We start from the raw sequence: 52,462 nt of genomic DNA, 5'->3' as shown, positions 1-52,462 counted from the left end.
GTGCCGTTGGTGGTCTTGCGCGGCGCCTGGTTCACACTGCTTTTGAAGTGCACGTTGCCCAGGCCGCCACGGCCACCCTTGGCCACCATCACGGCCTCGCCGTCGCGGGTCAGGTCCGCCAGCACCTCGTCGGTGTCCAGATCCACCACCGTGGTGCCCACCGGCACCTTCAGGTAGATGTCCTCGGCGGACTTGCCGGTCATCTGCCGGCCCTTGCCGGGCTCGCCGTTGCGCGCCTTGTAGCTGCGCTCGTAGCGATAGTCCACCAGGGTGTTCAGATTACTGTCGGCCAGCACGTACACGTGCCCGCCGGCGCCACCATCACCGCCATCGGGACCGCCGAATTCCACGTACTTTTCGCGCCGGAAACTCAGGCAGCCGTGGCCACCGTTACCGGCACGGACATCAATGGTGGCTTCGTCGACGAATTGCATGGGGTGACTCTTCAGAAACGGGTGGATGGGTATTCTAGCGCAGCTGCAAGCAGCAGGCGCGCAGTGCGTGGCGGCGGGGCCGTGCCAGTCAAACGCCAGTTGAAAGTTAAAAGTTAAAAGTTCAAACGCGGGAGAGGCCAGGGAGGCGGCGGGGCCGTGCCCGCGTGCACGCGGCTTCAAGCTACAAGCCACAGGGCGGCCTCTCAGTGGGACCTTTCAACTTTCAACTTTTAACTTTCAACTGGCCATTGCCGCCACGGCCTGCCTGTAGCTTGCCGCTTGCAGCTTGCAGCGGCCCCTCTGGGGCCCATAAAAAAACCCCGCGGGCCGAGCCTCGCGGGGCTTTTTCGTGATCCCGGAGGGATCAGGCCACGGGCTCGATCACCACATACTTGCGACCCAGCGGGCCCTTGGTTTCGAACTTCACGCGACCGGCTTCGGTGGCGAAGATAGTGTGGTCCTTGCCAATGCCGGTGTTCACACCGGAATGGAAGCGGGTACCACGTTGGCGGATGATGATCTCGCCGGCTTTGACTTCCTGGCCGCCATAGCGCTTCACGCCAAGACGTTTACTTTCGGAGTCGCGACCGTTACGAGTACTACCACCGGCTTTTTTATGTGCCATGTCTCAATCCTCTTGCTGCGTTGCGGATCAGCCCTGGATCCCGGTGATTTTCACCGCCGTGTACCACTGGCGATGGCCTTGCTGCTTGCGGGAGTGCTTGCGGCGGCGGAATTTGACGATTTTCACCTTCTTGTGGCGGCCTTGCTCGACCACCTCGGCGGAAACCTTGGCGCCTTCCAGCAGGGGCTGCCCCACTTTGACGTCGTCGCCGTCGGCAACCAGCAGAACCTGATCGAATTCCACGGTCTCGCCGGTGGCCACTTCGATCTTCTCCACGCGCAGGGTATCACCCTCTTCAACGCGGTACTGCTTGCCACCCGTCTTGATGACTGCGTACATCTACTTGCTCCGGATAGATCCTCGCGGGCGGGCTCGCTCAGTGTTGGCGAAGGCCGCTTTCGGTGCCCGGCGGATGATGAAAAACAGGGTCGCGAAGTGTACGCCAAGCCGGCGCCGCGCTCAAGCCCCTTTGGCCGGGGCCCTCCGGCGATGGCTTTTCTTGACTGACCGGGCCCCGCTGCTAGCATTGCCCGCTGTTTACGCCCCCTTTTTTGGATAGCGTTCCATGGATTTCAAGGCCATCAGTTCCGTCGTCGCCGACGACTTCGAGGCGGTGAACCGCTTCATCACCCACCACCTGAACACGGAAGTGCCACTGATCCGTGAAGTGGGCGAATACATCGTCGATTCCGGCGGCAAGCGGTTGCGCCCCCTGGTCGGCCTGCTCAGCGCCCGGGCGTCCGGCTATACCGGCGACCAGCATGTGGACGTGGCGGCGGTGATCGAGTTTTTGCATACCGCCACCCTGCTGCACGACGACGTGGTGGATGAATCCAGCCTGCGCCGGGGCCGGCCCACGGTGAACGCGGTGTGGGGCAACTCCGCCAGCGTGCTGGTGGGCGACTTCCTGATTTCCCGCGCCCTGCAGCTGATGGTGGCCCTGAAGGACCAGCGTCTGCTGGAAATCCTCTCGCAGAGCACCAACACCATCTCCGAAGGGGAGGTGCTGCAGCTGATCAATACCCGCGACCCGGACACCACCGAGGACAGCTACATGCGGGTGATTCACCACAAGACCGCCAAGATGTTCGAGGCGGCGGCGGAAACCGGCGCCGTGCTGGGGGCGCGCACCGAACCGGACCTGTGCGCCGAGTTCGCCACCTTCGGCCTGCATCTGGGCATTGCCTTCCAGCTGATCGACGACGTTCTGGACTACCAGGGCGAGGTCAGCGAACTGGGCAAGAACGTGGGCGACGACCTGGCCGAGGGCAAGCCCACCCTGCCGCTGATCTATGCGATCCAGCACGGCGCGCCCCAGCATGCCGACCTGATCAAGCGCGCCATCCGCACCGGCGGCCTGGAGCACCTGCGGGAAATCGTCGAGATCGTGCACGACTGCGGCGGCCTGCGCTACACCATCGAGCGCGCCGGCGAACACACCGCCCGGGCCCTGGAAGCACTGGCGCCGGTGCCCGGTTCGCGTTACAAGGAAACCCTGCAACGATTGGCGGAAGAGTCCCTGCGCCGCACCTATTGATGACCCGGCTCCCACCTGAAATGGAGAATGGCATGAAACAGCTTCTCGTCCTGACCACCCTGGCGCTGCTGGTCACCGGCTGCGCCCTCAGCCCCCAGCAGATCCAGGTTGACCCGAAGCCGCAGGTGACGCCGGCGAATATCGGTCAGAACAGCCAGGTCCAGGTGATCGGCGTGGATTCACGGCCGCAGAAGGCGTTCGGTTCCCGGGGCGGGGTTTACAAGGACACCGCCCTGGTGATGCCCGCCAATGACGTGCGCGCGGCCCTCGAGGAAGCGGTGCGCGGCGGCCTGCAAAGCCTGGGCTACAACGCCTTCAACCCGGGCGGTGACGCCACCACCCTGGAAGTGCGCCTGGAGCAGCTGGACTATGTGCCGGAGGAAGGCTCGGTGGTGAACCGGGTCAATCTGACCCTGACCCTGCAGGCCGAGGCCCGCCGGGGCGACACCACCCACACCGGCACCTACAAGAGCAGCACCCAGCATGAGCTGCCCTTCACGCCCACGGCGGAGCGCAACCAGGCGATGATCAACGACATCCTGAGCCGCTCCATCGAGCGCCTGCTCAACGACCGGGAAATGCTCGACTTCCTGGCCGGGGACGACACCCCGCTGCCCTCTCGCTAGCCCCTCCCCTGCCTCTCAGGGGTTTTCCGGAGACGCGGACACCACCGGCGTCTCCGGATCCTCCCAGCTCACCGTGAACAGCAGCGGCTGACAGCATACGTGGCAATCCTCCACGTATTCCTGCTCGCCCTGGGACGGGTCCACCAGCGCCTCGAAGTGCTCCCAGCAATGGGGGCATTGCACCGCCACCGGAATCAGTTCCATGGCGCACCGCCCTGCTCCGTGCCCGGGTCCCGCTGATCCGGCAGGGTCAGCTGCTCAAGCCAGGCCGGCGCGGTCTCCACCGGCCGGGGCGTGCCCTGCCCCCAGACCGGCCCGGGCCAGCAGTCATCGCCCTGGAAACGAGCGATCACGTGCACATGCAGCTGCGGCACCAGGTTGCCCAGGGCGCCCAGATTGATCTTGTCGGCGCCGGTGACCCGTTCCAGTTCCGCGGCCAGGTGGTTCACCGTGGCCAGCAGCCGCTGCTGGTCGGCCACCGCCAGATGATGCCACTCACGCAGTCCATCGCGCTTGGGCACCACGATCAGCCAGGGAAAACGGTCGTCACGCATCCAGCGCAACCAGCACAGGTCGGTTTCGCCCAGCTCGCCGGTGTCGGCGGCCAGGCGCGGGTGCAAAGAAGCCATAACTCAAATATCCGCAAAGACAGTTGATCTGGGGCGCTGGGCAAGGGCGGCGTGGTCCCGTACCATTGATACGCAAAAATTAGCGGCACTCTCTATCTATCCGCCTATCTATCCGCGCGCCAGGCGGGCAACGCGGGGCCAGCCCAGCGGGCAATACCATACCACCGCGCCCCGGGCCATGAGAGGGAAGCCGATCCGCTACCAGGGAAGGCAGGCATCACCTTGCAAGGGGGAAGGTCATGGAATGGGTAGCGATGATCACCGCGGTCGCCGTGTTGCAATGCGCACTGTTCAGCGTGGTGGTGGGCCGTGCCCGGGTCAAGTACCAGATCCGGGCACCGGCGGTGCAAGGCCATGAAATGTTCGAGCGCTGCCAGCGCGCCCACGGCAATACCGTGGAGCAACTGGTGCTGTTCCTGCCCGGGCTGTGGCTGTTCGGCTGGTATCTGGAGCCCCGCGCCGCCGCCGCCCTGGGGCTGCTGTTCGTGGTCGGCCGGCAGCTCTATTTCAACGCCTACCTGGACCAGCCTCGCCAACGCGGACGCGGCTTCCTGCTCGGTTTTCTCGCCAGCATCGCGCTGCTGCTCGGCGGCCTCGGCGGCGCACTCGCCCAGCTGATCCTGAACTACCGGTAATCCGAGGGGCTGCGCCCGGTCCAGCGCCGGAATGCGCGGGCAAAGTTGGAGGCATCGGAATAGCCCAGGGCCAGGGCGATTTCGTCCACCGACCGGGGGCTCTGGGTCAGGTACTCCACCGCCAGCCCCTTGCGCAGGTCGTCCAGCAGGGTTTGATAACTGGTCCCCAGTTGCTGCAGCTTGCGCTTCAGGGTGCGCGATGACATATGCAGCTCCGAGGCCACGTCCTCGACGCCGGGAAACCCGCCGGAACCGGCCAGCATGATGCGCCGCACCTGCCCCAGCAGCGCCGGCGGCGCCTTGATCTGCTCCATCTCCTGCTCACACTGGGCGGCGGCCATCTGCGCCAGCCTGGGGTCGGCGAAGCGCAGCCGGCGCTGCAGGCGCTCCGCCGGGAAGCGCATCTGACTGTTGGCGCAATCGAAGAACACCGGCACCGGAATCAAGGCGCGCAGGCGGCCGAAATAGTCCGGCTCCGGGTAGGAGAACCGCAGTTCGCCGAGAATTTCCACATCCGGAATCAACTGCATGGCCATGAAGTGGAAGCTGGAAAACAGGCTCTCCACCACCAGCGGCGCCAGGTCCCCCAGCGCCAGCATCTCATTGACCTGCAACACCGCCCACTCGCCATCGTTGAAGTTTTCCAGCTGGATAATGGTGCTGCGGGTGCGGAAGAACTTCACCGCCAGTTCGATGGCGTCCCCCAGGGTATCGCTGCTCATCGCCGCGTAACCGAGAAAACCGTGGGAAGACAACGTCATGGAGGCGCCCAGCTCCCACCCCATCCAGGGCTCGCCGGTGAGCGCCAGGGCCCGGCGCGCGAAACGGTCGAACACGGCGGCGGTGATGCGGGCCTTGGGGTCCCGCCAGCAACCCGCTTCGATGCGCAGCCCGGTCAGGGCCTGCTCCTCGCTGATGCCCCGCTTTTCCAGAAATTCCAGCATCAAAGCCAGATATTCGGCGGAGATGGTGTAATCCTCCGCGCTCATTTTGAGAATCGTCATACTTATTATCCTATGGCCCAAAATGACCAGCCAGGCATCACCATACCTATACCTTTTACATCAAGGCAAGGGCCGTGGCGCCGGCCATCGCCAATCATCGAGGCCGGTTGCGCCGCCATCGGGGTGACGCGGTGGGTCACTTCCTGTCCAGTCACGCGGCCGACGCCGCCACCACTCCGGGGAGTCGCCGCTAAGCCACTGATAAAAAAGACTTTATCGAGAATCCGGAAATGGCACGATTCTGGCTCCCCGAACCCTGGCGGTCAGTGATCCCGGTGACTGACCGCGACCATCAGGAAACCGAGGGGGCGGTGGCCGAACCATGAACAAGGTGATCCGAGTCGATAAAAAGTGCCCGGAAAGGGCATTGGAGAATCTCAACCGTCTGACCGGCCTGGACTTCCAGAGCTGGCCTGAATCCTTGCTGGACGTGGGTGAGCAGGTGGCGACGGATAATCTGGAAGCACCGGCCGAACGGCCGGAACAAGAGCAAGAGCAAGAGCAAGCGCGGGGCGCCGCGCGCGGCTGCCGGGCGGCCGGTCAGTAATTGGAAATCAACTTGTCCTGGGGCCGCAGGGCGGTGCCACGGCGCTGCATGTACAGCTCCTCGACCACGTAGCGCATGGCCGGGTCGGACAGGCGCAGGCACAGCTGAACCTGCTCCACGTCATCGGTGAAGCGCAGGCGCACCGTGCCGGACAGCAGCGCACTGCCGTCCCCACGGGACTCGGCGGCGTCCACCAGCACCACATGGTCGTTGCGGGCATCCAGGTAGCGCACCACCAACTGGACCGTGCCGGCTTGCCCGGACAGCCGTGCCCAGGCGGCCACATTGAATTCCGCGTCCCACTGCCGGGCGCGGGCGGGGCGTCCGCTGGCCCAGATCCGGCTGGGCACCTTGGCGATGCTTTTTTCGATCATGCGATGCTTTTCTCGACCATGAAAACGTCTGGATCACGCGGCGTGGCGCGATGGTTCGGAGGGGCCAGGCGCGGCCCTTACGAGCGTCCGTTGAGTGTACGGGCGTACAGGCCTCACCGCCACGTCGGACTCGGCGCCCGGCCTGGGAGGTGGGTCACAGCCCGGCGGGCCGCCCGGCCACCGCCTGTTGGATTGTTCGACAACCCACCAGCTTCTCTCCGGCACCCGGCCTATGCTGCGGCCAGCGATGTTAAGGAGGATAACGTATGGCTGATGTGAATTTCCTGACCCGTGCCCGTCAATGGGGCAACAAAGTTTACCTGGCTGGCCTGGGCGCCTACAGCAAGGCCGGCGAAGGTTCCGAGGAACTCTACGAGAAGTACCTGCGCAGCGGTACCGAGGCCTACGGCGAAAGCGCCGAAGGCAAGCCCGCTCTGCTGCTGGCCGGCCGTGGCCTGGTGGACAGCACCGTAGTGAGTGCTCGCAAACTGATCGAAGAGGCGCCCCACAAGCGCCATGAGCTGTACGAGCGGTGCGTGGACACCGGCAAGCAGGTTCGCGGCGAAGACGCGGACACCAGCAATGAACTGCTGCTGGCCGGCACCGGCGCCGTGGCCACCGTGCGCGAGCGCGGCCGCCGCCTGTTCGAGGAACTGCTGGCCGCCGGCGAGCAAGCCAGCGCCGGCAAGCCCGGAAACGCCGAGCAGCAAACCGACGCCTGATTCTTTCGATTCTTTCTGCCTACTCTCCTTTGGCGGGGCCCTGATAGGGCCCCTTTTTTTGCGTCATCGCTTTGCTTTCTCCAGCCAAAGCCCCCCTTCCAGCCCCCCCCTGTTGTAGGAGCGACTTCAGTCGCGACCAAGACGGCCCGGGGCGGCTGGGGAGCGATTTCCCGCCCGGCGGGTGCGGGCGCTGGCGCCACCTTGGCGGGCGGAACTTTCGTGCTAGTCTTGGCCCCATCGATTCCACTTGTGAGCAGATCATGGCCAAACGCGACCGGCCCGCCTCCACCGGCGGCAGGTTCTGGAAACTCACCGGCATGACCACCTCCATCGCCACCCGGGTGGCGGGCCAGCAGGTCCGGGGCTGGTTTCAGTCGGACCAGGACCGCCAGGCCAGCCGCGAGGAGTTGATGCGCCATATCGGCCGGGAAGTGGCCACCACCCTGGGGCAGATGAAAGGGGCGGTGATGAAGGTGGGACAGATCGCCTCGCAGATGCAGGACGTGCTGCCCCGGGAAATCAGCGAGCAACTGGCGGTGCTGCAGAATGCCTCCGCCCCCATGCCCTTCCACGTGATCCGCCGCCAGTTGGAAAAAGAACTGGGCGGCCCGGTGGCGGAACGTTTCGCGGACTTTGAGGAAACGCCGTTCGCCGCCGCCTCCATCGGCCAGGTGCACCGGGCCACCACCCTGGAGGGCGAGCCGGTGGTGGTGAAGGTGCAGTACCCGGCGGTGAAAAATTCCATCGACTCGGACATGAAACACCTGCGGCGCATCCTCAAGCTGGGCAGCCTGCTGCGGGTGGACGAGCGCGCCCTGGACGCGGTGTTCCGGGAGATCCGCCAGCAACTGGACGAGGAGTTGGATTATCACCGCGAGGCGGACAACCTGCGCCAGTTCCGCGACTTCCACGACGCCGATACGGACGTGGTGATACCGCGCGTGTTCGACGGGCTGTCCGGCGCCACGGTGCTGACCCTGAGCCTGGAAGAAGGCACGCCGCTGGATCAGGTCAACGACCAGAACGGCTTCGACCAGAGCCTGCGCAACCGGCTGGGAGAGCGCCTGTTCGACCTGCTCGCCCGGCAGATTTTCCAGCTGCACGCGGTGCACTGCGACCCGCACCCGGGCAACTTCGCGTTCCGCACCGACGGCAGCATCGTGTTCTACGATTTCGGCGCCGTGAAACGGCTGCCGGAGGAGGACGTGGCGCTGATGGCCACGCTCACCGACGCCGCCCTGGAGGAGGACTGGGCGCGGCTGGATCAGGCGCTGCTGGAGATCGGTGCGCGCCGCGCCGACACCCGGGTCGGCGACGATTTCTACGACGCCTGGGTACCGTTGCTGCTGCAGGGGGTCACCGACACCCCCTACGACTTCGCCACCGCCCGGGTGCACCAGGACGTGGTGAAGAAGGCCCGCGCCACCCCCTGGGAGGAAATGCTCAAGTTCCAGCCCAGCTCCCGGACGCTGCTGGTGCAGCGCGTGGTGGGCGGCCACTACTGGACGCTGAAGTCCCTGGGCGTGGCCAGCGCCCTGCGGCCGCGTCTGCGGCGCATCCTCGAACAGCGGGCGGCCTGACCGCGCAACGGAAAGCGCCGGCACGGGGCCGGCGCGGTGGGGTCGGATTGATTTGCCCGGAGGTCAGAAGGCGGAGCGCAGGCCCACGCTGATGCCGGAGATTTCCTCGTCGTCCTGGTCGTAGTAGCGCATGTATTCCAGGTTGGCGCCGACCGTGTCGGTGAGATTGAAATCGAGACCGGCGCCGTAGGATTCGCCCTCATAGTGCTCATCGTCATCCACCGAGTAGTTGACGCCGGCCACGGTGCCCTCGGCTTTCACGGTGCCTTTCATCTTGGTGTAGCCACCGATCACATAGGGGTGAACGGTTTCGGAGAGCGGCGCGGACAGCTTCAGGTAGGCGCCGTACATGTGGTCCAGATCGAAATCCAGAATACCCTGGGAATCTTCACTGACCCCCATGCCACCACGGGCCTCCAGCCCCAGGTAGTCGTTGAACTCGAAACCGGCGCGCACCACCGCCGTGTCCAGCTTGAGGGTATCGGTATCGTACTTGTCGTTATCGTACTGAATCTGGCTGTAGTTGGCCCCCACGTAGGGCCCCGCGGCGAAGGCGCCGCCGGCCACCAGGGAACAGGACAGTACCATTGCCTTACCGAGAATTCTGACCTTCATATGCGTCTCCTTTTGCATTGGTGATCAAGAAGATTTGACCAGAGGGGGTTGGCGCTGCTCCGCAAGGCCCGTTAAATACGGTAAAAGGAGCGTGACAGTGATCACATTCAGCAGCGAGCCGGTGGGGAAGGGATCAAATGAGGCGGCTATTTTTCAGATTCGTCCTGGTGATGTTGGCCGGGGCGCTGGGTGCTCCGTGCGCCGCCCTCACCCTGGACGGCCAGCAGGAGCACTACGAAGCGGCACCGGCGCTGCGCTGGCTGGACGCGGCGGGCCAGCGGCTGACCCCGGACCAGGCCCTGGCGCGGCTGCGTGACGGCGGCGGCCAGCGGCTCACCGCCAACTACCCGACGCTGGGTTTCCGGGACGGCGACCAGTGGTTTTTGTTGTCGCTGACCAACCGATCCGCCGATGACCGCTGGTACCTGAACGCCGCCCGCCCCCACCTGGACCGGCTTGACCTTTATCTGTTCGACCCCCGGGGCCAGCTGCTGGACCACTGGGTCGGCGGCGACCAGGTACCCTTTGATCAGCGCCCCCTGGCCCACCATCAGTTGGTTTTTCCTCTGATCCTGCCCCCGGATAGCAAGCGTTTTCTGCTGTTCCGGGCGCACGGCAAGAACGTGATCGATTTTCCCCTGTCGCTGCGCTCGTCGGACAGCTTCAACCTGGCCGACGGCGGCCTGAGCTTCTTTCAGGGCTTCTATTTTGGCGCCATGGCCATCATGTGCCTGTTCAACCTGCTGATCTTTCTGTCGATCCGCGAGCCCAGCTACCTTTGGTATGTGTTCTATCTGGCCAGCTTCGGCATCAATCTGTTCGCCCGGGAAGGCCTGGCGTACCGCTGGCTATGGCCCGGCGCCCCGGACTGGAACCAATATTCCCTGGCGGTGTTGAACCTGCTCACCCTGTCCCTGGCGATGCTGTTTTCCTGCTCGTTCCTGGAGCTGCGTAAACGGGCGCCGACCCTGAACCTGTGGCTGACATTGAGCGCCGTGGTGGTGGCCCTGAGCGCACCGCTGGCGATCCCCTATTTCGACTTCTTTATCCAGTTCTCGGCGGCCCTCGCCTTCCCCTGGCCCTTTATCGCCGCCGCCCTGGCCCTGTGGCAGTTCCGCCAGGGCTACCGCCCGGCGCTGTTCTTTCTGATCGCGTTCGCCACCCTGGCGGTGACCGGCGCCATCTACATTCTCAAAACCTTCAACCTGGTTCCCGGCCACTGGATGATCGAGAACGCCCTGCAACTGGGGACCTTCGTCGAGGCCCTGCTGCTCTCTCTTGCCCTGGCCCACCGCATGACCACGCTGAAAAGCGACAATGAGCGGATTCAGCTGGAGACCAACGAGGCCCTGGAACGGCGCGTGGAGGAACGCACCCGGGAGCTGAACGCGGCGCTCAGTGCCCGGGGCGAATTCCTGGCGGTGATCAGCCACGAGATCCGCACGCCACTGAACAGCATCATCGGCACCGTGGACATGCTGCGCGATTCCGCCCTGGACGACGGCCAGCGCCGCCACCTGCACGTGATCGAGCAATCCGGCGCCGCGCTGATCGAACTGATCGACGATGTGCTCGACTATTCCCGCCTCGACGCCGGCAAGATGCCCATCGACCAAACCCCCTTCGACCTGCCGGCCCTGCTGCTAGAATGCATCACCCCGTTCCAACAAAGCGCCCGCAGCCGGGCCACCGAGCTGCGCCTGACCCTGGACCCGTCGCTGGGAGAATATTGCGTCGGCGACCCGGTGCGGCTGCGGCAGATTCTGGTCAACCTGATCGGCAACGCGGTGAAGTTCACCGACGACGGCGCCATCGATGTGAGCGCCCGCCGCGAAGAGGCCAACCGGGACTATGTGCTGTTCGAGGTCCGCGACACCGGTATCGGTATCGCCAGCGCCCAGTTGCCCATGCTGTTCACCTTCTTCCAGCAGGCCGGCTCCGGCCAGCGCCGTCACCACACCGACGGCGGCAGCGGCCTGGGGCTGGCGATCTGCCGTCAGTTGGCGGAGATCATGGGCGGGCAAATCGGAGTGGAAAGCCAGGAATACCAGGGTTCCCTGTTCTGGGTGCGCTTACCGCTGCCAGCGGCGGCCACCGGCGACCGCGCTCCCACGGCGCCGGCCCTGGAAACCGGCCCGGCGGCGCGCCTGCTGATCGTCGACGACAATCACGTCAACCTGCTGGTGGCGGAGGGGCTGTGCCGCAAGCTCGGCCATGAGTGCGAAACCGCGGAAAGCGGCGCCGAGGCGCTGGCCACCCTGCTGGCCCGCCCGGACGGTTTCGATCTGGTGCTGATGGATTGTGAGATGCCGGACCCGGATGGCTTCGAAACCACCCGTGCCATCCATCGGCTGCAACGGGAAGGGCGGCTGCCGGTGATCCCGGTGATCGCGCTTACCGCCCATGCGGTGCCGGAGAAAATCGCCGCTTGCCACGATGCCGGCATGATCGGTCATATCGCCAAGCCGGTGAATCTGCAGCGGCTTAACCAGGCATTGAACGCCGCCCTGCGCGGCATCGCCGGCGGCGACCGGCCGTTTGCCGGGAGCGACCGGCCGTCTCCCTGATTCAGTTCAGCCCACGGATTCAGTTCAGCCCACGCAGCAATTCGTCGGTAAAGCGGCTCAGATCATTGAGTGAGCCGCAGCGTCGGGCGGCGCGGCAGTACGGCAGGTAGCGGGCCATGATGGCATCGCCGCTGTTCCAGCGCGACGGCGGTTCCGGGTTGAGCCAGAACACTTGCCGGGCGCGGCGGGCGATGTCCGCCAGATGGCGCTCGCCGGCGGGCAGGTCATTGTTGCGGGCATCGCCGAGAATGATCAGCGTGGTGTTCTGGTCGATGTCGCCCCGGCAGGCCTCCTCCAACTCCTTGAACATGGTGCCGTAGTCGGTGCCGCTGCCGGACACCCGGTCCAGAATGCGGCCCACCGCCACATCCGGCGGATAGCGCTCGAAGTCCTCGGTGACCTCATCGAAGCGGGCGGCGAACGCGAAACTGCGCACCCGTGGCAGCACATCGGTCATGGCGTAGAGAAACTGCAGCAGGAAACGGGCCGCGTCCCGCACCGAACTGGAGACATCGCACACCACCAGCACCTTGGCCCGGGTACGGCGCCGCTGGCGCCAGTGCAGGTGCACCGGCACGGCGTTATAACGCAGGCTGTCGGCCAGGGTGCGGCGGGCGTCCAGCTCGCCGCGCCGGGCTTTCTTCTGGCGGCGCTGGTGGGAACGGGCCAGGCGCCGGGCCATGCGCCGCACCAGCACCTGCACCTGCTGGAACTCGCGCAGCTCGCGGAACGGCGCCGCCTGCATGCTGTGCTCGCGCAGCGCCCGGCCATGGGCGCGGCCATGCAGGTCGTACTGCCGGCGCACATGGGCCATGGCCCGCTCGCGCACCCGGCCACGCCAATCGCGCAGGGCCTCGGCCCGCTCGCCGTCGCCGGGCCGCTGGGAGGCATCCAAACGCAGGATCTCGTCGTCCACCGCGCCCATGCCCATGTTCATCAGCAGACGGCGGGCGAACAGCCCTTGCTGGGTGATCACCTGCATGGCGGTGAAATCGATCTCGGCGGCGGCCTGGGCCAGACTCTGCTCCAGCTGGGTGTCGCTTTGCGCGGCCAGCTCCGCCGCCTGCGGCGACAGCCCCTCGGCGTCCGGCGGGGTGGGCGTGGCGGGTTCAGCGGCGTCCTCCGCCGGGCCCTGCTCGCCCGGTTGCTGGTCCTCGAAGCGAAAGAAGGTCTCGAAGCAGCGGTCGAAGTCCGGGCGCTCCTCCTCGCTTTTCACCAGCGTCAGCGCCAGGGTTTCGCGGAAGCGGTTCTTGTCGCCATAGCCCACCAGGGCGGCGGCGCGCATGGCCTCCTCCGCCTCCGCCGGGGAGATCCGCACCCCGGCGCCCCGCAGGGCACGCACGAACTCATGGAGCCGCCGGCGGGCCATGGTTCAGCGCGCGCGCCGGGCGCGGAACCAATGGGGTAACAGCTCCCGGGCCAGCTCCGCGTCCTGCTCGTTCTTGAGCACCAGGGTCAGGGTCTGCTCCACCAGCTCCGGTTCCAGGCTGTCCGCGTGCAGCAGCACCAGGGCGCGGGCCCAGTCCAGGGTCTCCGACACCGCCGGCAGCTTTTTCATGTCCTGCTCGCGCAGGTGCTGGATGAAATCCACCAGTTGATCGCGCAATTGCTCGTCCAGCTCCGGCACCCTCTCCGCCAGGATGCGCCGTTCCAGGGGCGCGTCCGGGTAGGGAATGTACAGGTGCAGGCAGCGGCGCTTGAGGGCGTCGGACAGCTCCCGCTGGTCGTTGCTGGTGAGGAACACCAGCGGCTGATGGCGGGCGCGTACCGTGCCCAGCTCGGGGATGGAGATCTGAAAATCGGAGAGCAGTTCCAGCAGGAACGCCTCGAACTCCTGGTCGGCCTTGTCGATCTCGTCGATCAACAGCACCACCGGTTCGTCGGCTCGCAGCGCCCGCAGCAGCGGCCGGGGCTCCAGGAAGGTGTCGCTGTAGAACGCCTCGCCCAGGTCGCCGAGCCGGCGCATGCTCTCTTCCAGGCTGTCGGTGTCCGCCAGGGTGCCGCTGAGCTTGTCGCGCAGCAGTTGCGTATAGAGCAACTGCTTGCCGTACTTCCACTCATACAGGGCGCGGCTTTCGTCCAGCCCCTCATAGCATTGCAGACGGATCAGCGGCGCCTCCAGAAAGGCGGCGGCGGCCTTGGCCAGTTCGGTCTTGCCGACCCCGGGCGGGCCTTCCACCAGCACCGGCTTGTGCAATTGGGCGGCCAGGTACACCGCCAGGGCGGTGCGCTGATCACAAATGTAGCCCTGACGGGCAAAGCTGAGCATCACGTCGTCGACGGAATCGATGCGCGTCTTCATGGCAGGCACCTGTGCGGGGCGGGGATCAGTGCAGGACGGTACCGTCCGCCAGCGCGGAAAGCGTGGAGGGGGCGGCGGGCGGTTCCTCGCCGTCCTCGGTGACATCGAAGCGCAGCGAGTGCACCTCGCCGTCGATCATGTCCGGAATGCGATCGAGGAAGTCGTCCAGATGCTCGGAGTCGAAATGGCGCTCCAGAGCGTCCAGGTCGGTCCACTGCTGCCACAGCATGATGACCCGTGGCGCATCGGCCTTCACATAGACCTCGTAGGAGAGACAGCCCTGCTCGTCCCGTGCCTGTTGCGCCAGTTCCTGGGCCAGGGCCACGGCGCTCTCGCGCAGATTGTCGCGGACCGGAATCAAACCTTTGACAATGACCATACTGCTCGGAAGGGTGGAAAGTGAACCCGGCAGTATAGCACAGCAAGGCGGTTCTGGCGCCGTTCACAGGGCGGATTTGAAGGTCACGGAATCGCCCAGGGGCGCCCGGCCCACCCGGGTCCGGTTGGCGGCCACCGCCGGGTCCTCGTAGCCGAAGCTGATGCCCACCAGGATCGCGGTGGAGTGCGGCTCGCCGAACACCTCGCGCACGTCGTTGGGGTAATAGCGCATGCTGCCCTGGGCGCAGCTGCCGATGCCATGGGCGGTCATCGCCAGCATCAGCGACTGGATGTACATGCCCACGTCCAGCGCCACGGTGGGCCCGAAACTGCGCTCCATGCCGATGAACACCACATGGGGCGCGTCGAACAATTCGAAGTTACGCAATTGGGCGCGTAACCGTCCTGGCCTGTCGTCCCGGGCGATGCCCATGTTGTTGTACAGCTCCACCGCGCAGTCCACCTGGCGCTGGCGGTAAACGCCCTCGAACTTGCCCGCGTTGGGCTCGAAATCCGGTTCCATGGGCACCCCGGCGGACACCTTTTCCACCAGGCGGCGGCGCAGTTCGTCACGCACCTGGCCGGACGCCACGAACACCTTCCAGGGTTGGATGTTGCAGTTGGAGGGAGCCAGCTGGGCCAGCTCGAACACCTGACGCATTACGGCCTCGGGCACGGGCTTGTCGAGGAAGCCTCGTACCGAGCGGCGGCCACGCAGGCTATCCGCCAGGGAAACGGTTTCCGGATTCATGAGCGTCCTTCTTATTCTGAGTGGAAGTTCCGAAGAAAATGGAATCGGATTCCATCGTAGCGATTCGCCGGGAAAGTACAACCGGCCCGTCGCCGCAGCCCTGGCCCTTTTCGGCCCGAGGGGGCATCATCGAAACGAGTCTGGGCCGCAACCCGAGCGCGCCAGGGAAGTCGTGATAAAAAGGGGATTCCTATGAACTACTTCGTGACCGGTGCCACCGGTTTTATCGGCCGCTTTTTGGTCGCCCGCCTTCTAAAACGCGATAACGCCCGGGTGTTCGCGCTGGTGCGGCCCGGCTCGGAATACAAGCTGGACGCCATGCGCCGGCGGCTGTGCGTGGAGGAGAGCCGGCTGGTGCCGATCAGCGGCGACCTGACCAAGAAACTGCTGGGCGTCAACAAGCGCGACCAGGACGACCTGGTGGGCCAGATCGACCACTTTTTCCACCTGGCCGCCATCTACGATCTGAACGCGGACGAGAACAGCCAGCGCTACATCAATATCGAGGGCACCCGCCAGACCCTGAAGCTGGCCGAGAAGCTGGACGCCAAGTGCTTCCATCATATGTCCTCGGTGGCCGCCGGTGGCCTCTACGACGGCACCTTCACCGAAGACATGTTTGAGGAAGCGGAGGGCCTGGACGACCCCTATCTGCTGACCAAGCATGAAGCCGAGGCCCTGGTGCGCCAGGAGTCGCGCATTCCCTGGCGCATCTACCGCCCCTCGCTGGTGGTCGGGCATTCCCAGACCGGCGAAATGGACAAGATCGACGGCCCCTATTACTTCTTCAAACTGATCCAGAAGATCAAGGATTTCCTGCCCAACTGGATTCCGCTGGTGGGCCTGGAAAGCGGCCACTTCAACATCGTGCCGGTGGATTTCGTCGCCGATGCCCTGGACCACATCGCCCACGGCAAGGAAGGCAACGGCCACTGCTTCCACCTGACCGCCGACCGCAGCTACAACTTCGGCGAGGTGATGGACATCATCGCCAGCGCCGCCCAGGCGCCGCGCATGCCGGTCCGGGTGGACGGCAAAATCTTCGACGCTGTGCCCGGCTTCGTGCGCAAGGGCGTGAGCGCCCTGACGCCGCGCATGTTGATCAACCAGACCCTGGAAAACCTGGATATCCCGCCGTCGGTGATCAAATTCCTGGCTTTCCCCACCGAGTACGATAACCGCCGCGCCCGCGCCGCCCTGGAAGGCAGTGGCATCGACGTGCCGGAACTGGAGGCCTATATCCAGCAATTATGGGATTTCTGGGAAAACCACCTGGACCCGGACCGCGACAGCCGCGAGGACGAGCTGCAGCCGCTGCCGTCCCTGCCGGAGCGGGTGGAGGACAAGATCGTGCTGGTCACCGGTGCCACCTCGGGCATCGGCAAGGCCAGCGCCCTGAAGCTGGCCCGGGCCGGCGCCACCGTGCTGGTGGTGGCGCGCACGCCGGAGAAGCTGGAAGAGACCCTGCACGAAATCAAGCAGTTGGGTGGCACCGCCCGGGCCTACAGTTGTGACGTGTCCAACATCGACTCGGTGGACGAACTGGTGGAGAAGGTGCTGGCCGATTACGGCCGGGTGGACATCCTGGTGAATAACGCCGGCCACTCGATCCGCCGCTCGGTGGTGCACTCCTTCCACCGTTTCCACGACTTCGAGCGCACCATGCAGCTCAACTATTTCGGCTCCCTGCGGCTGATCATGAAGCTGATGCCGGGCATGATCGAGCGCGGCTTCGGCCATGTGATCAACATCTCCAGCATCGGCGTGCTCACCAACGCGCCCCGCTTCTCGGCCTATGTGGCCTCGAAGGCGGCGCTGGATTCCTTCACCCGCTGCGCCGCCAGTGAACTGGCCCACCAGGGCATCTACTTCACCACCATCAACATGCCGCTGGTGCGCACGCCGATGATCGCGCCCACCAAGCTCTACAACCATGTGCCCACCATCAGCCCCAACCAGGCGGCGGACATGATCTGCGACGCCATCGTGCGGCGCCCGAAACGGATCGCCACCAGCCTGGGCGTGCTTGGCCAGGTGATGCACTTCATCACCCCCAAGGTCACCGAGACGATCATGAACACCGGCTACAAGATCTTTTCGGACTCCGCCGCCGCCATGGGCCGCAAGGAGGCCACGCCCAAGAAGATCAGCCGCGAGCAGGCCGCCTTCTCCCGGCTGTTCAAGGGTATTCACTGGTAGGCAATCAGGGATAAAAAACGGTTCATCGCGCTCTGGCGGCAAATTTCGCTCCCGCCGGAGTGCGGCTCAGGGCGCGACGCCCTTCCGGGAACGCTGGGCAGGAGCGACTTTAGTCGCGATAAAGATAGCGCCGGCGGGGATCGCGGCTGAAGCCGCTCCTACGGCAATCCCCAGCCCACGCGGACCACATCCCGGATAAACACCTCGCGCATCGATTCGCCGCCACGGCGCGATGGACAAAAAAAAGCCCCGCCAGGCGGGGCCGATAATCCGGTGTTTTCCGGAAGCATACGCAGCGGGACGTTGCCGCCCCACACGCATAATGCCCCGGTCCCGCCTGGCGGCTCTTGATCCAGGTCAGCCCTGGCCGTTGCTTTGCGAAAAACAGGCTTTTTCCTGAAGAAAGTTCAGTACCTCCCGGTTCACTTCCACCGCCTGCTCCATCTGAATCCAATGGCCGCACTGGTCGATCATCACCGTGGTCAGGTCCGGCACGTAGTCGGGCATGCGCGCCAGGGCCTTCTGGCCGAACAGCACCACCGGGTCCTGCAGGCCGCCCAGGAACAGCACCGGCGCGGCCAGGGCCCAGTTGTCGTCGTCGCGGGTCTCCTCCCAGGAGGCGTCCATGGCCCGATACCAGTTGATCGCGCCGGTGAAACCGGTTTTGCGGAAGCGCGCCACGTAATAGGCCAGGTCCTCGTCGCGCATCCAGCGCGGCGGCGTCTGGGGGCGCTTCATGGCCGCCAGCACCCGGGTGTCGTCCGGGGCCACCCGGAACTCCTCGATGCCGTCCGCCGAGAGGCTGTGGAACATGCGCCGCAGGCTGTCCTCCACATCCGCCTCCAGCTCCCGTTCCGGCAGTTCCGGTTGCTGGAAATAGAGCATGTAGAAGAAGTGGTCGCCGAACAGCTCGCGCATGGACTCGGTGGGCGGCTTCGGCGCCGGCCCGCCGTAGGGCACCGACAGGCCGACCACCGCGGCGATCCGCTCGGGGTGGCGGCGGGCCACCTGCCAGGCCAGCATGCAGCCCCAGTCGTGGCCCAGCAGCACCGCCCGGGGGGCGTTCAGGGCGTCCAGCAAAGCGATGACGTCGTCCACCAGCCGGGATTGACGGTAGGCGTCCACCTCCGCCGGGCCGCCGGTTTCGCCGTAGCCGCGCAGATCCGGGGCCACCGCGTGGTAGCCGGATTGCGCCAGGGCCGGCAGTTGATAGCGCCAGGACGCCCAGCACTCCGGAAAGCCGTGCAGGCAGAGCACCAGCGGCGCGCCGGGCTCGCCCGCTTCGGCGATGAAAAAGTCCAGTCCATTGGCGTGTACACGCCGTTCACGAATAAAAGCCATGCTGTTATCGACCTTATGGTGGTTTCCCTGGGGCCAGTCTGGCAATGTGACACTGCGTAATCACCCTGACAAGAGAAGCCGTTACCGTAACCGCCGTGAGCACTCCTTCAGAACACGACAGCGTCCCGGGCAAGGATGACAAGGGCCACGGCGCTGCCGTGAAACGTCGCTTCGATGCCCTGATCCAGCCTTACATCCCCGCCTATTTTCCGGTGGCCTGGAAGATGGGGCTGTCGATTTCCGCCTTGATTCTGGTGGGTATGACCCTGCTCGGGGTGTATTTGCTCAACGACCAGCTGCAGCGCATGCGCCAGCAGGCCGACAGCTTCGGGGCGGCGATCGCCACCCAGCTGGCCCACACCGCCATGGAGCCCCTGCTCGCCGAGGACCGCTTCCTGCTCAAGGTGCACATCAACAATCTGGTGCTCAGTAACAGCGTGCATGGCGCCGCCCTGTTTGACCGCGACAACGGCCTGATCGACCAGGCCGGTGAGGTGCCGCCCCGGGCCGTGCCCGCCGACGGCACGGTGCGGCGCTGGCGGGATGCCGGCGAAGCCATGAGCACCTATTTCGCCCCGATCACGGTGGACCACAACCGGGTGGGCGCGGTGGCGGTGACCCTGTCGGACCGCTCCATCACCGCCGCCCAGCGCCAGGTCCGGGCCACCATGATCACCGCCACCCTGGCCATGGGCCTGCTGGCGATCATCGCCTCGTTCCTGATCAGCCGCCGGCTGGCCAAGCCGATCCGCAATCTGCTGGCCGCCACCAGCGCCCTGCAGCAGGGCGACCTGAAATACCGTATCCAGGAGCGCCGCAACGACGAAATCGGCCACCTGATCGAGGCCTACAACGGCATGGCCCATGACATGCTGGAGAAAGCCCAGGTGGAGCGGGTGCTGCAACGGTTCGTCAGCCCCTCGGTGGCGCGCAAGATGATGGCCAACCTGGACCAGGTGACCCTGGGCGGCCGGGATGTGGACGCCACCGTGGTGTTCGCCGATATCGTCGGCTTCACCCGCCTGTCGGAAAGCCTGGCCCCGGAGGCGGTGGCGGACATGCTCAATGTCTATTTCGGCGCCATTACCACCGCCACCTCGTTCTATCGCGGCACCATCGACAAATACATGGGTGACTGCGCCATGATCGTGTTCGGGGTACCGGAGGAGGACTCCGAGCATCTGTTTCACGGCCTGTGCTGCGCGGTGATGATCCAGCGGCTGGTGGCCCGGCTCAATGAACACCGCGCCCGGCTCGGCCAGACCACCGTGGAGTTCCGCATCGGCATGAATTCCGGGGCCATGCTGGCCGGCAACCTGGGGTCCCGGGACCGCATGCAGTACACCGTGGTCGGTGATGCGGTGAATCTGGCCTCGCGGCTGTCCAACATGGCCGGCGCCGGCGAGATCATTGCCGCCGCCGCCCTGATCGACAACCCCAATATCGGCTCCCGGGTACGGGCCACGGAATACGGCGCCATGCGCGTGCGCGGCCGTAACGAACCGGTGAGCACCTACCGGGTGGACGGCGTGCACGCCCTCTCGGAGACTTTGATGGAACAACGTATCGCCCGTTTTCTGGCGGAACACTATGTGGAGGCGCCCGGTGCCTCTTCCTGATCGCCGCGCCACGGCGCTGGGCATCGCCTTGCTGTTGTCCGGCTGCGCCAGCTTCAACCCGTTCCTGGCCCCGGAGCAGCGCGTCAGCGCCGCCCTGAAAGACCACCAATACCGGCAGGCGCTGGCGATCATCGACGACACCGGCGAGCAACACCCCCAATACGCTCTGCTGCAGGAGCAACGCAAAGGCGTGCTTCAGGCCAGCCGCGAGTACCGGCTCCAGGCCCAGGCCCGCGCCGAGGAACTGGCCGACCGGGAGCAATGGCGGCAAGCCTGCGACACCCTCACCGACAGCCGTGACCGGGTGGTGGAACCGGCGCCGCTGGAGGAACTGCTGGCCACCCTCAGAAACCGCCACGACCGGCAACTGCGGGACCTGCTCAACCGCGCCTACCTGGCCGAAGCCCGGGCCCTGCTGGAAACCGACAGCGTGGATGATGATCTGGCCCCCTACACCGACCGCCGGGCCCGGGACGCCCGGAGCTGGCGCGCCCAGCGGCGGGAGCTGCTCTATAACGGCCTGCTGGAACAGGGCCAGGCCTACGCGGATCAGGGCCAGTGGCAGCGTGCGCTGACCTCCCTGGAGACCGCCCAGCGCCTGCGTCCCGACAGCGACATGCCGGATGCGCTGCGCAAGGCCCGCCGCACCCTGCACATCGCCCGCGACCAGGCCCGGGATGCCCGTGACCAGGCCCGCCGGCGGGAGGCGGAGGAACGGGTGGCCCGCTATCGGCAAAGCGGCAAGCTGGATGATCTGCTGGCGGCGCGCACCTTCCTGCTGCAACACCAGAACGACGGTGAGCTGACCCCCCTGCGTCGGCAGGTGGACGTTTGGGCACGGCAGCGCTTCCAGCGGGCCCTGGCCCGGGGTGAGGCGCTGTACGCCAAAGGGGACTACCAGGGCGCCTACCGGCTGTGGCAAAGCGTGGCGCCGCTGGATCCGGAGAACCCGGAACTGAGCCAGAAGCTGGAGCGCGGCGGCAAGGTACTGGAAAACCTGCGTTCACTGGAAGACTGAAACGACACCGGCGCCCTGAGGCGCCGGTGCGTGTATGGGAAGACCGAAAGGCCGGTTATTCCTGTTCCGGCCGGCTGGCGGCCGGGGCCTCCTGCTCGGGCAGCACGCTGTCCGTATCAGTGACCGGGCCGGAGGTGGGCGGCGCAGCGGAATCTTCCACCGACTTGCTCTGCTCCGCTTCGTAGGCCCGGCGGTAGTCCTCGGACACCGGCGAGCGGCCCTGGAAGATGTTGTCCACCCGGGTGGGCAGCGGGAATTTCACCTCGCGCACCAGCTCACCCTTTTCGTTGACCCGGAACTGCATGGAAGTAACCCCCATGTATTTCTCCCGGGTCATGTCCACCAGCCGGTCGTTGCTGGCCAGCACCGTGGGCTTGATGAACACCATCAGGTTGCGCTTCACGTGGGTTTTGCTGGTGGAGCGGAACAGCACGCCCAGCAGCGGGATATCACCCAGCAGCGGCACCTTGCGAACGGTGTCCTGCACATCGTCGTTGATCAGGCCACCCAGGGCGATGGTTTCGCCGTCGTCCGCCAGCACCGTGGTGGTCAGCTTGCGCTTGGTGGTGACGATGTCCACCGCTTCGCCGATGGAATCCTTGACCGCCGAGGTTTCCTGTTCCAGTTCCAGCCGCACGGTGTCCAGGCCCGCCACATGCGGGGTCACCTTGAGGGTCAGACCCACGTCCTCACGCTGAATGGTGGTGAACGGGTTGGAGACCCCGGAGCCGGTGCTGGAAGCCTGGCCGGTGACGAACGGCACGTTCTCGCCGACGATGATCGAGGCTTCCTGGTTGTCCAGGGTCAGGATGCTGGGGGTGGACAGCAGATTGGTGTTGGTGGTGGACGCCAGCGCCTGGATCAGCGCGCCCCACTCGATGTCACCATCGGAGTTGGTCTCGCCGAAGCCGGCGGTGATGCCATCACCCAGGGAAATCTTGGACGGGTCCTCGGTGATCACCGCCTGCAGCAGCGAGTTGACGCTGACCCCGTCGCCGCCGAAGTTCACCGCGCCCACGCCATTGTTCAGGTCGCCGGCCACGTACTGGAAGCCCAGGGAGCTGGCTTTGTCGCCGGTCACCTCGACAATGGCGGCCTCGATCAGAATCTGGGCGCGGCGCACATCCAGCTGGCTGATCACCGACTGCAGTTCCTTCATCATTTCCGGCTCGGCGCGGATCACCAGCGCGTTCAGCGAGGCGTCGGCCTGAATCGAGACCCGGGCGTCGGCGTCGGAGGTGGCGCGGGCCGCCGCGCCGGCGCCGCCCTCGGCGCCCTGGCGTACCGCCGAGGCACCGGCGGCGAAGTTCTTCAGCAATTCAGCCATCTGCTCCGCATCACCGTGGCTGAGACGTACCACCTGCACGCCACCGGCGGCGCTGGAGGGAGTGTCCAGTTGGTGGATCAGCGGGATCAGCCTGGCGCGGGTGCCCCGGTCACCCTTGACGATCAAACGGTTGGTGCGCTCGTCGGCGATCACCGTGGCGCCGCCCTGCAGCCCGCCCCGGCGGCGGTTGTTACCGGCGGCGGCGTCGGACTTGGTCAGTTCTTCCAGCAGCGCCACCATGTTGCCGGCGAAGGCGTGTTCCAGCTGTACGATTTCCAGCTCGTCGGTTTCGGCGCCGTCCAGGCTGTTGATAATGGCGCGCAGGCGCCGAATGTTGTCCGCATGGTCGCTGATGATCAGGGCATTGGCGGAACCCACCGCCGCCAGGTGGCCGTACTGGGGCACCAGCGGCCGCAGCACCGGCACCAGTTCTTCCACCGGCGAGTTGTCCACGGTGATCACCTGGGTGATCAGTTCCTCGCCGTCGACGCTGCCGGCGTTCTGCGTGAGCGGCAGGTTGCTCTGCTTGGCGGTGGTGTTGGTGACGATCTTGATAATGCCGTTACCCGCCGGCACCGCGGCGTAACCGTGAACCTGCAGCACCGACAGGAACAGCTCATAGACCTCGTCGGCGGTGAGCGGCTGGTTGGAAATCACGGTGACGTCCCGGGCCCGAACCCGCGGGTCGACCACGAAGTTCTTGCCGGTCATCTGCGCCACCTGGTTGATGAACGCCTGGATATCCGCGTTGCGGATATTGACGGTCCAGGTCTTGCCGTCGCCGGTTGCCTCCACCGAGGCCTGTTGTTGGGCGTGGACACTCAGCGGCAGGCTGAGCACCACCACTGCGATTATTGTTTTCAAGGCCGACTTCATAGGTATCTCACGGTGGATAGTTCACGGTAAATTCCTGTTCGCCGCGCTGCACGACAATGACGGCCGCCTGACTTTCCATGTACGACTGCAGAGCGGCCAGATCGCTTTCCTCGGAACCCAACGGGTAGCCATTCACGGACGCCACCACGTCCCCCGGCTGCAGGCCGACCTGTTCGATCAGCTGCTTGGGAGCACGGTCGCCGATTTTGTAGCCGTTGGTGGTGCCCTGGGAAACCGGTTGCAGACCCAGTTGCCGGATCAGGGCGGTGCGCTGCTGGGCGAGATCCGTTTCCGGGCTGGGGGCGGGGCTGCGCGGCTCCGGCTCGGTCACCTGGGTGACGCCGCCGGCCAGACCTTTCACTTCATTGAGCCGCAGGGTCTCAAACTGCCCCTGGCGTTTGAGAATCACACGGTCCGTGTAGATTTCCTCGAGCGTGGCGTTACCGGGGATGCCATCGCCGATATGGTAAAGCTCGGCGTTGCCGCCGCGCTCGGCGATGATCGCCGACGACTTGCCCCGGTCGCGGGTCTGGAACAGGCCCACCAGCTCCAGGCTCAAGCGGGTGTCCGGCGCGTCCACCGGGCGCTGCTCGGCCTCCGGCTCCGCCTGGTAGGCACCGAACAATCCCCAGCGCTGCACTTGGGCCGACGACAGCGTGGCGCTCTGCTGGGCGCCTCCATTCACCGTAACCCGCCGCAAATCCGAACCGGGCAACGCGTCCTGAGGGCCGTACCACAGCAACCAAATGGTCTGAGCAATCAAATAGGCGAGAACCACCACCAACAACAGCGCCAGCACCGTGCGTGCCACCCGCTCCCATCGTTGCCGGTTTCCCCTCCGGGCCCACTGAATCATAAATCCATCAATCCCGCTTATCGTTATCCCGGCCCTGTGGCTCGCGCCCCCGGGTATCAAGAGCCGGGTTGTCCATCGCGCATTCTAGACGCGCCAATGTGACCCCTTTGTTATCCGGTGAAACTCAGCCGGACTGCCCCAGAGTCAAGGGGCGGCTCATGCGGAAGACCACATCCGCCGGATCGCCGCCCTGGCTTACCCCGAGCAGTTGCGGCCAGGCCCGCCGCACCTGCACGTTCAATTTCTGATTATCCAGCCGCGCATGCACCAATTGTTGTTGCCGCGGCCCGGTGACTTCCAGTTCCGGCGCACCGTCCACCATGGTCAGCCGGCCATCCAGCGGCGGCACCTCGGCGGCCCCGTCGCGGCCCCAGGTGACCGTGCCGCCACTGTAGGTCAGCGTGCCTTTGGCATCGACCACGTTATGATCGCTGAGTTCCAGCGCCATCAGGGTCAGATCCACGGTACCGTCCGCGTCACCCTGGGGTACCGAGGCGCTGAACGGCGCCACCGGTATCCGGGCGCGCCACTGTTCCAGTCGCCAGTCGCCCCAGGCGGCGCCAAGCCAGCCATCGGCGTTGAGATCGTCGCTTACCATGGACAGTTGCAGGCCGGGCGTCAAACCGTGCCAGTCCAGTGTCCAGGCCAATTCGCCGTTGTGGTTGCGCCAGCGCGCCGCCACCTGCCCGTCCCACCACGGGCCCCGGGCGCCGGACAGCACCAGCGGCGCACCGCCGGGACGCAGCGCCGGCAGGCGATCCACCAGCACCGCCGCCGGCATCAGCACGATCAGACACACCAGCAAACTGATGACGAACACCGCCCCCAGGGCTATCCAGCGCCGCATGACTTCCCCTGTAATTTAGAACGGAATGTCGTCGTCGAAATCGTCCGCCGGGCCGCTGAATCCACCGCCCTGATTGGCCGGCGCCTTCTGCTGGCCGCCCGCCTGACCGCCGCCACCCTGGCCGCCCTGGCTGGGGCTCTGGTCGTAGTAATCATTGCCCTGGTTGCCGTAGCCACCCTGGCCACCGCCCTGGTAGTCGCCACCACCGCCGGCGCCGCCCCGGCCATCGAGCATCTGCATTTCGTTGGCGACGATCTCGGTGGTGTAGCGGTCCTGACCGTCCTGGCCCTGCCATTTGCGGGTGCGGATGGACCCTTCCACGTACACCTTGGAGCCCTTCTTCAGATACTCACCGGCGATCTCGCCGAGTTTGTTGAAGAACACCACCCGGTGCCACTCGGTGCGCTCTTGCATCTGGCCGCTCTGGCGGTCCTTCCAGCTTTCACTGGTGGCCAGGCGGACATTGGTGACCGCGCCGCCGCTGGGCATGAACCGGGTTTCCGGATCGGCGCCCAGGTTGCCGATCAGAATAACTTTATTGACGCCTCGTGCCATGGCTGTTTGCTCCTAACCTTTCAGACGACCACCGGCGGCGCGCCGGGGCCTAGTGCAGACCGGATATTGTGCAGCTTTACGCGTTCCGGGGTAACCCCCACTCAGGACGGTTCGCTCACCTCGCCGGCGAACGCCAGCAGGGCCTGTTCATCGAGGCTGCGGTTGTCCACCTTGAGCAGGGCCAGGCCCTGCTCCGCCACCACCACGGCCTCCAGAACACCGGGGATGGCGCGCAACCGCGCCGCCGCGTCCCCCGGGTCCTGCCCCGCTTCCAGGCGTACCACCCGGTTATCCAGCTTGGGCAGTTCGCCCATCCCCCAGAGATACAGCAGCCAGACCACGGCGAGACCGGCGCAGCCCAGGAACACCGCCTCGGCGCCCACCCACTGATAAAGGGCACCGCCGAGCTGGCCACCGATGAAGACACCGAGAAACTGGCTGGTGGAATAGACCCCCATGGCGGTGCCCCGGGTGCCCGCCGGCGCCGCCCGCCCCACCAGCGAGGGCAGCAGCGCCTCCAGCAGGTTGAAGGCCATGAAATAGACGAACAGGGCCAGCACGAAATGCCACAGGGTATGCCCGGCCAGGGCCAGCAACACCTCGGCGACGATCAGCAGGCACACCGCGATGCGCTTCACCGGCATGGCGCCGCGCCGCTCGGCGGCGATGATCATCGGCACCATGGCCAGGAAACTGGTCACCAGCACCGCCAGATAGAGCAGGCTGTGTTGATCCAGGCTCAGCCCCAGGCGCTGTTTGAGCAACTGCGGCAGTACCACGAAAGAGGCGGTCATGGTCAGATGCAGTACCAGAATGCCCAGGTCCAAACGGCGCAGATTGCGATCCCCGAGCACCCGGGCGAAACGCTGCCGGGCCGGCAACGGCTCGCTGGCGCGCACCTGCGGCGAGGGCACGGTCACCGCCACGCCCATGGCCAGCGTGCCCAGCACCACGGTGAGCCAGAACAGACCGCTCAGCCCCAGCCAGTGGGCCAGCACCGGCCCCAGAATCAGGGCCAGAATGAAAGACGCGCCCACCGACATGCCGATCAGCGCCATGGCCCGGGTGCGATGTCGTTCACTGACCACATCGCCGATCAACGCCATGATGACACTGGCGATGGCCCCCGCCCCTTGCAGGGCGCGGCCCAGAATCACGCCGTGGATGGTGTCACTGAGCGCCGCCACGGCGCCGCCGGCGACGAACAGCAGCAGGCCCACCAGCAACAGCGGCCGTCGCCCGAAGCGGTCGGAGAGCATGCCGAACGGAATCTGCAGCATCGCCTGCATCAGGCCGTAGGCGCCGATGGCGGTGCCGATCAGCAAGGGGGTGGCCCCTTCAAGGCGGGCGCCGTATACCGCGAATACCGGCAGAATCATGAACAGCCCGAACATGCGCAGCGCGAAGATCGCCGCCAGGGATCCGGTGGTGGTCATTTCGGTGCGCCGCAAGGCGGCCCGGGAAGCATCCGTCATGGTTGAGGGTCGGTGATACGAGAAATGGGCGGAAAGTGTAGCAGATTCCAGGACGGCGGGGTGACGTGCAAATCACTGATGATAGTAAATTGAACCCCCGCGGAAGCGGTGATAAATTGATGACTTGATTCAGTTTTTCTTCTTAGCCCCCCGGGCCTCCGGGTTGTGTCATGGACGAATGAATGGACAATGTGACTGCACAAAGCGTGACTGCACAAAGAGTGTATGTGGTAGGTGGTCAGCACCTCCAGAATGCACTGCTCACCGAATTTCTTGATAAGGCGGCGATTCCCGCCATCGCGTTGAAGTCCGTGGACCAGGTCAACGAAGCCGACGTGGGCGCCGTGGAACAAAACCTGTTCCTGGTGGATTTCCATTCCGTCGACGTCAACCAGGTGATCACCCGGCTGATCGATGTGGACCGCCGTATCGAGAACGAAATTCTGATCGGCGTGTTCAATGTGGACCACGACGACGATCTGAGCCGTTTGGCTGGCCTGCCCATGGTGAACGGCGGTTTCCAGCATGATTGCCCGCAGGATCTGCTGACCAAGGGCATCAAGGCAATGTTCAAGGGCGAGCTGTGGTTCCCGCGCAAGGTGCTGCAGCAATATCTGGTGAAAAGCCGGGCCTTCAACAAGACCTTTTCCCGTAACGAGGTGAACCTCACCGACCGGGAGATCGAGGTGCTCAAGGTGATGGCCACCGGCGCCAAGAACTCCGAGATCGCCAAGGTCCTCAACCTCAGCCCGCACACCATCAAGACCCACATTTACAACATTTTCAAAAAGATCAACGCCTCCAACCGCCTGCAAGCAGTGAACTGGGCCCAGGAAAACCTCTGATCAAAGGCGATTCCGCCTGTCGTCCGGTTCCCCCCCGCCGGACGCCTTGCGCGGCGACCTTTCTTTTCCCCTTCACGATCTTTCGTCTATACTGCACTGTTCATTCTGACAGTAGCCGAGGGCTCGCCATCTCATGGATACCATTCTGGTTCGGGGCGCGCGCACCCATAACCTGAAAAACGTGGATCTCGACATCCCCCGCGACAAGCTGGTGGTGATCACCGGGCTGTCCGGGTCCGGCAAATCCTCCCTGGCGTTCGATACCCTCTACGCCGAAGGGCAGCGCCGCTATGTGGAGTCGCTGTCCACCTATGCCCGCCAATTCCTGTCGATGATGGAAAAGCCGGATGTGGACCACATCGAAGGGTTGAGCCCGGCGATCTCCATCGAGCAGAAATCCACCAGCCACAACCCGCGTTCCACGGTGGGCACCATCACCGAGATCTACGATTACCTGCGGCTGCTGTTCGCGCGGGTGGGCGAGCCGCGCTGCCCGGAACACGGCGCGCCCCTGGCGGCACAGACCATCAGCCAGATGGTCGATCAGGTGCTGGCCATGGAGGAAGGCAGCAAACTGATGCTGCTGGCGCCGGTGATCCGCGAGAAGAAAGGCGAGCACCTGAACCTGTTCGAGGAGCTGCGCGCCCAGGGCTTTATCCGCGCCCGGGTGAACGGCCGCATCCACGACCTGGATGAGGCCCCCAGCCTGGACAAGAACAAGAAGCACACCATCGAGGTGGTGGTGGACCGCTTCAAGGTGCGCGGCGACCTGCAGAACCGCCTGGCCGAGTCCTTCGAGACGGCGCTCAAGCTGGCCGACGACATCGCGGTAATCGCGCCCATGGAGGGCGGCGGCGAGGAAACCACCTTCTCCGCCAAGTTCGCCTGCCCCCATTGCGGCTATTCGATCCCCGAGCTGGAGCCGCGCCTGTTCTCGTTCAACAACCCGGCCGGCGCCTGCCCCAGCTGTGACGGCCTGGGCGTCAAGCAGTTCTTCGACGAGGACAAGGTGATCACCAGCGACGAGCTGTCCCTGGCGGAGGGCGCGATCCGTGGCTGGGACCGGCGCAATGTCTATTACTTCCAGATGCTCAATGCCCTGGCGCAGAGCCTGGATTTCGACATGGACCAGCCGTTCAGGAAATTGCCCAAGGCCACCCGCCGCAAGATTCTCTACGGCACCGGCAAGGACAGCGTGGAGTTCCGCTATCTCAATGATCGCGGCGACATCATCAAACGCAACCACCCGTTCGAGGGCATTCTGCCCAACATGGAGCGGCGCTACCGGGACACCGAGTCCGAGGCGGTGCGCGAGGAACTGGCCGGTTACCTGTCCACCTCCACCTGCCCCAGCTGCGACGGCTCCCGGCTGCGTGAAGCGGCCCGCCATGTGTTCATCAACGAAACCACCCTGCCCGAGGTGGTGCGCCTGGCGGTGGGCAAGGCCTTCTCCCACTTCGACAACCTCAAGCTGAGCGGCAGCCGTGGCGAGATCGCCGAGAAAATTCTCAAGGAGATCCGCGACCGCTTGCAGTTTCTGGTCAACGTGGGCCTGGAATACCTGACCCTGGAGCGCAGCGCCGAAACCCTGTCCGGCGGCGAGGCCCAGCGCATCCGCCTGGCCAGCCAGATCGGCGCCGGCCTGGTGGGGGTGATGTACGTGCTCGACGAGCCCTCCATCGGCCTGCACCAGCGCGACAACGAACGCCTGCTCAACACCCTCACCCGGCTGCGTGACCTGGGCAATACGGTGCTGGTGGTGGAGCACGACGAGGACGCCATCCGCACCGCCGATTATGTGATCGATATCGGCCCCGGCGCCGGCGTTCACGGTGGCCGCGTGGTGGCCCAGGGCACCGCCAAACAGGTGGCCGCCAACAAGGAGTCACTGACCGGCGACTACCTCTCCGGCCGCAAGCGCATCGCGGTGCCGGAGCGCCGCCACCAGAACGAGAAGGACCAGTGGCTGACCCTGTTCGGCGCCACCGGCAACAATCTCAAGGGCGACCCGTTGAACGTGCCCCTGGGGCTGCTTACCTGCATCACCGGGGTGTCCGGCTCGGGCAAATCCACCCTGATCAACCACACCCTCTACCCGCTGGCCGCCACCAAGTTGAACAAGGCCTCCACCCTGAAAGCCGGCCCCCACGAGAAACTGGAGGGGCTGGAGCACCTGGACAAGGTGGTGGACATCGACCAGAGCCCCATCGGCCGCACGCCGCGCTCCAACCCGGCCACCTACACCGGCATTTTCACGCCGGTGCGGGAACTGTTCGCCGGCACCCAGGAAGCCCGCGCCCGGGGCTACAAACCCGGCCGCTTCAGCTTCAACGTCAAGGGTGGCCGCTGCGAGGCCTGCCAGGGTGACGGCGTGATCAAGGTGGAAATGCACTTCCTGCCGGACATCTACGTGCCCTGCGAAGTGTGCGAAGGGCGCCGCTACAACCGGGAAACCCTGGAAGTCACCTACAAGGGCAAGAACATCTACGAAGTCCTGGAGATGACCATCGAGGAAGCCCGGGAGTTCTTCGACGCGGTACCGGCCCTGCAGCGCCGGCTGCAGACCCTGCTCGACGTGGGCCTGAGCTATATCAAGCTGGGCCAGGCGGCCACCACCCTGTCCGGCGGCGAGGCCCAGCGGGTCAAACTGGCCCGGGAGCTGTCCCGCCGTGACACCGGCAGCACCCTGTACATTCTTGACGAACCCACCACCGGCCTGCATTTTCAGGATATCCAACTGCTGCTGGATGTGCTCAGCCGGCTCCGTGACCACGGCAACACCATCGTGGTGATCGAGCACAACCTGGACGTGATCAAAACCGCCGACTGGCTTATCGACCTGGGCCCGGAAGGCGGCGACGGCGGCGGCCGCATCATCGCCGAAGGCACCCCGGAGCAGGTGGCGAAAACCAAGGGCAGCCATACCGGCCGCTTTCTCAAACCGATGCTGGTGAAGAAAAAATGATAAGAATAACGGCGCTATTGCCTGTGGTTTTGCTGACAGGCTGCGCGGGGCTACAAGCCGCCCATGAGCATATGACCTGCCAGACCTCGTTCTGTGTAAAAAGCTATCCCCGCGCGTCCTTCAATGAACAACCGAAGAGCTTCGATACTCTGCTGGTGCTGCCTCCCCGTTTTTCGCTGTCCTACCGGGCCATGAACGGAGAGGAGAAAAACGAGGAAACGGAACCCGATTCGATGCCGGAACCGCTGCTGGATACCATGAACGGTCCCGCGGCGGGCTACCAGGTGACCTTATCGCCGATGGTGGCCCGGGAAGAGCCGCAATCGGAAGCGGTTCGGACCTTTTATGATGCACTTTGGACACCGGCGAAGGACCCCGAAGCGCTGATCAAAGCCACCCCGGTGTTCGGCGTACCCGAGCTACAGGACCCGGTCGCCGCCACCAGTGTTTCCATTCCCGAAGCCATTCGGGATGCCGCCAGCGACAACTGCTGCATCCTGGCGTCCCGTGTAATCGGCTGGACCGACACGCCCGGCGCGAGAGGCGCAAAAATCGCCACGGCCGCCATTTTCAGCGCCTTGCCCGGCGGCAGTGGCGTGGTGGCCGATGGCGGCGACGTGCTGACCGACATGGCGGTGATCCGCATCAGCGACGGGCAAGTACTGTGGAGCTCTCAGATGCTGGGCTCGGGCACTCGCCCGGAATTCAAGCTCGGGATTAACCCCTACTTATCGACGGTCTATAACGCCAAATACGCTCCCTGATTCGCTCTGGCACGGAAGCTGCTTGGTTCTTCCAGGTCCAGGACTACGTCATGGAGGGACCATGAGCGGGGGAATCAACACCCATTGGCTGATGCACTATCGCGTGGTCGCGCTGGTGAACCAGTGCCGCCGGCTGATTCGGGATGAGTTCGGGGTACGGCTGTCGCTGACCGATCCGGACCTGCGCCAGACGCTGGGCGACTACGCCCGACGCAGCGGGTCCGACGAACTGAAACGCCTGATGACACGGATCGATGAGGAAGCGGAGGAGGCGGCGCCGGAAACGCCGGCGGTGGCGGACAAGGCGCCCGCCCGCCGCATGTACCGGGGGCAGCCGCTGCCGGAGCCGGCGCCGCGCCCCACCGAAGAGCAGCGGGCGGAATCAGGCAGGGAGGTGATCTACCGGGGTCGCCGGGTACGCGGCTGAGCGCGCCCCTGGCTGGCGACCACCGTTTGTTTAACGCCCACCGGTTATTCGGCACCCACCTGTTCTTTAACACCCACATAGATGGTGACGCGGTCGACCTCGTACACCTCATAATCGGTCAGGAAGGTCCGCTCCGGGGCATCGTCCGCCTCGAAGTGGTGCCAGATCTGGCTCCAAACCTCCATGGCCGCGTCCGTGCCCGTGCCCTGCCCGCGAAACACCAGGTATTCCCCGGCCTCCAGGGTCAGGGTGGCGTAGTCGTCCGGCACCTTGGTTTCGTCGGTGACCTCGACGCCGGCCAGCACGCTGTAGTCACCCTCCGCGCCGTTGTCGTACTCCGTATAGACACCGTAGACCGGCGATCCCGCCGCTTTGTCGGGGATCGAGTCGGCCAGCCGCTCGTCGTTGAACTTCTCCCACAGCCGGTCCAGCTGGGCGTCCTCGGGCTGCAGTTCACGCTCCTTATTGGTGCGCACCTGGATGCCCGCCACGGTCTTGCCGTGGCGGCGCTCTCGTTCGGGCTTGCTCACTCGCCGTTCCTCCACTGTTTCCCTGTCGTCGGATCGCTTGGCGCCGCTCAAAGCGCTTCCAGAATGGCCGCCATGTCGTCGGCGTGCTCTTCCTCCTGGGCGAGAATCTCTTCCATGATGCGGCGGGTGGTGGGGTCCTTGTCGCCCAGATAGGTGGCGATCTCCCGGTAGCTGTCGATGGCGATCCGTTCGGCGATCAGGTCCTCCTTGACCATCTCCTTGAGCGTCTCGCCTTCCACGTACTCGGCGTGGCTGCGACTCTGCAGGCCTTCCGGGGAGAAGTTCGGGGCGCCGCCCAGTTGCACGATGCGCTCCGCCAGCCAGTCCGCGTGTTGCTGCTCCTGCTGGGCATGCTCGAGGAATTCATCGGCGGCGATTTTCGCGTTCAAACCATCCGCCATGTAGTAGTGACGCTTGTAGCGCAGGGTGCAGACGATCTCGGTGGCGAGCGCCTCGTTGAGCAACTTGAGCACGGTTTCCCGGTCGGCGGCGTAGCCGGCGGTGACGGCGCCCTGCTCGATATGATTGCGGGCGCGCTCCCGGAGAGTCTTTATATCGGTCAGGAAAGGCTGTTTTTCGCTCATAGTTTCTCCCTGCGTGCATGGATAAAAGGGGTATGGGGTACCCCTAGTGATGCCGATGGCACGGAAGGAAAACAAGAGGCCCAATCGCAAAATCGCGTAAAGTCAGGGCCTCACGCCGGCGCCCGCAGGGCGTCATCCAGCGTCGAGTGGAAGGACCAGGCGCCCTCGCGCGGCAGCACGCCGGCCCGGGCCAGGGTCTTGAGCGGCTGGAACTGAAGGTCGGCGATTCGCACCCGGGTGCCGGCCTGCTCGCAACGGGCCAGGAAACCCTCCAGGGCCGCCAGACCGCCGGCGTCCATCACCGGCACGCCGTCCATATACAGCACCAGCACCCGCCGCTCCCCGGCCAGCTCCGCCAGTTCCGCGAACACCCGGTCGGCGGCGGCGAAGAACAGCGCACCGCTGATCTTGAACACGCCCCAATCCGCCGGCGGCTGATAGTCGCTGACCCGGGACGAGCGGGTGATATCGGCGACCCGGGTCATGGCGGCGATCTCCCGGACGAACAACAGTGCCGCCAACACCACGCCCACGGTAATGGCCACCACCATGTCCACCAACACGGTCAGCCCGAAGCAGGTCAGGAACACCAGCACGTCGCTCAGCGGCGCCCGGCGCACCAGCTTCAGCGCCTTGGGCGCCTCGCTCATGTTCCAGGCCACCAGCATCAGCAGCGCCGCCATGGCCGGCATCGGCAGATAACCGAGCCAGCGGGCCAGCACCACCATCGCCAGCAGCACCACCAGGGCGTGCACCATGGCCGCCACCGGACTCTGGGCGCCGGCCTTGTAGTTGGCGGCGGAGCGGGCCAGGGCCGCGGTGGCGGTGATACCGCCAAACAGGGGCACCACCATATTGCCGATGCCCTGCCCCAACAGCTCGCTGTTGGCGCTGTGACGGCGGCCGGTCATGCCGTCCAGCACCACCGCGCACAGCAGCGATTCAATCGCCCCCAGCATGGCGATGGCGAAGGCGGTGGGTACCAGGCTCACCGCCATCTCCCACAACGCGCCCCAGGCCAGGGTCTCGCCGTGGCGGGCCCAGGGCCAGGCCAGCTCCGGCAGCACCGGCGGAATACCCTGGCCGCTGAGCCCGTTGTCCAGCACATAGTGGAAGCGGGACGCGATGGTCGGCACCTGGGCACCGTGGTGGTTGAACCACAGCGCCAGCAAGGCCCCCACCAGCACCGCCGGCAGGTGCGGCGGCAGCGGGGTTTTCAGCCGCGGCCAGATCAACAGGGTGGCCAGGGTCGCCACCGCCACCGTCAGGCTGGCCGGGTGCAGCGCCGGCAGCGCCGTGACCAGCGCCGCCAGCTTGGCCGGAAAGGACGCCGGCAGCGCCTCCAGCGGCAAGCCGAGAAAGTCCTTGATCTGCAGCGTGGCGATCACCACCGCGATGCCGGCGGTGAAGCCCAGGGTCACCGGCGGCGGGATGTACTCGATCAGCCGGCCCAGGCGCAGCACCGCCATGGCCACCAGCAGTACGCCGGCCATCATGGTGGCCAGCAGCAGGCCGGTGAGGCCGTGGTTCTGGGCCACCGGATAGAGGATCACCACGAAGGCGGCGGTGGGCCCGGAGATGCTGTAGCGGGAGCCGCCCAGCAGCGCGATCAGGAAGCCGCCGATGATCGCCGTGTAGAGACCGTACTGCGGCGCCACGCCACTGGCGATGGCCAGGGCCATGGACAGCGGGATGGCGATCAGACCGACGGTGAGGCCGGCGGTCAGGTCCCGGCCCAGGCGGCGCGCGTCATAGCCCTCGGAAAGGCTCTCGCGCAACGCGTGAGCGGGACGCAGCGAAAACAGATGCGAGCGATGCGACATGGAAGGCCCCGGCCCGGTTGAAAAAAGATTGGTGGCCATTATATTGGAATCAAACTCAAATCATATGTTAACCAAATTAACATACTCTTCCAGGACCATCCCCCGGAGGCACCGTGGAAAAACGCACCGCCCGCCTGACCCTGCTGATCGACCCGCGCAAGAAGGCCGTGTTCGAGCAGCTGTGTGCTCGGGAAGACGTTACCCCGTCCCAGAAGGTCCGACAATTCATCCGTGACTATGTCCAGCAGCAGCTGGGCGACGACTGGATGCGCGAGGCGGAGGCCGCCCTGCGCGCCAGGGAGGAGGAAAACTGAGGCCAATCCGCCCATAGGAGAAGCCAATCATGATTATTTCCGCAATTCATTATTAATATCACACCCGACACCCTATCTTAGAGGGTGTCACGTTGACCACTCTGAAACAGAGGAGCTTTAAGACATGTCTGTAATCAACACCGAGATCAAACCGTTCAAGGCCCAGGCGTTCAAGGATGGCAAATTCATCGAAGTCACCGACGCCGATGTAAAAGGCAACTGGGCGGTGTTCTTCTTCTATCCGGCCGACTTCACCTTCGTGTGCCCCACCGAACTGGGTGACGTGGCGGACCACTACGAAGAGTTCCAGAAGATGGGCGTGGAGATCTACTCCGTTTCCACCGACACCCACTTCACCCACAAAGCGTGGCACGACAGCTCCGAAACCATCGGCAAGATCAAGTACACCATGATCGGCGACCCCACCGCCGCCATCAGCCGTAACTTCGAAGTGCTGCGTGAAGACGAAGGCCTGGCCAACCGTGGCACCTACATCGTCGATCCCGACGGCGTAATCCAGGCTCTGGAAATCACCGCCGAAGGCATCGGCCGTGACGCCTCCGATCTGCTGCGCAAAGTGAAAGCCGCACAGTACGTGCGCGCCCATCCGGGCGAAGTGTGCCCCGCCAAGTGGAAAGAAGGCGAAGAAACCCTGGCACCGTCCCTGGATCTGGTTGGCAAGATCTGATCACGCCTTAACCGGTGAGATCCCGGCCCGGGCACCCTGCCCGGGCCTCCCCCCCCTACCCTTTCCTTATTTGCTCATGGAGACCGGCATGCTGGACGCCAATCTGAAAACCCAATTGCAATCCTACATGGAGCGCATCACGCAACCGTTTGAAATGGTGGCGTCCCTGGACGATGGCGACAAATCCAGGGAACTGTCGGAGCTGCTGCAGGAAATCGAAGGCATGTCCGATAAGATCAGCCTGCGCGAGGACGGCGACGACGCCCGTAAGCCTTCCTTCAGCCTGAATCGTATCGATGGCGACATCAGCCTGCGTTTCGCCGGCATCCCCATGGGGCACGAATTCACGTCGCTGGTACTGGCGCTGCTGCAGGTTGGCGGCCACCCGCCCAAGGCCAGCGACGAAGTCATCGAGCAGGTGAAGGCGCTGGACGGCGACTTCCGGTTCGAGACCTACTTTTCCCTGTCCTGTCAGAACTGCCCGGACGTGGTCCAGGCGCTCAACCTGATGGCGGTGCTGAATCCGAACATTCAGCACGTGGCCATCGACGGCGCCCTGTTCCAGGACGAAGTGGAAGACCGCGAAGTGATGGCGGTACCCAGCGTGTTCCTGAACGGCGAACCGTTCGGCCAGGGCCGCATGGAACTGGAGGAAATCATCGCCAAGCTGGACACCGGCGCCGCCGAGCGTGACGCCGAGAAGCTGAACGCCAAGGAAGCCTTTGACGTTCTGGTGGTCGGCGGCGGCCCGGCCGGCGCGGCCAGCGCCATCTACGCGGCCCGTAAGGGCATCCGCACCGGCGTGGCGGCGGAGCGCTTCGGTGGCCAGGTACTGGACACCAACGCCATCGAGAACTTTATCTCGGTACAGGAAACCGAAGGTCCCAAGCTGGCCGCCGCACTGGAAAGCCATGTGCGCAGCTACGAGGTGGACATCATGAACCTGCAGCGCGCCGAAAAGCTGATTCCGGCCACCTCCGAGGGCGGCCTGCATGAGGTACGGTTCGCCTCCGGCGCCAGCCTCAAGTCCAAGACCCTGGTGCTGGCCACCGGCGCCCGCTGGCGCAAGATCAACGTGCCCGGCGAAGCGGACTACCAGGGCAAGGGCGTGGCCTACTGCCCGCACTGCGACGGCCCCCTGTTCAAGGGCAAGGACGTGGCGGTGATCGGCGGCGGCAACTCCGGCGTGGAAGCGGCCATCGACCTGGCCGGCGTGGTCAAGCACGTGACCCTGCTGGAATTCGACGACAAGCTACGCGCCGACGCGGTGCTGCAGAAGAAGCTGCACAGCCTGCCCAACGTGACCGTGCTGGTGAGTGCCCAGACCACTGAAATCACCGGCGAAAACGGCCGCGTGAACGGCCTGGTGTACAAAGACCGGAAAACCGACGAAGAGCACCGTGTGACGCTGGCTGGCGTGTTCGTGCAGATCGGCCTGCTGCCCAATACCGACTGGCTGAAAGGCAGCGTGGAGCTCTCCCCCCACGGCGAAATCATCGTCGACGGGCGCGGCGAAACCTCGGTACCCGGTGTGTTCGCCGCCGGCGACGTGACCACGGTGCCCTACAAGCAGATCGTGATCGCGGTGGGTGAAGGGGCCAAGGCGGCGCTGAGCGCCTTCGACCACCTGATCCGCCATTCGGTGAGCACCGACGCGGCCTGATCCGCACCGGCAATAAAAAGCCCGGCCCACGCCAGTGGGTCGGGCTTTTTTGTGTCCGCGGGATATCCGGCACGGCTTTTGGGCCAGCTGTAGCAGCGACTTGTAGGAGCGACTTCAGTCGCGATCAAAGGCGACAGTCGACCGATCAATCGCGACTGAAGTCGCTCCTACGGATCTGGGCCTGGGAATGCCGGGCAAAACAAAACCCCCGCGCCGTTTCCGGGGCGGGGGTTTTGTTTCAGCTCGCGGCCGCGAACGGCCGGCGGGCTTATTCGGCTTCGACGGCCTCGCCTTCCGGGCGATCCACCAGCTCAACGTACGCCATGGGCGCGTTGTCGCCAGCGCGGAAACCCATTTTCAGGATCCGCAGGTAGCCACCGGGACGCTCTTTGTAGCGCGGGCCCAGCTCGTTGAAGAGCTTGCCGACCATCTCCTTGGACCGGGTACGGTCAAACGCCAGACGGCGGTTCGCCACGGAGTCTTCCTTGGCCAGGGTGATCAGGGGCTCAGCCACCCGACGCAGCTCCTTGGCTTTGGGGAGGGTGGTCTTGATCGCTTCGTGTTCAAACAGCGACACCGCCATGTTGCGGAACATGGCCTGACGGTGTGAGCTGTTCCGATTCAGTTTTCTGCCGCTCTTGCGATGGCGCATGGTTCTGTTCCTAAAATCGATTAACGCAACTTGGTGTTTAGCCGGTCATCGTCCCGGAGGCTGACCGGCGGCCAGTTTTCCAGGCGCATGCCCAGCGACAGGCCTTTGGAGGCCAACACGTCCTTGATCTCGGTGAGAGACTTCTTGCCCAGGTTGGGCGTCTTCAGAAGTTCCACCTCGGTACGCTGTACCAGATCACCGATATAGTAGATGTTCTCCGCCTTCAGACAGTTGGCGGAGCGAACGGTCAGTTCCAGATCGTCCACCGGGCGCAGCAGAATCGGATCGATTTCCTCACGTTCCTGCTTCGGTTCCGGCTTGGAATCCTGCTCCAGATCGACAAACACCGCGATCTGCTGCTGAAGGATGGTCGCCGCGCGACGGATCGCCTCTTCCGGGTCAATGGTGCCGTCGGTTTCCAGATCGATCACCAGCTTGTCCAGATCGGTGCGCTGCTCCACCCGGGCCGCTTCCACCACATAGGCCACGCGGCGTACCGGGCTGTAGCTGGCGTCCAGCTGCAGGCGGCCGATGCCACGGGTCTCGTCGTCATCGTTCTGACGGCTGTCGGCGGCTTCGTAGCCACGGCCCTTGCGCACTTTCATGCGCACGCGCAGCTCGGTGTCACCGGTGATGGTGCAGATCAGATGCTCCGGATTGACGATTTCCACGCTGTGATCGCGCTGGATGTCGTCAGCGGTAACATCGCCCGGACCTTTCTTCACCAGCTCCAGGGTAGCTTCTTCACGATCGTCCATCTTCAGGGCAACGCCCTTGAGGTTGAGGAGGATGTTGATCACATCTTCCTGAACGCCATCGATGGAGGAGTATTCGTGCTGTACGCCTTCGATCTCCACTTCGGTGATCGCGCACCCGGGCATGCTGGACAGCAGAATGCGGCGCAGCGAGGTGCCCAGAGTGTGGCCAAAACCACGCTCCAGAGGCTCCAGAACGACCTTGGCGTGGGTCTCGCTGATCGCGTTGACCGCGATCGAGCGGGGCGTGAGAAATTCGTTCACGGCGGTCATAGAGATCCCTCAGGCAGTCGTTACTTGGAGTACAGCTCGACGATCAGGTTTTCGTTGATCTCGGCCGGCAGATCGATCCGTTCCGGACGGGCTTTGAACGTGCCCTCCAGCTTCTTCTCGTCCACTTCCACCCAGGTCGGGAAGCCGCGTTGCTGAGCCAGCTCCATGGCGTTCTTCACGCGCAGCTGGTTCTTGGACTTCTCACGCACGCTGACCACGTCACCGGGCGCTACCTGATAAGAGGCGATGTTCACGCTCTGACCGTTAACCAGAATGGCGCGGTGGGCCACCAGCTGACGGGCTTCGGAGCGGGTGGCGCCGAAACCAAGGCGGTAAACCACGTTGTCCAGGCGACCTTCCAGCAGCTGCAGCAGCACCTCGCCGGTGGCGCCACGGGAACGCGCGGCTTTCTTGTAGTAGCTGCGGAACTGCTTCTCCAGAACGCCGTACATACGACGAACTTTTTGCTTTTCACGAAGCTGCACGCCGTAATCGGACAGACGACCGGGGCGACGGCCACCGGCGGCCTGGCCCGGGGGCTGTTCCGCCTTGCACTTCGAGTCGAGCGGACGAATGCCGCTCTTCAGGAACAGGTCAGTGCCTTCACGACGGGAAAGCTTGCATTTGGGACCGATGTATCTTGCCATCTTGCTCTAACTCCCGTTACACGCGGCGCTTCTTGGGCGGACGACAGCCGTTGTGCGGAATCGGCGTCACGTCCTGGATGTGGGTGATTTTGTAGCCACAGGCATTGAGGGCGCGAATAGAGGACTCGCGGCCCGGGCCGGGGCCCTTCACGCGCACTTCCAGGTTCTTCAGGCCATAGTCCTTGGCGGCGTTGCCCGCGTTCTCGGCGGCTACCTGTGCCGCGAACGGGGTGCTCTTACGTGAACCACGGAAGCCCGCACCACCGGAGGTCGCCCAGGACAGCGCGTTGCCCTGACGGTCGGTGATGGTAATGATGGTGTTGTTGAAAGAAGCGTGTACGTGCGCGATACCGTCCGCAACGGTCCGCGTTACCTTCTTCCGACGTGCGCCACTGTCTCTTTTCGCTTTAGCCATGTTGCTCAATCCAAATCAGGACTTACTTGCGGATCGGTTTCCGCGGGCCCTTACGGGTCCGGGCATTGGTTTTCGTGCGCTGCCCGCGCAGGGGCAGGCTGCGGCGATGACGGATGCCACGGTTGCAGCCGAGATCCATCAAGCGCTTGATGTTCATGTTGATTTCCCGGCGCAGATCGCCTTCCGTGGAAACCTTGGCCACTTCGGCCCGGATCGCGTCCAGCTGGTCGCCGGACAGATCACGAACCTTGGCCGTCGGGTCGATGCCGGTCTGCTCGCAGATGCTGCGAGCACGGGTGCGGCCGATCCCGAAAATATAGGTGAGGGAAATCACCGTATGCTTGTTGTCCGGGATGTTAACGCCTGCAATACGGGCCATCCGAATATCTCCGATTCACAACGCGGTGGTGCCAGGCTCTGGCGCCGAAAGGCGGAAGAGTCTAGCGTCACACCGACTGAATTTCAACCAAATCCAAGGAAAGAAGTTCTGCCCCGACAGAGCCTTAGCCCTGGCGCTGCTTGTGCCGGGGTTCGGCACTGCAGATCACCATGACGCGACCCTTACGACGGATCACCTTGCAGTTGCGGCAGATCTTCTTCACAGAAGCCTGAACTTTCATCGCACTCGCCTCGTTTTACCTTTGGCCCGCGGGCCGTTAACGCACCAGACCGGTGCCGCCATACCCTTTCAGGTTGGCCTTTTTCATCAACTTTTCGTACTGGGTGGACATCAGGTGCGAATTGACCTGCGACCAGAAGTCCATCACCACCACCACCACGATCAGCAGTGAGGTGCCGCCCAGATAGAAAGGCACGTTCCAGACCGCCTGCAGCCCCAGGGGCAGCAAACAAACCAGGGTCATGTAGACCGCGCCGATCAGCGTGAGGCGGCCCATCACCGTATCGATATAACGGGCGGACTGTTCACCGGGACGAATACCCGGGATATAGGCCCCGGATTTCTTCAGGTTGTCCGCCACGTCTTTCGGGTTGAACACCAGCGCCGTGTAGAAGTAGCAGAAGAACACGATCGCCAGGGTAAACAGCAAAATGTACAGCGGCGTGCCGGGCAGCAGCGCATCGCTTACGGTGCGCAGCGTCTGGCCCCACCAGGAGTCCGGATTGCTGGTGCTGAACCACTGGCTGATGGACGCCGGGAACAGCAGGATCGAGCTGGCGAAGATGGCCGGAATCACGCCCGCCATGTTCACCTTCAGCGGCAGATGGCTCTGCTGGGCCGCGTACACCCGGCGGCCCTGCTGGCGCCGCGCGTAGTTCACGGTGATACGCCGCTGACCACGTTCCACGAACACCACGCCGAAGATCACCGCCACCGCCACCAGGAACACCAGCAGCATGGCCAGCAGACTCAGGTCGCCCTGACGGGCGGACTCGAAGGTCTGCGCCACCGCGCCGGGCAGACCGGCCACGATGGAAGCGAAGATCAGCATCGAAATGCCGTTACCGATGCCGCGCTCGGTGATCTGCTCACCCAGCCACATCAGGAATACCGTACCGGTCACCAGGGTGCTCACCGCCACGAAGTAGAAGCTCGCCACCTGCAGGGAGCTTGCCGCTTCCGGCAACAGGGTGATGCCCTGGCTCTTCAGGCCGGCGACCACGCCGAACGACTGCACCAGGCCCAGAACCACGGTCAGATACCGGGTGTACTGGGTGATCTTGCGGCGTCCCTGTTCCCCTTCCTTGCGCAGCTGCTCAAGGGAGGGCACCACGGCGCTCATCAGCTGGATCACGATGCTCGCGGTGATGTAGGGCATGATGCCGAGCGCAAAAATACTCATGCGCTCCAGCGAACCGCCCGAGAACATGTTGAACAGGCCAAGAATGGTATCCCGGTTGTTGTTGAACATCTGTTGCAACGCGTCCGGGTTCATCCCCGGCACCGGAATGTGCGCACCGATGCGGAACACCACCAGGGCGCCCAGCAGAAACGCAATGCGGCGCCCCAATTCACGGGTAGCGCCGCCGGAGGCCCCGGTGCTGTTCTTCAAAGTTTGTGCACGGTTCTTGGCCATAACCCCGCCTTTTACTCTTCGATTTTGCCGCCGGCCTTTTCCACCGCTTCGCGCGCACCCTTGGTGATCGCAACGCCACGGACGGTGACCGCACGATCGATGCCGCCACGCAGCACGATCTTGGCGCGACGCTTGTCGGAGCGCACCACGCCGGCTTTCTTCAGAGTGTTCAGATCAACCACGTCGCCTTCCACCTTGGCCAGTTCCTCGAGGCGAACCTCGGCGGTGGCCATGGCCAGTTTGGAGGTAAAGCCAAACTTGGGCACGCGGCGCTGCAGCGGCATCTGACCGCCTTCGAAACCAGGCTTCACGGTACCACCGGAGCGGGATTTCTGACCTTTGTGACCACGGCCACCGGTCTTACCCAGGCCGGAGCCGATACCACGGCCTACCCGCTTCTCTTGCGGACGGGAACCGTCAGCCGGATGCAGATCGTTGAGACGCATCGCTTATTCTCCCTCTACCCGTACCAGGTACGCGACTTTGTTGATCATGCCGCGCACCGCAGGCGTATCTTCGACTTCAACGGTGTGACCGATGCGGCGCAGCCCGAGACCGCGCACACAGGCCTTGTGGCCCTCGAGCCGACCGTTGGTGCTTTTAACCTGGGTTACTTTGATCTTGTCAGCCATGTTTAAGCTTCCGTCTGTGTGCGCTTAGCCGAGAATCTCTTCAACGGACTTGCCACGCTTGGCCGCCACCGATTCCGGGGAGGACATTTGCTTGAGGCCGTTGAAGGTTGCCCGCACCACGTTCACCGGATTGGTGGACCCGTAACACTTGGCCAGTACGTTCTGTACGCCGGCCACTTCCAGCACGGCGCGCATGGCACCGCCGGCAATTACACCGGTACCGTCATCGGCGGGCTGCATGTAGACCTTGGAGGCCCCATGACGCGCCTTGATCGGGTGCTGGATGGTAGAGCCTTTCAGATCCACCTGAATCATATTGCGGCGGGCCGCTTCCAGGGCTTTCTGGATCGCTGCAGGCACTTCACGTGCCTTGCCGCGGCCGAAGCCCACTTTGCCCTTGCCGTCGCCCACCACGGTCAACGCGGTGAAGCCGAAGATCCGGCCGCCTTTGACCACCTTGGCGACCCGGTTCACCTGAACCAGCTTCTCCTGGAGACCTTCGTTGGGATCAACTTTCGCCATAACCAAGCACCCTTAGAATTCAAGCCCGTTTTCGCGCGCAGCATCCGCCAGCGCCTTGATACGACCGTGGTAACGGAAACCGGAACGGTCAAAGGCGACGCGCTCGATGCCCGCCTCTTTGGCGCGCTTCGCGATCATTTCGCCCACTTTGGCGGCGGCGTCGGCATTGCCGGTCGCCCCGCCACGCAGGTCCTTCTCCACCGTGCTCGCCGCAACCAGAACCTGGTCACCGGCCGCGCTGGTAATCTGTGCATAGATATGGCGCGGGGTGCGATGTACGGACAGACGAATCTGGCCGGACTCGCGGATGTTCAGGCGAGTACGTTTGGCCCTGCGCAGACGTGCAACTTTCTTGTCCATCATGGCTCTAGTCTCAACGATTATTTCTTCTTGGCTTCCTTACGGCGCACTTGCTCATCAGCATAGCGCACCCCCTTGCCTTTATAGGGCTCGGGCGGACGGAAACCACGGACATTGGCTGCAACCTGACCCACCAGCTGCTTATCAATGCCCCGGATGACAATTTCGGTCTGGGTCGGAGTCTCGATGGTGATGCCCTCGGGCAGCTGGTAAGCCACCGGATGAGAGAACCCCAGCGTCAGGTTCAGGGTCTTGCCCTGCGCCTGGGCGCGGTAACCCACGCCGTTGAGGACCAGCTTGCGCTCAAAGCCCTCGGACACGCCAGTGACCATGTTGTTCACCAAGGCCCGGGTGGTGCCCGCCAGTGCCCAGGCTTGCTGGGATTCCTCGCGCGGCTTGACGGTGAATACACCGTCGTCCACAGACACTACCACCTGTTCGTGCACTTCGTGTTCCAGGTTGCCCTTGCTGCCCTTGACGGACACCTTGGCGCCGTCGACTTTTACTTCGACACCGCTGGGCAATTTAACCGGATTCTTCGCTACTCTAGACATTGCTGCACCTAACCCGTCTACACCGTCACCGTCAGGACACTTCGCAGATCAGCTCGCCGCCGACGTTGGCCTGGCGTGCCGCGCGATCGGAAAGAATGCCCTGGTTGGTGGACACGACCATCACGCCCAGACCGCCCTTGACCTTGGGAATATCACCAGCGTTCTTGTAAACGCGCAGGCCGGGGCGGCTCACCCGGGCGATCTTCTCGATCACCGGCTGGCCCTCGAAATACCGAAGCTCAACGGTCAGGACCGGCTTCTTATCGCCAGCCACCGAAAAGCTTTCGATGTAACCTTCTTCTTTCAGTACCTTGGCAATGGCCTCTTTAGTCCGGGAAGAGGGGATTTCCACCTTGCTCTTCCGGGCCATTTGCGCGTTACGGATACGGGTAAACATATCCGCCAGGGTATCTTGCATGCTCATGCCGCAATCGCTCCGCTTTTACTCGATTACCAGCTGGCTTTAACCAGGCCGGGGACGTCGCCGCGCATCGCTGCTTCGCGCAGCTTGATGCGGCTCAAACCGAATTTACGGTAGTAGCCGTGCGGACGACCGGTGATCCGGCAGCGATTACGCTGGCGTACCGGGGAGGAGTCGCGCGGCAGTTTCTGAAGCTGGATCTGGGCTTCCCACTTCGCCTCGGGTTCGGCGTTGGGATCCTGGATGACAGCTTTCAGCGCTTCACGCTTGGCGGCGTAACGCTGAACCAGCTTGGCGCGCTTCGCCTCCCGATTTTTCATAGAGACCTTTGCCATGAATCCTCTCAGCCCTTCAGCGGGAAGTTGAAGGCGCGCAGCAGCGCGCGTGCTTCGTCATCGGTCTTCGCCGTGGTGGTGATGGTGATATCCAGACCACGCAGCTTATCGACCTTGTCGAAATCAATTTCCGGGAACACGATCTGCTCGCGCAGGCCCATGGAATAGTTACCCCGGCCATCAAAGGACTTGGGGTTCAGACCACGGAAGTCGCGTACCCGCGGAATGGCCACGGACACCAGGCGCTCCAGAAACTCGTACATACGACGGTTACGCAGAGTCACCTTACAGCCAATCGGCCAGCCCTCGCGAATTTTGAAACCCGCCACGGACTTGCGTGCCTTGGTGACCAGCGGCTTCTGGCCGGCGATCGCGGTCATGTCGGACAAGGCACCTTCCATCGCCTTGCGGTCCGCCGCCGCTTCACCCACACCCATGTTCAGGGTGATTTTGGTGATTTTCGGCACTTCCATGACGTTATCGTAACCGAATTGCTCTTTGAGCTTCGGAACGATCTCTTCGTTGTAAACCTTCTTCAGATCACTCATGGTCCACCTGTCCTCACGCGTCCAGCGGTTCGCCGTTGGACTTGAAGAAACGCACCTTACGGCCGTCCTCGACGCGGAAACCCACGCGGTCCGCCTTCTCGGCCTTGGCATTCCAAATGGCCACGTTGGAAGCGTCGATTCCCGCTTCCTGTTCCACGATGCCACCCTGGATTCCGCGGTTAGGATTGGCGCGTACGTGCTTCTTCACCACGTTCACACCGGCCACTACCAGGCGGCCGTTCGGCAGCACGCGTTGTACCTTGCCGCGCTTACCTTTGTCCTTGCCCGCGATTACGATGACTTCATCATCACGCTTGATCTTGAGCATTGCCTTCACCCGCCTTTAAAGAACTTCCGGTGCCAGTGAAATGATCTTCATAAACTGCTCGGTACGCAGTTCACGAGTCACCGGGCCAAAAATCCGGGTACCTACCGGCGCTTTGTTGTTACCCAGCAGCACCGCGGCGTTTTCATCGAAACGAATCACGGAGCCATCCGGGCGACGCACGCCACGACGGGTGCGCACCACCACCGCGGTCATCACGTCACCTTTCTTGACGCGGCCGCGCGGAATCGCTTCCTTTACTGTGACCTTGATGATGTCACCAATGCCTGCATAGCGGCGGTGGGAACCACCCAGCACCTTGATGCACTGCACTCGACGCGCGCCGCTGTTATCGGCGACTTCGAGCATGGTTTCGGTCTGAATCATCGCTTACTCTCTCCAACTCCTGCCCTGCAGGCAGCCACAGCAACGTCGGTCAGACCTTGTTGGTCTGCTCCACCACGGTCACCAGCGTCCAGGTTTTACGCTTGGACAGCGGACGGCACTCTTCGATAGTGACGAGGTCGCCTTCGTTGCACTGATTCTGTTCATCATGCGCCATCAACTTCGTGGACCGCTTGATGATCTTTCCATAAATGGGGTGCTGAACCCGGCGCTCTACCAACACGGTGATGGTCTTATCACCCTTGTTGGAGATCACTTTGCCAGTCGCGGTCCGGCGCAGTTTCTCTTTCGCTTCTGCCATGACTAGTTACCCTGCTTCTCTCTCAGAATGGTCTTAACCCGTGCGATGTCACGGCGAACCTTCCCGAGGTTATGGGTTTGTGAAAGCTGCCCGGATGCAAGCTGCATGCGCTGCTTGAATTGCTGCTCCAGCAACTCGAGCTGCTGGTTCTGCAGCTCTTCCACACTCTTTTCTCTCAGTTCACTCGCTTTCATGGCTTACATCACCGTCCGAGTCACAACGCGGGTGCTGATAGGCAGCTTCGCCGCGGCAAGACGGAACGCTTCACGCGCCACGTCTTCTGAAACACCTTCCATTTCGTAGAGCATGCGACCCGGCTGAATCTGGGCCACCCAGTACTCCACGTTACCCTTACCTTTACCCATCCGAACCTCGAGGGGCTTCTGGGTAATCGGCTTGTCGGGGAACACACGAATCCAGATTTTACCGCCCCGCTTGATATGACGGGTCATGGCACGACGCGCGGCTTCGATCTGGCGAGCGGTGATCCGGCCACGACCGGTGGCCTGCAGACCCACGGTGCCGAAAGACACCTTGCTGCCCCGCTGTGCCAGGCCGCGGTTACGGCCCTTCTGAACTTTCCGGAATTTGGTACGCTTCGGCTGCAACATCGTTCGTTACCCTTTAACCGCGGCCGCGCTTCTTGGCGCCCTTGGACTGCTGCTTCTGCTCTTCCTGAACCTGCTCCATGCCACCAAGCACTTCGCCACGGAAGATCCAGACCTTGACGCCAATGGTGCCGTAGGTAGTTTCCGCACGGACGCTGGCGTAGTCGATATCGGCACGCAGAGTGTGCAGCGGAACCCGACCTTCACGGTACCACTCGGTACGAGCGATCTCGGCGCCACCCAGGCGACCGGACAGCTGTACCCGAATGCCTTCCGCGCCGGCTTTCATGGCGTTCTGCACGGCCCGCTTCATGGCGCGGCGGAACATCACGCGACGCTCCAGCTGACCGGCGATGTTATCGCCCACCAGACGCGCATCCAGATCGGGCTTGCGCACTTCCTCGATATTGATGTGTACGGGCACACCCATCATGGCGGCCACGTCACGGCGCAGGCGCTCCACATCCTCACCTTTCTTACCGATCACGATGCCGGGACGCGCAGTGGAGATGGTGATACGAACGTTCTCGGAGGGACGTTCGATTTTCACCCGGCTCACGGACGCGTTCTTCAGTCGCTTAAACAGATACTCGCGCACCTGCAGATCGGTAACCAGGCAGTCGGAATAGGTTTTCGGCCCGGCATACCACAGGGAGTTGTGCTCCTTGACGATGCCCAGGCGGATACCGATCGGATGAACTTTCTGACCCATCTGGTTACTCCTGACCTTCCGAGACTTTCACAGTAATGTGGCAAGTGCGCTTGAGAATGCGATCGGCGCGGCCTTTGGCGCGCGGGCGAATACGCTTCATCGACGTGCCCTCATCCACGAAGACCGTGGATACTTTCAGCTCATCCACGTCGGCGCCTTCGTTGTTTTCCGCATTGGCAATCGCGGACTCCAGCACCTTTTTAACAATCCGGGCCGCCTTCTTGGGGCTGAAGGCGAGAACATTCAACGCCTTCTCCACCTCGAGACCACGGATCTGGTCTGCCACCAGCCGGGCCTTTTGAGCCGAAATTCTTGCGCCCCGCAGACGGGCTGCAACTTCAGTCGCCATGGCTGTCACCTTATCGCTTAGCCTTTTTGTCCACGATGTGCCCGCGGTAAGTGCGGGTCAGGGCGAATTCGCCCAGCTTGTGGCCCACCATGTGCTCAGTGACCATTACCGGCACATGCTGACGGCCGTTATGCACCGCGATGGTCAAACCCACCATCTCCGGGATGATCATGGAGCGACGGGACCAGGTTTTGATCGGCTTACGGGAGCCGGCTTCCACCGCTTCTTCCACCTTCTTGAGCAGGTGGTGATCCAGAAACGGACCTTTCTTCAGTGAACGTGGCACAGCCTGAACCTCTCTCTATCCCTTACTTACGACGGTCGCGCACAATCATCTTGGAGGTGCGCTTGTTGGTACGCGTTTTGTGGCCCTTGGTGGGAACACCCCACGGGGTTACCGGATGACGACCACCAGAGGTGCGGCCTTCACCACCACCGTGCGGGTGATCCACCGGGTTCATCGCCACACCGCGTACGGTCGGGCGAACACCCCGCCAGCGCTTCGCGCCGGCCTTGCCCAGCGAGCGCAGACTGTGCTCACTGTTAGAGACTTCACCGATGGTGGCGACGCACTCGGCGTGAACCTTGCGCATCTCGCCGGAGCGCAGACGCAGGGTTACATAGCCACCATCTTTCGCGAGAACCTGTGCAGAAGTACCGGCGGAGCGTGCCAGCTGACCACCCTTGCCGGGCTTCATTTCCACGTTATGAACCGTGGAACCCAGCGGGATGTTGCGCAGCGGCAGCGCGTTGCCGACTTTGATAGCCGCGTCTTCGCCGGACTGAACCCGGTCGCCAGCCTTGAGGCCTTTCGGCGCCAGGATGTAGCGACGTTCGCCGTCCAGGTACTTGACCAGGGCGATGTGCGCGGAGCGGTTGGGATCGTATTCGATCCGTTCAATCACACCTTGCACCCCGTCCTTGTTGCGACGGAAGTCGACACGACGGTACTTCTGTTTGTGACCACCGCCTTTGTGGCGAGTGGTGATGCGACCGTTGTTGTTACGGCCGCCGTTCTTGCTCTTGGCTTCCAGCAGCGGTGCATACGGAGCGCCTTTGTAGAGCTCCTCGCTGACCACCTTGACGACAAAGCGGCGGCCCGGGGAAGTCGGCTTGGTTTTTACAATCGCCATGATTCCTTACTCCCTTACCTTACTCTGCGCCCAGGAAATCGATGTCCTGGCCTTCCGCCAGAGACACGTAGGCTTTTTTCCAGCCCGCGCGCTTGCCGGAGATGCGGCCAAAGAACTTCTGCTTGCCTTTCACGTTGAGGGTGCGAACGGACTGCACCTTCACGTCGAACAGGCTTTCCACCGCTTTCTTGATTTCCAGCTTGTTGGCATCTTTCGCTACTTTGAACACGAAAGCGTTGCCCTGCTCGGCCACCAGGGTGGACTTCTCGGAAACATGCGGCGCGAGAAGCACGCTAAAAATACGTTCTCTGTTCATGCCAGCGCCTCCTCAAGCTGCTTCAGAGCCGGCACAGTGATCAGCACTTTCTCGAAGGCGATCAGGCTGACCGGATCCACACCCTTGGCGTCGCGAATGTCCACCTTCGGCAGGTTACGCGCCGCCAGGTAGAGATTCTCGTCCACTTCACTGGTGACGATCAGCACGCTGCTCAGCGCCAGATCCTTCAGCTTGGTGGCCACTTCCTTGGTCCGGGGCGCTTCGATGGCGAACTCGTCGACCACCACCAGGCGCTCCTGACGCACCAGCTCGGACAGAATGCAGCGCAGCGCGCCGCGGTACATCTTGCGATTCACTTTCTGGGAAAAATCGCGGGGTTCAGCTGCGAACGTCTTGCCGCCGCCACGCCACAGCGGGCTGCGAATAGTACCCGCGCGGGCCCGACCCGTTCCCTTCTGACGCCAGGGCTTGCGACCACCGCCCGCTACCGCGGCACGATTTTTCTGAGCCTTGGAACCCTGACGGGCACCGGCCAGAAAAGCGGTCACAACCTGATGAACCAGAGGCTCGTTGAAGTCCTTGCCGAAGGCGACTTCGGAAACGGTTACGGTACCTCCAGAGGCAGTATTGAGATTCATCCTCTATTCCTCTTTCAGGCCTTCGCCTTCACTGCCGGGCGCACGATCACATCACCACCGGCCGCACCGGGGATGGCACCCTTTACCAGCAACAGATTCTTTTCCGCATCCACACGCACGATTTCCAGGTTCTGAACCGTGACGCGCTCGGCGCCCAGATGACCGGCCATTTTCTTGCCCTTGAACACCCGCCCCGGGGTCTGGTTCTGACCAATGGAGCCGGGCGCCCGGTGGGACAGAGAGTTGCCGTGAGTGGCATCCTGGGTACGGAAATTCCAACGCTTCACGGCACCCGCGAAGCCCTTCCCCTTGGAAGTGCCGGTCACGTCCACGGACTGACCTGCCTCGAAAATTTCCAGGGTGATTTCAGAGCCGGCCTGCAGCTCGCCCGCTTCGGCGCGGAACTCGCCCGCTTTACGGCCGGCCTGCACACCTGCCTTACCATAGTGCCCCGCCTGCGGCTTGGTCACACGGTTGGCCCGGCGCTCACCCACCGTTACCTGCACGGCTTCGTAGCCATCTGTCTCGTCGGTCTTGACCTGACTCACCCGGTTCGGGGTCACCTCAATCACGGTGACGGGAACACTGACACCTTCTTCAGTGAACACCCGGGTCATCCCGCATTTCCGACCGATTACACCAATCGCCATTGTTTACCTCTTTACAACCTGTCGCGGTTGAACCGCCCGTAGTTGCAGGTCTGAGCTTTCTCTCAGGCCAGTTATCCCAGGCTGATCTGCACGTCCACACCAGCAGCCAGGTCCAGCTTCATCAGCGCGTCCACGGTTTTATCCGTGGGCTCGACGATATCCACCAGCCGCTTGTGAGTGCGGATCTCGTACTGGTCTCGTGCATCTTTGTTCACATGCGGAGAGATCAGCACCGTAAACCGTTCTTTGCGCGTCGGCAGGGGAATCGGCCCCTGTACCTGCGCACCCGTCCGTTTTGCCGTATCCACGATCTCCTGGGCGGACTGATCGATCAGTCGATGATCAAAAGCCTTGAGACGGATGCGGATTCTTTGGTTAGCCATAGCTAACAAACTCCAGACTGTTTCGAACCATTCATTAGATGGCAAAAAGCCCGCCCAACCTATCCAACCGGAAGGTGGTGGGTGTCAAAACAAGCCCGGGAACGATGCCCCGGTTGATCGCGCTCTTTCGCTGCGCTTTACCAGCGAAGAGGGCGCAAATTATAGAGACAAAAAAAGGCCAGGGCAAGCGCCCCGGCCATTTTTTGTCTAACTATCACTCGATGACCTTGGATACCACACCGGCGCCCACGGTACGGCCGCCTTCACGGACCGCGAAACGCAGACCTTCTTCCATGGCGATCGGCGCGATCAGCTGTACAGTCATCTGTACATTGTCGCCCGGCATCACCATTTCAGTGCCTTCCGGCAGGGTGCACGCACCGGTTACGTCCGTGGTGCGGAAGTAGAACTGCGGACGGTAGCCGTTGAAGAACGGAGTGTGACGGCCGCCCTCTTCCTTGCTCAGAACGTACACTTCACCTTCGAACT

67 protein-coding genes (1 of these 67 cut by a window edge) are annotated in these 52,462 nt (G+C 63.7%); 17 read left to right on the top strand and 50 right to left on the bottom strand.

The annotated features are described in order from the left end of the window. The 3 genes from cgtA to rplU form a co-directional block, all read right to left on the bottom strand. A protein-coding gene (gene cgtA / locus FGS76_RS01385; protein ID WP_138770832.1) for an Obg family GTPase CgtA crosses the window boundary here: on the bottom strand, window positions 1-434 show its beginning. 751 nt of this gene lie to the left of the window's left edge; the window shows 434 of its 1,185 coding nt (coding positions 1-434); the start codon lies at window positions 432-434; the stop codon falls past the left edge of the window. A gap of 364 nt (window positions 435-798) precedes the next feature. Next, window positions 799-1,059 (bottom strand): 50S ribosomal protein L27, encoded by a 261-nt coding sequence (gene rpmA, locus FGS76_RS01380; RefSeq protein ID WP_138770831.1) that lies wholly within the window; start codon window positions 1,057-1,059, stop codon window positions 799-801. 27 nt (window positions 1,060-1,086) lie between these two features. After that, entirely contained in the window at window positions 1,087-1,398 is a 312-nt protein-coding gene (rplU, locus tag FGS76_RS01375) for a 50S ribosomal protein L21 (RefSeq protein WP_138770830.1), read from the bottom strand. Between the two features lie 226 nt (window positions 1,399-1,624). Between rplU and FGS76_RS01370 the strand changes: the two genes are divergently transcribed. Continuing rightward, window positions 1,625-2,596, top strand: coding sequence for a polyprenyl synthetase family protein (locus FGS76_RS01370; RefSeq protein WP_138770829.1), 972 nt, complete (start codon window positions 1,625-1,627; stop codon window positions 2,594-2,596). Between the two features lie 32 nt (window positions 2,597-2,628). Continuing rightward, window positions 2,629-3,222: a YajG family lipoprotein gene (locus FGS76_RS01365; RefSeq protein WP_138770828.1), complete on the top strand. Its 594-nt coding sequence runs from the start codon at window positions 2,629-2,631 to the stop codon at window positions 3,220-3,222. Window positions 3,223-3,237: 15 nt separating this feature from the next. On the opposite strand, the gene FGS76_RS01360 is transcribed toward FGS76_RS01365, so the two are convergent. Beyond that, window positions 3,238-3,426, bottom strand: coding sequence for a CPXCG motif-containing cysteine-rich protein (locus FGS76_RS01360; RefSeq protein ID WP_138770827.1), 189 nt, complete (start codon window positions 3,424-3,426; stop codon window positions 3,238-3,240). Then, window positions 3,417-3,851 carry an HIT domain-containing protein gene (locus tag FGS76_RS01355; protein WP_138770826.1) on the bottom strand — a complete coding sequence of 145 codons (435 nt, stop codon included), beginning with the start codon at window positions 3,849-3,851 and terminating at the stop codon, window positions 3,417-3,419. The genes FGS76_RS01360 and FGS76_RS01355 overlap by 10 nt, the downstream gene beginning before the upstream one ends. 239 nt (window positions 3,852-4,090) lie before the next feature. Here FGS76_RS01355 and FGS76_RS01350 point away from each other — a divergent pair, with 239 nt between their 5' ends. Then, on the top strand, window positions 4,091-4,486 hold the full coding sequence (locus FGS76_RS01350; RefSeq protein WP_138770825.1) for an MAPEG family protein: 396 nt from the start codon (window positions 4,091-4,093) through the stop codon (window positions 4,484-4,486). Here the strand turns inward: FGS76_RS01350 and FGS76_RS01345 are convergent. Beyond that, window positions 4,477-5,490, bottom strand: coding sequence for an AraC family transcriptional regulator (locus tag FGS76_RS01345; RefSeq protein WP_138770824.1), 1,014 nt, complete (start codon window positions 5,488-5,490; stop codon window positions 4,477-4,479). The two genes, FGS76_RS01350 and FGS76_RS01345, sit on opposite strands and share 10 nt — an antisense overlap. Window positions 5,491-5,812: 322 nt before the next feature. Between FGS76_RS01345 and FGS76_RS01340 the strand changes: the two genes are divergently transcribed. Next, on the top strand, window positions 5,813-6,037 hold the full coding sequence (locus FGS76_RS01340) for a hypothetical protein (RefSeq protein WP_138770823.1): 225 nt from the start codon (window positions 5,813-5,815) through the stop codon (window positions 6,035-6,037). On the opposite strand, the gene FGS76_RS01335 is transcribed toward FGS76_RS01340, so the two are convergent. Further along, complete coding sequence (locus FGS76_RS01335) at window positions 6,031-6,411, bottom strand: hypothetical protein (protein ID WP_138770822.1); 381 nt, start codon at window positions 6,409-6,411, stop codon at window positions 6,031-6,033. The two genes, FGS76_RS01340 and FGS76_RS01335, sit on opposite strands and share 7 nt — an antisense overlap. A gap of 266 nt (window positions 6,412-6,677) precedes the next feature. On the opposite strand from FGS76_RS01335, the gene FGS76_RS01330 reads away from it, so the two are divergent. Beyond that, window positions 6,678-7,133: a hypothetical protein gene (locus FGS76_RS01330; RefSeq protein ID WP_138770821.1), complete on the top strand. Its 456-nt coding sequence runs from the start codon at window positions 6,678-6,680 to the stop codon at window positions 7,131-7,133. Between the two features lie 260 nt (window positions 7,134-7,393). Beyond that, the gene (locus FGS76_RS01325; RefSeq protein ID WP_138770820.1) at window positions 7,394-8,713 is read left to right on the top strand and encodes an ABC1 kinase family protein; all 1,320 of its coding nucleotides are present in this window, start codon (window positions 7,394-7,396) and stop codon (window positions 8,711-8,713) included. Window positions 8,714-8,776: 63 nt separating this feature from the next. On the opposite strand, the gene FGS76_RS01320 is transcribed toward FGS76_RS01325, so the two are convergent. Continuing rightward, window positions 8,777-9,328 (bottom strand): porin family protein, encoded by a 552-nt coding sequence (locus FGS76_RS01320; RefSeq protein WP_138770819.1) that lies wholly within the window; start codon window positions 9,326-9,328, stop codon window positions 8,777-8,779. A gap of 137 nt (window positions 9,329-9,465) precedes the next feature. Between FGS76_RS01320 and FGS76_RS01315 the strand changes: the two genes are divergently transcribed. Then, window positions 9,466-11,895, top strand: a complete 2,430-nt coding sequence (locus FGS76_RS01315; protein WP_240692349.1) for a hybrid sensor histidine kinase/response regulator — start codon at window positions 9,466-9,468, stop codon at window positions 11,893-11,895. 19 nt (window positions 11,896-11,914) lie between these two features. On the opposite strand, the gene FGS76_RS01310 is transcribed toward FGS76_RS01315, so the two are convergent. The 4 genes from FGS76_RS01310 to FGS76_RS01295 form a co-directional block, all read right to left on the bottom strand. Beyond that, the gene (locus FGS76_RS01310) at window positions 11,915-13,264 is read right to left on the bottom strand and encodes a VWA domain-containing protein (RefSeq protein WP_138770818.1); all 1,350 of its coding nucleotides are present in this window, start codon (window positions 13,262-13,264) and stop codon (window positions 11,915-11,917) included. A gap of 3 nt (window positions 13,265-13,267) precedes the next feature. Continuing rightward, window positions 13,268-14,197 (bottom strand): AAA family ATPase, encoded by a 930-nt coding sequence (locus FGS76_RS01305; RefSeq protein ID WP_138770817.1) that lies wholly within the window; start codon window positions 14,195-14,197, stop codon window positions 13,268-13,270. 25 nt (window positions 14,198-14,222) lie between these two features. Beyond that, window positions 14,223-14,576, bottom strand: a complete 354-nt coding sequence (locus tag FGS76_RS01300) for a putative quinol monooxygenase (RefSeq protein WP_138770816.1) — start codon at window positions 14,574-14,576, stop codon at window positions 14,223-14,225. Window positions 14,577-14,639: 63 nt separating this feature from the next. Next, window positions 14,640-15,326, bottom strand: coding sequence for a nitroreductase (locus tag FGS76_RS01295; RefSeq protein WP_138770815.1), 687 nt, complete (start codon window positions 15,324-15,326; stop codon window positions 14,640-14,642). A 192-nt stretch (window positions 15,327-15,518) separates the two neighbouring features. Here FGS76_RS01295 and FGS76_RS01290 point away from each other — a divergent pair, with 192 nt between their 5' ends. Beyond that, window positions 15,519-17,525, top strand: coding sequence for an SDR family oxidoreductase (locus FGS76_RS01290; RefSeq protein ID WP_138770814.1), 2,007 nt, complete (start codon window positions 15,519-15,521; stop codon window positions 17,523-17,525). Between the two features lie 357 nt (window positions 17,526-17,882). Here FGS76_RS01290 and FGS76_RS01285 read toward each other — a convergent pair whose 3' ends face one another. Then, window positions 17,883-18,866 (bottom strand): alpha/beta fold hydrolase, encoded by a 984-nt coding sequence (locus FGS76_RS01285; RefSeq protein WP_138770813.1) that lies wholly within the window; start codon window positions 18,864-18,866, stop codon window positions 17,883-17,885. A gap of 95 nt (window positions 18,867-18,961) precedes the next feature. Here FGS76_RS01285 and FGS76_RS01280 point away from each other — a divergent pair, with 95 nt between their 5' ends. Next, a complete protein-coding gene (locus FGS76_RS01280; RefSeq protein ID WP_240692348.1) occupies window positions 18,962-20,485 on the top strand; it encodes an adenylate/guanylate cyclase domain-containing protein in 1,524 nt (507 codons plus the stop codon). Beyond that, entirely contained in the window at window positions 20,472-21,503 is a 1,032-nt protein-coding gene (locus tag FGS76_RS01275; RefSeq protein WP_138770812.1) for a hypothetical protein, read from the top strand. The genes FGS76_RS01280 and FGS76_RS01275 overlap by 14 nt, the downstream gene beginning before the upstream one ends. 55 nt (window positions 21,504-21,558) lie before the next feature. Here FGS76_RS01275 and gspD read toward each other — a convergent pair whose 3' ends face one another. From gspD to FGS76_RS01250, 5 genes are all read right to left on the bottom strand, one after another. After that, window positions 21,559-23,694 carry a type II secretion system secretin GspD gene (gspD, locus tag FGS76_RS01270; RefSeq protein WP_240692347.1) on the bottom strand — a complete coding sequence of 712 codons (2,136 nt, stop codon included), beginning with the start codon at window positions 23,692-23,694 and terminating at the stop codon, window positions 21,559-21,561. 19 nt (window positions 23,695-23,713) lie between these two features. Beyond that, window positions 23,714-24,517 carry a type II secretion system protein N gene (locus tag FGS76_RS01265; RefSeq protein ID WP_240692346.1) on the bottom strand — a complete coding sequence of 268 codons (804 nt, stop codon included), beginning with the start codon at window positions 24,515-24,517 and terminating at the stop codon, window positions 23,714-23,716. 169 nt (window positions 24,518-24,686) lie between these two features. Next, window positions 24,687-25,409: a type II secretion system protein N gene (gene gspN / locus FGS76_RS01260; RefSeq protein ID WP_138770809.1), complete on the bottom strand. Its 723-nt coding sequence runs from the start codon at window positions 25,407-25,409 to the stop codon at window positions 24,687-24,689. A 15-nt stretch (window positions 25,410-25,424) separates the two neighbouring features. Further along, entirely contained in the window at window positions 25,425-25,964 is a 540-nt protein-coding gene (ssb, locus tag FGS76_RS01255; RefSeq protein ID WP_138770808.1) for a single-stranded DNA-binding protein, read from the bottom strand. A 101-nt stretch (window positions 25,965-26,065) separates the two neighbouring features. Continuing rightward, a complete protein-coding gene (locus FGS76_RS01250; RefSeq protein ID WP_138770807.1) occupies window positions 26,066-27,439 on the bottom strand; it encodes an MFS transporter in 1,374 nt (457 codons plus the stop codon). Window positions 27,440-27,621: 182 nt separating this feature from the next. Here FGS76_RS01250 and FGS76_RS01245 point away from each other — a divergent pair, with 182 nt between their 5' ends. From FGS76_RS01245 to FGS76_RS01230, 4 genes are all read left to right on the top strand, one after another. Further along, a complete protein-coding gene (locus FGS76_RS01245) occupies window positions 27,622-28,284 on the top strand; it encodes a LuxR C-terminal-related transcriptional regulator (RefSeq protein WP_240692345.1) in 663 nt (220 codons plus the stop codon). A gap of 133 nt (window positions 28,285-28,417) precedes the next feature. Continuing rightward, entirely contained in the window at window positions 28,418-31,249 is a 2,832-nt protein-coding gene (uvrA, locus tag FGS76_RS01240; protein WP_138770806.1) for an excinuclease ABC subunit UvrA, read from the top strand. Next, entirely contained in the window at window positions 31,246-32,013 is a 768-nt protein-coding gene (locus FGS76_RS01235; RefSeq protein WP_170214372.1) for a hypothetical protein, read from the top strand. Before uvrA ends, FGS76_RS01235 begins: the two co-directional genes overlap by 4 nt. A 61-nt stretch (window positions 32,014-32,074) precedes the next feature. Continuing rightward, window positions 32,075-32,440: a hypothetical protein gene (locus FGS76_RS01230; protein WP_138770804.1), complete on the top strand. Its 366-nt coding sequence runs from the start codon at window positions 32,075-32,077 to the stop codon at window positions 32,438-32,440. Between the two features lie 44 nt (window positions 32,441-32,484). On the opposite strand, the gene FGS76_RS01225 is transcribed toward FGS76_RS01230, so the two are convergent. From FGS76_RS01225 to dauA, 3 genes are all read right to left on the bottom strand, one after another. Beyond that, complete coding sequence (locus FGS76_RS01225) at window positions 32,485-32,970, bottom strand: GyrI-like domain-containing protein (protein ID WP_170214371.1); 486 nt, start codon at window positions 32,968-32,970, stop codon at window positions 32,485-32,487. Window positions 32,971-33,017: 47 nt separating this feature from the next. Further along, the gene (locus FGS76_RS01220; RefSeq protein ID WP_138770802.1) at window positions 33,018-33,554 is read right to left on the bottom strand and encodes a ferritin-like domain-containing protein; all 537 of its coding nucleotides are present in this window, start codon (window positions 33,552-33,554) and stop codon (window positions 33,018-33,020) included. Between the two features lie 110 nt (window positions 33,555-33,664). After that, window positions 33,665-35,377 (bottom strand): C4-dicarboxylic acid transporter DauA, encoded by a 1,713-nt coding sequence (dauA, locus tag FGS76_RS01215; protein WP_138770801.1) that lies wholly within the window; start codon window positions 35,375-35,377, stop codon window positions 33,665-33,667. Between the two features lie 113 nt (window positions 35,378-35,490). On the opposite strand from dauA, the gene FGS76_RS01210 reads away from it, so the two are divergent. From FGS76_RS01210 to ahpF, 3 genes are all read left to right on the top strand, one after another. Further along, complete coding sequence (locus FGS76_RS01210) at window positions 35,491-35,691, top strand: CopG family transcriptional regulator (protein WP_138770800.1); 201 nt, start codon at window positions 35,491-35,493, stop codon at window positions 35,689-35,691. Window positions 35,692-35,815: 124 nt separating this feature from the next. Next, on the top strand, window positions 35,816-36,379 hold the full coding sequence (ahpC, locus tag FGS76_RS01205) for an alkyl hydroperoxide reductase subunit C (protein ID WP_138770799.1): 564 nt from the start codon (window positions 35,816-35,818) through the stop codon (window positions 36,377-36,379). A gap of 88 nt (window positions 36,380-36,467) precedes the next feature. Further along, window positions 36,468-38,042, top strand: a complete 1,575-nt coding sequence (gene ahpF / locus FGS76_RS01200; RefSeq protein ID WP_138770798.1) for an alkyl hydroperoxide reductase subunit F — start codon at window positions 36,468-36,470, stop codon at window positions 38,040-38,042. A 268-nt stretch (window positions 38,043-38,310) separates the two neighbouring features. Here the strand turns inward: ahpF and rplQ are convergent, their stop codons facing one another. The 29 genes from rplQ to FGS76_RS01055 all read right to left on the bottom strand — a co-directional run. Continuing rightward, a complete protein-coding gene (gene rplQ / locus FGS76_RS01195) occupies window positions 38,311-38,694 on the bottom strand; it encodes a 50S ribosomal protein L17 (protein WP_138770797.1) in 384 nt (127 codons plus the stop codon). 20 nt (window positions 38,695-38,714) lie between these two features. Continuing rightward, the gene (locus FGS76_RS01190; protein WP_138770796.1) at window positions 38,715-39,722 is read right to left on the bottom strand and encodes a DNA-directed RNA polymerase subunit alpha; all 1,008 of its coding nucleotides are present in this window, start codon (window positions 39,720-39,722) and stop codon (window positions 38,715-38,717) included. A 20-nt stretch (window positions 39,723-39,742) separates the two neighbouring features. Further along, on the bottom strand, window positions 39,743-40,369 hold the full coding sequence (rpsD, locus tag FGS76_RS01185) for a 30S ribosomal protein S4 (RefSeq protein WP_138770795.1): 627 nt from the start codon (window positions 40,367-40,369) through the stop codon (window positions 39,743-39,745). A 16-nt stretch (window positions 40,370-40,385) separates the two neighbouring features. Further along, window positions 40,386-40,784 (bottom strand): 30S ribosomal protein S11, encoded by a 399-nt coding sequence (rpsK, locus tag FGS76_RS01180; RefSeq protein ID WP_014996090.1) that lies wholly within the window; start codon window positions 40,782-40,784, stop codon window positions 40,386-40,388. 22 nt (window positions 40,785-40,806) lie between these two features. Continuing rightward, entirely contained in the window at window positions 40,807-41,163 is a 357-nt protein-coding gene (gene rpsM, locus FGS76_RS01175; protein WP_138770794.1) for a 30S ribosomal protein S13, read from the bottom strand. A gap of 124 nt (window positions 41,164-41,287) precedes the next feature. Beyond that, complete coding sequence (gene rpmJ / locus FGS76_RS01170; RefSeq protein WP_008928865.1) at window positions 41,288-41,404, bottom strand: 50S ribosomal protein L36; 117 nt, start codon at window positions 41,402-41,404, stop codon at window positions 41,288-41,290. A gap of 36 nt (window positions 41,405-41,440) precedes the next feature. Beyond that, window positions 41,441-42,820, bottom strand: a complete 1,380-nt coding sequence (gene secY, locus FGS76_RS01165; protein WP_138770793.1) for a preprotein translocase subunit SecY — start codon at window positions 42,818-42,820, stop codon at window positions 41,441-41,443. Window positions 42,821-42,831: 11 nt separating this feature from the next. Beyond that, the gene (gene rplO / locus FGS76_RS01160) at window positions 42,832-43,266 is read right to left on the bottom strand and encodes a 50S ribosomal protein L15 (RefSeq protein WP_138770792.1); all 435 of its coding nucleotides are present in this window, start codon (window positions 43,264-43,266) and stop codon (window positions 42,832-42,834) included. Between the two features lie 3 nt (window positions 43,267-43,269). Next, window positions 43,270-43,452: a 50S ribosomal protein L30 gene (rpmD, locus tag FGS76_RS01155; protein ID WP_138770791.1), complete on the bottom strand. Its 183-nt coding sequence runs from the start codon at window positions 43,450-43,452 to the stop codon at window positions 43,270-43,272. 24 nt (window positions 43,453-43,476) lie between these two features. Then, the gene (rpsE, locus tag FGS76_RS01150; protein WP_138770790.1) at window positions 43,477-43,974 is read right to left on the bottom strand and encodes a 30S ribosomal protein S5; all 498 of its coding nucleotides are present in this window, start codon (window positions 43,972-43,974) and stop codon (window positions 43,477-43,479) included. A gap of 12 nt (window positions 43,975-43,986) precedes the next feature. Next, window positions 43,987-44,337: a 50S ribosomal protein L18 gene (rplR, locus tag FGS76_RS01145; protein ID WP_204429019.1), complete on the bottom strand. Its 351-nt coding sequence runs from the start codon at window positions 44,335-44,337 to the stop codon at window positions 43,987-43,989. 17 nt (window positions 44,338-44,354) lie between these two features. Next, a complete protein-coding gene (gene rplF / locus FGS76_RS01140) occupies window positions 44,355-44,888 on the bottom strand; it encodes a 50S ribosomal protein L6 (RefSeq protein ID WP_138770789.1) in 534 nt (177 codons plus the stop codon). Between the two features lie 31 nt (window positions 44,889-44,919). Next, entirely contained in the window at window positions 44,920-45,312 is a 393-nt protein-coding gene (gene rpsH / locus FGS76_RS01135) for a 30S ribosomal protein S8 (protein ID WP_138770788.1), read from the bottom strand. A 26-nt stretch (window positions 45,313-45,338) separates the two neighbouring features. Further along, window positions 45,339-45,644 (bottom strand): 30S ribosomal protein S14, encoded by a 306-nt coding sequence (rpsN, locus tag FGS76_RS01130; RefSeq protein ID WP_138770787.1) that lies wholly within the window; start codon window positions 45,642-45,644, stop codon window positions 45,339-45,341. Window positions 45,645-45,652: 8 nt separating this feature from the next. Beyond that, window positions 45,653-46,192 carry a 50S ribosomal protein L5 gene (gene rplE, locus FGS76_RS01125; RefSeq protein WP_138770786.1) on the bottom strand — a complete coding sequence of 180 codons (540 nt, stop codon included), beginning with the start codon at window positions 46,190-46,192 and terminating at the stop codon, window positions 45,653-45,655. Window positions 46,193-46,205: 13 nt separating this feature from the next. Next, window positions 46,206-46,520 carry a 50S ribosomal protein L24 gene (rplX, locus tag FGS76_RS01120; RefSeq protein WP_138770785.1) on the bottom strand — a complete coding sequence of 105 codons (315 nt, stop codon included), beginning with the start codon at window positions 46,518-46,520 and terminating at the stop codon, window positions 46,206-46,208. Window positions 46,521-46,535: 15 nt separating this feature from the next. Continuing rightward, the gene (rplN, locus tag FGS76_RS01115) at window positions 46,536-46,904 is read right to left on the bottom strand and encodes a 50S ribosomal protein L14 (RefSeq protein WP_138770784.1); all 369 of its coding nucleotides are present in this window, start codon (window positions 46,902-46,904) and stop codon (window positions 46,536-46,538) included. 49 nt (window positions 46,905-46,953) lie between these two features. Then, the gene (gene rpsQ, locus FGS76_RS01110) at window positions 46,954-47,223 is read right to left on the bottom strand and encodes a 30S ribosomal protein S17 (RefSeq protein ID WP_138770783.1); all 270 of its coding nucleotides are present in this window, start codon (window positions 47,221-47,223) and stop codon (window positions 46,954-46,956) included. 2 nt (window positions 47,224-47,225) lie between these two features. Further along, a complete protein-coding gene (rpmC, locus tag FGS76_RS01105; RefSeq protein WP_138770782.1) occupies window positions 47,226-47,417 on the bottom strand; it encodes a 50S ribosomal protein L29 in 192 nt (63 codons plus the stop codon). A gap of 3 nt (window positions 47,418-47,420) precedes the next feature. Next, window positions 47,421-47,834, bottom strand: a complete 414-nt coding sequence (gene rplP / locus FGS76_RS01100) for a 50S ribosomal protein L16 (RefSeq protein ID WP_138770781.1) — start codon at window positions 47,832-47,834, stop codon at window positions 47,421-47,423. Between the two features lie 13 nt (window positions 47,835-47,847). Beyond that, the gene (gene rpsC / locus FGS76_RS01095; protein ID WP_138770780.1) at window positions 47,848-48,543 is read right to left on the bottom strand and encodes a 30S ribosomal protein S3; all 696 of its coding nucleotides are present in this window, start codon (window positions 48,541-48,543) and stop codon (window positions 47,848-47,850) included. Window positions 48,544-48,547: 4 nt separating this feature from the next. Further along, a complete protein-coding gene (gene rplV / locus FGS76_RS01090; protein ID WP_138770779.1) occupies window positions 48,548-48,892 on the bottom strand; it encodes a 50S ribosomal protein L22 in 345 nt (114 codons plus the stop codon). 10 nt (window positions 48,893-48,902) lie between these two features. After that, on the bottom strand, window positions 48,903-49,178 hold the full coding sequence (gene rpsS, locus FGS76_RS01085) for a 30S ribosomal protein S19 (protein ID WP_138770778.1): 276 nt from the start codon (window positions 49,176-49,178) through the stop codon (window positions 48,903-48,905). 22 nt (window positions 49,179-49,200) lie between these two features. Continuing rightward, window positions 49,201-50,025: a 50S ribosomal protein L2 gene (gene rplB / locus FGS76_RS01080; RefSeq protein ID WP_138770777.1), complete on the bottom strand. Its 825-nt coding sequence runs from the start codon at window positions 50,023-50,025 to the stop codon at window positions 49,201-49,203. Between the two features lie 19 nt (window positions 50,026-50,044). Continuing rightward, window positions 50,045-50,341, bottom strand: a complete 297-nt coding sequence (gene rplW / locus FGS76_RS01075) for a 50S ribosomal protein L23 (protein WP_138770776.1) — start codon at window positions 50,339-50,341, stop codon at window positions 50,045-50,047. Beyond that, complete coding sequence (gene rplD / locus FGS76_RS01070) at window positions 50,338-50,940, bottom strand: 50S ribosomal protein L4 (RefSeq protein WP_138770775.1); 603 nt, start codon at window positions 50,938-50,940, stop codon at window positions 50,338-50,340. The genes rplW and rplD overlap by 4 nt, the downstream gene beginning before the upstream one ends. Before the next feature lie 14 nt (window positions 50,941-50,954). Continuing rightward, on the bottom strand, window positions 50,955-51,590 hold the full coding sequence (gene rplC, locus FGS76_RS01065; protein ID WP_138770774.1) for a 50S ribosomal protein L3: 636 nt from the start codon (window positions 51,588-51,590) through the stop codon (window positions 50,955-50,957). A gap of 71 nt (window positions 51,591-51,661) precedes the next feature. Then, window positions 51,662-51,973: a 30S ribosomal protein S10 gene (gene rpsJ / locus FGS76_RS01060; RefSeq protein ID WP_067612426.1), complete on the bottom strand. Its 312-nt coding sequence runs from the start codon at window positions 51,971-51,973 to the stop codon at window positions 51,662-51,664. Between the two features lie 214 nt (window positions 51,974-52,187). Further along, window positions 52,188-52,462: EF-Tu C-terminal domain-related protein (locus FGS76_RS01055; protein WP_476726663.1), on the bottom strand; the 275-nt coding region annotated here is incomplete at its 5' end.

It is taken from the genome of Alloalcanivorax gelatiniphagus (genome assembly GCF_005938655.1).
Lineage (GTDB): Bacteria > Pseudomonadota > Gammaproteobacteria > Pseudomonadales > Alcanivoracaceae > Alloalcanivorax > Alloalcanivorax gelatiniphagus.
The sequence above is the reverse complement of the archived record's forward strand: the minus strand, read 5'-3'. Positions and strand labels throughout refer to the sequence as shown.

What these genes read in the sequence shown, in the direction of transcription:
- rpmD (WP_138770791.1), bottom strand. Translation starts at nt 43,452, where the DNA reads ATGGCTGACAAGATCAAAGTAACCCAGGTTAAAAGCACCAACGGTCGG.
- rplU (WP_138770830.1), bottom strand. Translation starts at nt 1,398, where the DNA reads ATGTACGCAGTCATCAAGACGGGTGGCAAGCAGTACCGCGTTGAAGAG.
- rpsM (WP_138770794.1), bottom strand. Translation starts at nt 41,163, where the DNA reads ATGGCCCGTATTGCAGGCGTTAACATCCCGGACAACAAGCATACGGTG.
- rplD (WP_138770775.1), bottom strand. Translation starts at nt 50,940, where the DNA reads ATGAATCTCAATACTGCCTCTGGAGGTACCGTAACCGTTTCCGAAGTC.
- FGS76_RS01190 (WP_138770796.1), bottom strand. Translation starts at nt 39,722, where the DNA reads ATGACCGCCGTGAACGAATTTCTCACGCCCCGCTCGATCGCGGTCAAC.
- FGS76_RS01235 (WP_170214372.1), top strand. Translation starts at nt 31,246, where the DNA reads ATGATAAGAATAACGGCGCTATTGCCTGTGGTTTTGCTGACAGGCTGC.
- FGS76_RS01370 (WP_138770829.1), top strand. Translation starts at nt 1,625, where the DNA reads ATGGATTTCAAGGCCATCAGTTCCGTCGTCGCCGACGACTTCGAGGCG.
- ahpC (WP_138770799.1), top strand. Translation starts at nt 35,816, where the DNA reads ATGTCTGTAATCAACACCGAGATCAAACCGTTCAAGGCCCAGGCGTTC.
- FGS76_RS01325 (WP_138770820.1), top strand. Translation starts at nt 7,394, where the DNA reads ATGGCCAAACGCGACCGGCCCGCCTCCACCGGCGGCAGGTTCTGGAAA.
- FGS76_RS01340 (WP_138770823.1), top strand. Translation starts at nt 5,813, where the DNA reads ATGAACAAGGTGATCCGAGTCGATAAAAAGTGCCCGGAAAGGGCATTG.
- FGS76_RS01315 (WP_240692349.1), top strand. Translation starts at nt 9,466, where the DNA reads ATGAGGCGGCTATTTTTCAGATTCGTCCTGGTGATGTTGGCCGGGGCG.
- FGS76_RS01230 (WP_138770804.1), top strand. Translation starts at nt 32,075, where the DNA reads ATGAGCGGGGGAATCAACACCCATTGGCTGATGCACTATCGCGTGGTC.
- rplO (WP_138770792.1), bottom strand. Translation starts at nt 43,266, where the DNA reads ATGCGTCTCAACGATCTGCATCCGGCTGACGGTTCCCGTCCGCAAGAG.
- rplR (WP_204429019.1), bottom strand. Translation starts at nt 44,337, where the DNA reads ATGATGGACAAGAAAGTTGCACGTCTGCGCAGGGCCAAACGTACTCGC.
- FGS76_RS01300 (WP_138770816.1), bottom strand. Translation starts at nt 14,576, where the DNA reads ATGGTCATTGTCAAAGGTTTGATTCCGGTCCGCGACAATCTGCGCGAG.
- rplX (WP_138770785.1), bottom strand. Translation starts at nt 46,520, where the DNA reads ATGCTCAAGATCAAGCGTGATGATGAAGTCATCGTAATCGCGGGCAAG.
- FGS76_RS01345 (WP_138770824.1), bottom strand. Translation starts at nt 5,490, where the DNA reads ATGACGATTCTCAAAATGAGCGCGGAGGATTACACCATCTCCGCCGAA.
- FGS76_RS01330 (WP_138770821.1), top strand. Translation starts at nt 6,678, where the DNA reads ATGGCTGATGTGAATTTCCTGACCCGTGCCCGTCAATGGGGCAACAAA.
- FGS76_RS01310 (WP_138770818.1), bottom strand. Translation starts at nt 13,264, where the DNA reads ATGGCCCGCCGGCGGCTCCATGAGTTCGTGCGTGCCCTGCGGGGCGCC.
- rplE (WP_138770786.1), bottom strand. Translation starts at nt 46,192, where the DNA reads ATGAGTGATCTGAAGAAGGTTTACAACGAAGAGATCGTTCCGAAGCTC.
- rpmA (WP_138770831.1), bottom strand. Translation starts at nt 1,059, where the DNA reads ATGGCACATAAAAAAGCCGGTGGTAGTACTCGTAACGGTCGCGACTCC.
- FGS76_RS01350 (WP_138770825.1), top strand. Translation starts at nt 4,091, where the DNA reads ATGGAATGGGTAGCGATGATCACCGCGGTCGCCGTGTTGCAATGCGCA.
- rplQ (WP_138770797.1), bottom strand. Translation starts at nt 38,694, where the DNA reads ATGCGCCATCGCAAGAGCGGCAGAAAACTGAATCGGAACAGCTCACAC.
- rplC (WP_138770774.1), bottom strand. Translation starts at nt 51,590, where the DNA reads ATGGCGATTGGTGTAATCGGTCGGAAATGCGGGATGACCCGGGTGTTC.
- FGS76_RS01290 (WP_138770814.1), top strand. Translation starts at nt 15,519, where the DNA reads ATGAACTACTTCGTGACCGGTGCCACCGGTTTTATCGGCCGCTTTTTG.
- FGS76_RS01360 (WP_138770827.1), bottom strand. Translation starts at nt 3,426, where the DNA reads ATGGAACTGATTCCGGTGGCGGTGCAATGCCCCCATTGCTGGGAGCAC.
- rpsJ (WP_067612426.1), bottom strand. Translation starts at nt 51,973, where the DNA reads ATGGCTAACCAAAGAATCCGCATCCGTCTCAAGGCTTTTGATCATCGA.
- rplV (WP_138770779.1), bottom strand. Translation starts at nt 48,892, where the DNA reads ATGGCGACTGAAGTTGCAGCCCGTCTGCGGGGCGCAAGAATTTCGGCT.
- rpsN (WP_138770787.1), bottom strand. Translation starts at nt 45,644, where the DNA reads ATGGCAAAGGTCTCTATGAAAAATCGGGAGGCGAAGCGCGCCAAGCTG.
- FGS76_RS01285 (WP_138770813.1), bottom strand. Translation starts at nt 18,866, where the DNA reads ATGGCTTTTATTCGTGAACGGCGTGTACACGCCAATGGACTGGACTTT.
- rplW (WP_138770776.1), bottom strand. Translation starts at nt 50,341, where the DNA reads ATGAACAGAGAACGTATTTTTAGCGTGCTTCTCGCGCCGCATGTTTCC.
- secY (WP_138770793.1), bottom strand. Translation starts at nt 42,820, where the DNA reads ATGGCCAAGAACCGTGCACAAACTTTGAAGAACAGCACCGGGGCCTCC.
- ssb (WP_138770808.1), bottom strand. Translation starts at nt 25,964, where the DNA reads ATGGCACGAGGCGTCAATAAAGTTATTCTGATCGGCAACCTGGGCGCC.
- rpsQ (WP_138770783.1), bottom strand. Translation starts at nt 47,223, where the DNA reads ATGGCAGAAGCGAAAGAGAAACTGCGCCGGACCGCGACTGGCAAAGTG.
- rpsC (WP_138770780.1), bottom strand. Translation starts at nt 48,543, where the DNA reads ATGGGTCAGAAAGTTCATCCGATCGGTATCCGCCTGGGCATCGTCAAG.
- FGS76_RS01295 (WP_138770815.1), bottom strand. Translation starts at nt 15,326, where the DNA reads ATGAATCCGGAAACCGTTTCCCTGGCGGATAGCCTGCGTGGCCGCCGC.
- FGS76_RS01365 (WP_138770828.1), top strand. Translation starts at nt 2,629, where the DNA reads ATGAAACAGCTTCTCGTCCTGACCACCCTGGCGCTGCTGGTCACCGGC.
- rpsE (WP_138770790.1), bottom strand. Translation starts at nt 43,974, where the DNA reads ATGGCGAAAGTTGATCCCAACGAAGGTCTCCAGGAGAAGCTGGTTCAG.
- gspN (WP_138770809.1), bottom strand. Translation starts at nt 25,409, where the DNA reads ATGCGGCGCTGGATAGCCCTGGGGGCGGTGTTCGTCATCAGTTTGCTG.
- rpsH (WP_138770788.1), bottom strand. Translation starts at nt 45,312, where the DNA reads ATGAGCATGCAAGATACCCTGGCGGATATGTTTACCCGTATCCGTAAC.
- rplB (WP_138770777.1), bottom strand. Translation starts at nt 50,025, where the DNA reads ATGGCGATTGTAAAAACCAAGCCGACTTCCCCGGGCCGCCGCTTTGTC.
- uvrA (WP_138770806.1), top strand. Translation starts at nt 28,418, where the DNA reads ATGGATACCATTCTGGTTCGGGGCGCGCGCACCCATAACCTGAAAAAC.
- rplP (WP_138770781.1), bottom strand. Translation starts at nt 47,834, where the DNA reads ATGTTGCAGCCGAAGCGTACCAAATTCCGGAAAGTTCAGAAGGGCCGT.
- FGS76_RS01305 (WP_138770817.1), bottom strand. Translation starts at nt 14,197, where the DNA reads ATGAAGACGCGCATCGATTCCGTCGACGACGTGATGCTCAGCTTTGCC.
- rpmC (WP_138770782.1), bottom strand. Translation starts at nt 47,417, where the DNA reads ATGAAAGCGAGTGAACTGAGAGAAAAGAGTGTGGAAGAGCTGCAGAAC.
- rplN (WP_138770784.1), bottom strand. Translation starts at nt 46,904, where the DNA reads ATGATTCAGACCGAAACCATGCTCGAAGTCGCCGATAACAGCGGCGCG.
- rpsD (WP_138770795.1), bottom strand. Translation starts at nt 40,369, where the DNA reads ATGGCAAGATACATCGGTCCCAAATGCAAGCTTTCCCGTCGTGAAGGC.
- FGS76_RS01245 (WP_240692345.1), top strand. Translation starts at nt 27,622, where the DNA reads ATGGACAATGTGACTGCACAAAGCGTGACTGCACAAAGAGTGTATGTG.
- FGS76_RS01355 (WP_138770826.1), bottom strand. Translation starts at nt 3,851, where the DNA reads ATGGCTTCTTTGCACCCGCGCCTGGCCGCCGACACCGGCGAGCTGGGC.
- dauA (WP_138770801.1), bottom strand. Translation starts at nt 35,377, where the DNA reads ATGTCGCATCGCTCGCATCTGTTTTCGCTGCGTCCCGCTCACGCGTTG.
- rpmJ (WP_008928865.1), bottom strand. Translation starts at nt 41,404, where the DNA reads ATGAAAGTTCAGGCTTCTGTGAAGAAGATCTGCCGCAACTGCAAGGTG.
- FGS76_RS01335 (WP_138770822.1), bottom strand. Translation starts at nt 6,411, where the DNA reads ATGATCGAAAAAAGCATCGCCAAGGTGCCCAGCCGGATCTGGGCCAGC.
- rplF (WP_138770789.1), bottom strand. Translation starts at nt 44,888, where the DNA reads ATGTCTAGAGTAGCGAAGAATCCGGTTAAATTGCCCAGCGGTGTCGAA.
- ahpF (WP_138770798.1), top strand. Translation starts at nt 36,468, where the DNA reads ATGCTGGACGCCAATCTGAAAACCCAATTGCAATCCTACATGGAGCGC.
- rpsK (WP_014996090.1), bottom strand. Translation starts at nt 40,784, where the DNA reads ATGGCTAAAGCGAAAAGAGACAGTGGCGCACGTCGGAAGAAGGTAACG.
- FGS76_RS01320 (WP_138770819.1), bottom strand. Translation starts at nt 9,328, where the DNA reads ATGAAGGTCAGAATTCTCGGTAAGGCAATGGTACTGTCCTGTTCCCTG.
- FGS76_RS01250 (WP_138770807.1), bottom strand. Translation starts at nt 27,439, where the DNA reads ATGACGGATGCTTCCCGGGCCGCCTTGCGGCGCACCGAAATGACCACC.
- FGS76_RS01220 (WP_138770802.1), bottom strand. Translation starts at nt 33,554, where the DNA reads ATGAGCGAAAAACAGCCTTTCCTGACCGATATAAAGACTCTCCGGGAG.